This window comes from Hydrogenophaga sp. T2, assembly GCF_049843535.1.
GTDB classification, from domain to species: domain Bacteria; phylum Pseudomonadota; class Gammaproteobacteria; order Burkholderiales; family Burkholderiaceae_C; genus Hydrogenophaga; species Hydrogenophaga crocea.
This window is the reverse complement of the sequence record NZ_JBBHZJ010000004.1, coordinates 113735-168788: the sequence shown is the minus strand read 5'-3', so window position 1 is coordinate 168788 and position 55054 is coordinate 113735. Positions and strand designations below refer to the sequence as shown.

Sequence of the window (55054 nt, the reverse complement as noted above, 5' to 3'; positions counted from 1 at the left end):
GGTGCCCGCAAATCAGGAGCAGCCGCCCGCGAGCACGCCGGAGCACGCGAACCCCGCCAGCCGACCCGCGCGAAGTGGCGGAGAGAAAGGGTCAAACCCCCAAATGCTGCGCCAGCAACTCGGGCTTGGCCAGCAGCTCGGGCGTGGCGCCTTCGAACACCACCTCGCCCTTCACGAGGATCACGTTGCGGTCGGTGATCTGCGTGACGTGCTTCCAGTTCTTGTCCACGATCACGCTGCTGATGCCGCTCTCGCGGATCAACCCGCAGATGCGCCAGATCTCGCGCGCGATCAGCGGCGCCAGGCCTTCGGTGGCCTCGTCGAGGATCAGCAGGTCGGGGTTGGTCATCAGGGCGCGGCCGATGGTGAGCATCTGCTGCTCGCCGCCGCTCAGTTGCTGGCCGCCGTGGTTGAGCCGCTCGGCCAGGCGCGGGAAGGTGTCGAGCACGCGCTCGTAGGTCCATTCGCGCTGGCCCCGCGTGCCCGGCCGCGCGGCCATCACCAGGTTTTCCTTCACGCTCAGGTTGCCGAAGATGCCGCGGCCTTCGGGCACGTAGGCGATGCCCTCGCGCGCCACCGCGTAGGGCGATGCGCCCGTCATGTCGCGGCCCTTGACCTGCACCGTGCCGCCGCTGGGCTTGACCAGACCCATGAGCGATTTGAGCAGCGTGCTCTTGCCCATGCCGTTGCGGCCCATGAGGCCCAGCGTCTGGCCGGGCTCGATGCGGAAATCAATGCCGCGCAGGATGTGGCTCTGGCCGTAGTGCGTGTGCAGGCCCTTGGCTTCAATGAGAGCGGTCATCAGTGCTCCTCCCCGAGGTAGGCCGCCTGCACGCCTTCGTCGTTGCGGATCTGCTCGGGCGTGCCGCTGGCGATCACCTGGCCGTTGACCATCACGGTGAGCACGTCGGCAAGTGCGAACACGGCGTCCATGTCGTGCTCCACCAGCATGATGGCGTGTTCGGCCTTGAGGCGGTGCAGCAACGCCACCATGGTCTCGGCCTCGGCCGCGCCCATGCCCGCGAGCGGTTCGTCGAGCAGCAGCACGGTGGGCTCGGTGGCCAGGGTCATGGCGATCTCGAGCTGGCGCTGCTCGCCGTGGCTGGTGGCCGCGGCCACGCTGTCGGCGCGCGCCGTGAGCCCTGCGAGTTCGAGCGCGCGCTCGCAGCGGCGGTTCACCTCGGCCATGTGCGTGGCCGCGCTGAACCAGTGCAGCGGGTTGAACGGCGCGTGGCGTTCGCGCGATTGCGCGGCCAGGCGCACGTTCTCGCGCACGGTGAAGGGCAGGAAGATGTTGGTCTTCTGGTAACTGCGGCCCAGGCCCTGGCGCGAGATGCGCTCGGGCGGGAGGCCCGTGATGTCCTGGCCGTTGAGCCGGATCTGCCCGCTGGTGGTGGGCAGGTCGCCCGAGAGCAGGTTGGTCAGCGTGGATTTGCCCGCCCCGTTGGGGCCGATGACCGCGTGGATGCGGCCGCGGTGCAGGTCGACCGACACGCCGTTGACCGCGGCCAGGCCGCCGAAGCGCTTGACCAGGTTCTGCGCGGAAAGCAGCAGCTCGCTCATTGGGAAACCTCCGTGCTGCGCACTGCGGTGCGAGCGCCTTCGGGCGGCCGTGCGGCGCTCATGCCTTCTCCCCGCGCTTGCCGAAGCGGTCGATGAGGCCGAGCAGGCCGCGCGGCGCCACGATCACCACCAGCACGATGAAGCCGCCCATGAGCAGCTGCCAGTGCTTGGTGAGGTCCTTGAAGAGGTGCATCACGTACTCGAAGGCGAAGGCGCCCACGATGGCGCCCGCGAAATTGCCCATGCCGCCGAGGATGACCATCATGATGGCGTGCGCGCTCATGTGGAAACCCATGAGCTCGGGGTTCACGAAGCCGGTCTGCGCGGCCCACAGGTAGCCCGCCACGCCGGCCAGCGCGCCCGCGATGGTGAAGGCCGTGAGCTTGTAGCCGAAGGTGCCGTAGCCCACGGCGCGCATGCGGTGCTCGTTCACGCGGATGCCCGCGAGCGCACGGCCGAAGGGCGAGAACAGCAGGCGGCGCAGGCCCGCGTACACCAGCAGCAGCACCGCGAGCGTGAAGTAATAAAAGACGGTCTTGTTGTCGAGGTCCAGGCCCAGCGCGGTGGCGTCGGGGCGGAAGGTCACGTAGATGCCGTCGGAGCCGCCCAGGCCTTTGTTGTCGAAGAAGAGGTAGTACACCATCTGCGCGAAGGCCATGGTGACCATGATGAAGTAGATGCCGTGCGTGCGCACCACGAAGAAGCCGATCACCAGCGCGGCCAGCGCGGCGGCCAGCGCGGCCAGCGGCAGCGACCACCAGAGCGCGATCGGCGCGTCGGGCGGCGTCATGAAGGCCAGGGCGTAGCCGGCGATGCCGAAGAAGGCCGCGTGGCCCAGCGAGACCAGGCCGGTCACGCCCTGCAGCAGGTCGAGGCTCATCGCGAAGATGGCCAGGATCATCATCTGCGAGAGCATGCCGAGGTAGAAATCGGCGCCCGCGATGGGCAGCAGCGGGAAGGCCGCGAGCGCGATGGCGCCGAGCGCCAGCACGAACCGGATGCTGCGAGGCAGCTTTTCGAGTTGGGCTTTGGCGGCACTCATTGCTTGAACAGGCCTTCGGGTTTGTAGAGCAGCACGATGGCCATGAGCATGTAGACCGCCATGCCCGCGATCTGGGGCAGCAGCACCTTGCCGAAGGTGTCCACCAGGCCCACCAGCAGCGCCGCCACCAGCGCACCGCGCACCGAGCCGATGCCGCCGATGACGACCACCACGAAGCACATGATCAGCACCGAGCTGCCCATGCCGGGGTAGACGCTGGCGATGGGCGAAGCGAGCATGCCCGCGATCGCGGCCAGGCCCACGCCGAGCGCGAACACCACGCCGTGGATCAGGCGGATGTTCACGCCCAGCGATTCGGTCATGTCGCGGTTGAAGGCACCCGCGCGGATCTTCATGCCCAGGCGTGTCTTGCTGATCAGCAGGTACAGGCCGATGGCGAGCACGATGCAGATGCCCGACATCACGAGGCGGTAGATGGGGTAGGAGAGGGTGTCGGTGAGCGGGATCGACCAGTTCAGCAGCTCGGGCACCTGCACCGCGTGCACGTCATCGCCCCAGAAGATCGAGCGCACCTCTTCGAAGATGTAGATCAGGCCGAAGGTGAGCAGCACCTGGTCGAGGTGGTCGCGGTGGTAGAAGTGGCGGAACAGCAGCCACTCGAGCAGCCAGCCGAACACCACCGCGAGCACTGTGCCGAGCACGATGGCCAGCGTGAGGCTGCCCAGCGTCGAGCTGAAGTACCACGCGAGGTAGGCGCCCAGCATGTAGAAGCTGCCGTGCGCCAGGTTGACCACGCCCATGATGCCGAAGATCAGCGTGAGGCCGGCGGCCAGCATGAACAGCAGCAGCCCGTACTGGACGCTGTTGAGCAGCTGGATGAGGAAATTGGCGAAGTCCATGGTGTCGTGGTGCGGGCCCGCACGGCACACGGCAAACCGGCGCCGCGTGGGCGCCGGTTGCGGTGGTTCAGGCGCGGTTGGGTCAGGCCATGCGGCAGCCGGTGGCCGGGTCGGCGACGGCCTTGCCGGCGATGCCGATCACCTTGTTCTCGCGGTTCTCGACCTTGCGCAGGTAGATGTCCTGGATCGGGTTGTGCGAGGGGCTCATCTTCCACTTGCCGCGCGGGCTGTCGATCTCGGCGCCGCGCATGGCCGCGTACAGCGCCTGCTTGTTGGCCATGTCGCCCTTGACCGCGTTGGCGCCCTTGACCAGCAACAGACCGGTGTCGTAGCCCTGCACGGCGTACACGTCGGGCTGGAGCTTGAAGGTCTTGGCGTAGTCGAGGCGGAATTTCTTGTTGCGCGGCGTGTCCAGCGAATCGCTGTAGTGCATGGTGGTGAGCACGCCGTTGGCCGCGTCACCGGCGGCGTCGAGCACGCCTTCGGTGAGGAAGCCCGAACCCCAGAGCTGGATGTTCTTGCTCAGGCCCGCGGCCTCGTAGTCGCGCAGGAACTTGGCCGCACCGCCGCCGGCGAAGAAGCAGGCCACGGCATCGGGCTTGAGCGCGGCGATCTCGGTCAGCAGGGCCTGGAATTCCACGTTGGGGAAGGGCAGGCCGAGCTTCTTGATGATCTGGCCGCCGGCCTCGGTGTAGCTCTTCTCGAAGCCTTCGAAGGCCTCGTCGCCCGCGGCGTAGTTCCAGGTGATCCACACGGCCTTCTTGTGGCCGCGCTCCATCATGGGCTTGCCCAGGGCCAGCGTGGGCTGGCTGTTGGTGAACGAGGTGCGGAACACGTTGGGCGCGCACTGGGCGCGCGTGGCGATGTGCACGCCGGCGTTGGGGATCAGGTTGAGCACGCCGGTGTCGCGCGCCACCTTGTGGATGCCCATCTGCACGCCCGAGTGCACCGTGCCCACGAGCACGTCGACCTTGTCGCGCTGCACCAGGCGGGTGGCGTTCTCGATGCCCTTGGCCGGGTTGGACTCGTCGTCGACCTTGAAGAACTCGACCTCGCGGCCGCCCAGCTTGCCGCCTTGCTCGCTGAGCGCCATGCGGAAGCCGTTTTCGATGGCCACGCCGAGCTGCGCGAAGGTGCCGGTGTAGGGCAGCATGAAGCCGACGCGGACCTTGTCGGACTGCGCGCGCACGATCTCGGGCAGCAGCAGGCCGGAAGAGGCCGCGCCGATCACGGCGGCGCTGCGGGTCAGGACAAGACGGCGGGTGGTCATGTTCGGTGTCTCCAGGGGGTGGATGGGATGCGGCTCACTGTAGGTTCGGGCAGCGGGGCTTGGCGATCCTGAATAACCCTATGCGCTTCAAATTTGAATTGTTCAGCTTTGAACTTTTCAGGCCGCGGACGCGGCCGCCAGGGCCTGGGCCAGCCACGCGCGGCACCAGGCCGCACCGGCCGCTTCGGGGTCGACATCACTCGACGCATCGAGGATCAGCGGCTCGCCGATGCGCACCGCGCCGAGGTCGCGCAGGCGCTCGTCGAACTGGCGGCCGCCATTGGCGAAGGTCATGGGGTACTGGGCACTGTCGCCGAGCGCGATCAAGCCATAGCGCACGTGGCCAAGGTAGCGCGGCTGGCTGTCGAGCGAGGCGTAGAAGGCCTGGGCGTTGTCGGGCACGTCGCCCGAGCCGTAGGTGGACGAGCATATGACGTAAAGTGCATTTGGCTCGTCGAAGACCTCGGGGCCCAGCCCGTCCATCATGCGCACCTCGATCTGCCCGATGAGGTCGGCGCTGTCCATCTCGATCGCCTGCGCGACGTACTCCGCCGTGTTGGTCATGGTGCCCACGAGAATGAGCAGCTTGGAGGGCATGGCAGAAGACATGACACGCACTTTAGTGCATGTTTCTGCGGCGCATCATGGGGTAAACCCGCGGAGGGCTGGCCTGCCCGGAGGGACTCGAACCCCCGACCTGCTGCTTAGAAGGCAGCTGCTCTATCCAGTTGAGCTACGGGCAGTGCGCGGGTGCGGTGCCGATGGAAAAAAGGCCCACGGGGTGGGCCTTTGTTCTGTGCGAATGGTCGGAGCGGCGGGATTCGAACTCGCGACCCTCTGCTCCCAAAGCAGATGCGCTACCAGGCTGCGCTACGCTCCGACGAGCCGCGGATTCTACCCGCAGGCCGGGGCACCCCGACTCGGGCAGGCGGCCGATGAGGCGCCCCGTGGGTTCGCTCAGCGCTTTGCGTACTGCGTCTTGCCGAACAGGATGTCGCGCGACTGGTCGTCGGTGAGCGGCTTGCGCGCGTCGGCCAGCACGGCCACGCCGCGCTGCACCGCGGGGCGTTCGGCGATGCGGTCGAACCAGGCCTTGAGGCGCGGGTAGTCGGCCCAGTCGATGCCCTGGTTCTGCCAGCTGCGCAGCCAGGGGAATATCGCGATGTCGGCGATCGAATAATCGTCGCCCGCGATGTGGGCGTGGTGCGCGAGCTGGCGGTCCATCACGCCGTACAGGCGCCTGGCCTCGTTGGTGTAGCGGTCGATCGCGTAGCCGATCTTCTCGGGCGCATAAATGCGGAAGTGGTGGGCCTGGCCCAGCATGGGGCCCACGCCGCCCATCTGGAACATCAGCCATTCGAGCACCCTGAAGCGCTCGCGGTCGGTGGCGGGCAGGAAGCGGCCGAACTTGCTCGCCAGGTAGACCAGGATCGCGCCCGATTCGAACAGGCTCATGGGCTGGCCGTCGGGGCCGTTCGGGTCGACCAGCGCGGGGATCTTGTTGTTGGGGCTGATGGCCAGGAACGCGGGCTTGAACTGGTCGCCGGCGCCGATGTTGACCGGGTGGGCCTGCCAGTCGCGGCCGAGCCGCAGGCCGCACTCCTCGAGCATGATGTGAACCTTGTGGCCGTTGGGCGTGGGCCAGGTGTAGACGTCGATCATCCGGGCATGCTTTCGTGGTGGGTTGAAACGGACGGAGCGGGCAGCTTACGGGACAATTGCCGCCCATGTGGTCCACCGTTCTGAACACCCTGAGCCTGGCGCGGCGCCAGCGCGCCCGGCACGCGTCGCTGATCGGCTGGGCCGAGCCGAGAGGACTGGCCTTCGAACCCCGGCGCGACGGCGCCTGCGCTTTCACCGGCGCCTGGTCGGGCCATGCGGTGCGCATCGAGCTGCAGGCCGCGGGGCGCCCCTACCTCGAAGGCCAGGAGCTCAATGCGCGCGCCGACATCGGCGTGCCCCTGCCCACCGGCGTGGTGCTCATGAACCGCAGCCTCAAGCGCGCGATGGAGCGCTGGTCGGCTTACGTGTATTCACAGATCACGAACTCGCTGGAGACCGTGGCGCAGGACCTGCCCGAAGAAGTCCGCTGGCTCTCGACCTTCCGCGACGCAGGCTGGCAGGGCCCCGACGAGGCCTTCTTCGCGCGGTACGCGGTGCTGACCGATTCGCCCGAGGAAGCGCGCGCGCTCATCGATCCTGCGGTGGTGCAGGCGCTCATGCACTGGCCCGACGATGCCCGCTCGCCCGACACGCCGCTGTTGCTGATGCGCGTGCGTGGCAAGCTGCAGCTGCGCCTGCAGCTCGAGCCCACGCGCCACCCGGGCTGCGAGCGGCACGCGCTCGACCTGTTCGAGTCGCTGAGCCAGCGGCTGCTGGCCCAGGCGCGCGACCTCAGCTCCCGCGCGTGATCGGCATCTCGACCTCGTCCGGCAGGTTCATGTGCCGGGCGAGCTCGAGCTTGGCGATCGATTGGCGGTGCACCTCGTCGGGTCCGTCGGCCAGGCGCAGCGTGCGCTGGTGCGCGTAGCTGTAGGCGAGCGGGAAATCGCCGCTCACGCCGCCGCCGCCATGGGCCTGGATGGCCATGTCGATGATGTCGCAGGCCATGTTGGGCGCCACCACCTTGATCATCGCGATCTCGGCCTTGGCCACCTTGTTGCCCACCGTGTCCATCATGTAGGCGGCCTTGAGCGTCAGCAGGCGCGCCATCTCGATGCGGCAGCGCGCGTCGGCGATGCGCTCGTGCCAGACCGATTGCGCGGACACCGGTTTGCCGAAGGCCACGCGGCTGTTGAGGCGTTTGCACATGAGCTCGAGCGCGCGCTCGGCCGCGCCGATGGAGCGCATGCAGTGGTGGATGCGGCCCGGGCCCAGGCGGCCTTGCGCGATTTCGAAGCCGCGGCCTTCGCCGAGCAGGATGTTGCTCACCGGCACGCGCACGTTCTTGAGCACCACCTCCATGTGGCCGTGCGGCGCGTCGTCGTAGCCGAACACGGAGAGCGGGCGCACCACGGTGATGCCGGGCGTGTTCGCGGGCACCACCACCATGCTCTGCTGCGAATGGCGCGGTGCGGCGGGGTCGGTCTTGCCCATGACGATGTAGACCTGGCAGCGCGGATCGCCCGCGCCCGACGACCACCACTTGCGGCCGTTGATCACGTAGTGGTCGCCGTCGCGCTCGATGCGGCACTGGATGTTGGTGGCGTCGCTGGACGCGACCTCGGGCTCGGTCATGAGGAAGGCCGAGCGGAGCTCGCCGCGCAGCAGCGGTTCGAGCCACTGGTCCTTGAGCGCTTCGGACGCGTAGCGTTCCAGCGTTTCCATGTTGCCGGTGTCGGGCGCCGAGCAGTTGAAGACCTCGGCGGCCCAGGGCACGCGGCCCATGATCTCGCACAGCGGCGCGTACTCGAGGTTGGACAGGCCTTCGGGCGCGCGGTGGCTGCGCGGCAGGAACAGGTTCCACAGGCCCGCGGCGCGCGCCTTGGGCTTGAGCTCTTCGATCAGCGTGGTGGGCAGCCAGGCGTTGCCCTTGGCGCGGTTGGCCTCGATCTCGGCGAAGAAGCGGCCTTCGTTGGGGTAGACGTGTTCGTCCATGAAGGCGAGCAGGCGCTCGCGCAGGCCCTTGACCTTGTCGGTGTAGTCGAAATGCATGCGGTCTCCTTGAAAGGTCGCGGGGGGCGGTAAAAGAAGGGCGGCGGCTCAGCCGCCGTTGGCATAGCGCCAGGCCAGCTCGGCCATGGGGCGCGCGCCCGCGGCCGAGCGCACCGCCTGCTCGCTCGAGGCCGTGCCGGCCTCCACGCGCTTGGCGATGCCCTGCAGGATGGCCGCGAGGCGGAACATGTTGTAGGCGAGGTAGAACGACCAGTCGGTCTGCAGCTGCGCGGGCGTGGCGAACCCGGTGCGCTCGCAGTAGCGCGCGATGTATTCGGCCTCGGACGGGATGCCCAGTGACGCGAGGTCGAGCCCCGCGATGCCGCGGAACATGCCCGGCGGGATGTGCCATGACATGCAGTGGTAGCTGAAGTCGGCCAGCGGGTGGCCGAGCGTGGACAGCTCCCAGTCGAGCACCGCGAGCACGCGCGCCTCGCTCGGGTGGAACATGAGGTTGTCGAGCCGGTAGTCGCCGTGCACCACCGACACCATGCTTTCGTCGCGCGCCATCGCGGGCACGTTCTGCGGCAGCCACTCGATCAGCCGGTCCATCTCGGCAATGGGCTGCGTGACCGAGGCCTGGTACTGCTTGCTCCAGCGCCCGATCTGGCGCTCGAAGTAATTGCCGGGCTTGCCGTAGTCGGCCAGGCCCACGGCGTCGGGACGCACGCGGTGCAGCGCGGCCATCACGCGGTTCATTTCGTCGTAGATGGCGCCGCGCTGCGCGCGGTCCATGCCGGGCAGCGACTGCTCCCAGAGCACGCGGCCGTCCACGCACTGCATCACATAGAAGGCGCGGCCGATCACCGACTCGTCTTCGCAGAGCAGGTGCATCTGCGCCACCGGAACGTCGGTCGAGGCGAGCGCGCTCATCACGCGGAACTCGCGTTCGATGGCGTGCGCCGAGGGCAGCAGCTTGGCCACCGGGCCGGGCTTGGCGCGCATCACGTAGGCGCGCCGCGGCGTGGTCAGCTTGTAGGTGGGGTTCGACTGGCCGCCCTTGAACATCTCCACCGTGAGCGGACCTTCGAAGCCCGGCAGGCGGGGTTCGAGCCAGCGCTGCAGGGCAGCGGTGTCGAAGGCGTGGCGGTCGGTCACCGGCCGCGTGCCGGTGAAGTTCTGTGCTTCGGTCATTCGGCAGCGGCGGTTCGGGGCAGGGCCCTCAGGTTTCGGATTCGGCGATGCGCATGAGCGCAGCGCGGTTGCGCACCACGAGGCCACCCTGCTCGATGCGGATGGTGTCCTCGCGCTCCATGGACTTGAGCTCCTGGTTCACGCGCTGGCGCGACGCACCCAGCAGCTGGGCCAGTTCTTCCTGCGCCAGCTGCAGGCCGATGCGCGTCTCGTTGCCGTCGTTGAGGCAAGGCACGCCATAGCTGCGAACCAGGTGCAGCAGCTGCTTGGCCAGGCGCGCGCGCAGCGGCAGCGTGTTGAGATCTTCCACCAGGCCGAACAGCGTGCGGATGCGCCGCGCCTGCAGGCGCATCAGCGCTTCGTAGAGCTCCACGTGCGTGGCGAGGATCTTCTGGAAGTCGGTGCGCGCCACACACATCAGCGTGGTGGGGCCATGGGCGTACGCATCGTGCGTGCGCTGGTCGCCGTCGAACATCGCCACGTCGCCGAACCACACGCCGGGCTCCACATAGGTGAGCGTGATCTGCTTGCCCGACAGCGAGGTCGAGCTCACGCGCACCGCGCCCTTGGCCACGCCCGTCCATTCCGAGGCCGGGTCGCCGCGCGCGACGATCAGGTCGCCGTCCTTGAATCGCTTGACGTAGGCGCATCGCAGGATGTCGTGCCGCAGGGAGGGAGAAAGGCTGTTGAACCAGCGACCGCTGTTGATCGCCTCGCGTTCTTCCATTGTCAGAATCGGCTCGTCCATGGTCTGTCTTTTGAGTGACTGCGGTGCCTGCGGGTGTCGCGGTGGGGACCGCGTGGCTTCAGCGGTACTGGGCGCTGCGCTTCTCGAGGAAGGCCGAAATGCCTTCGCCCGCGTTGGCGTGGTGCAGGTTGCGCACGAAGTGGTCGCGCTCGGCATTGAGCTGGGTGTGCAGCGCGGCCTGCGGCGCGTCGTTCACGAGCTCCTTGACGCTGGACAGCGCATTGGGCGCGCGCGCATTGAGGCGTTCGGCCAGCGCGAGCGCCTGGCCCAGCGCGGCGCCGGGCTCCACCACCGTGTTCACCACGCCGAGCTGCTGCAGCCGCGGTGCGCCCACGCGCTCGCCGCCCATGAGCAACTGCATGGCCGTGGCGCGCGGCAGCATGCGCGCGAGACTCCAGCTGCCGCCGCCATCGGGCGACAGGCCCACGCCGCTGTAGGCCATCACGAACACCGCGTTGTCGGCCGCGACGATGAAATCGCAAGCGAGCGCGAGCGAAAAGCCCGCGCCCGCGCACGAGCCTTCGACCGCCGCGATCACGGGCTTGGGGCAGGCGCGGATGGCCTCGATCCAGCCGTGCAGGCCGTCGATGCTCTGCGCCTGCACCTCGGGCGACTTCTGCCGGTTGGCGAGCAGGCGCTGCAGGTTGCCACCCGCGCAGAAGTGGCTGCCTTCGCCCGTGATGATCACGCTGCGCACATCGGGGTTGCCCTCGGCCACGCTCAGGGCCTCGATGCCGGCGGCGTAGAGCTCCGGGCCGAGCGCGTTGCGGTGCTCGGGGTTGCTGATGGTGAGCACCAGGGTCGCGCCCTGGCTGTGGCTCTTGAGGCTGGCGGTCATGGCGTGATCAGAGTTCTTCTTGCTTGAGGCTGAGGCCCAGCGCGCCACGGCGGCGCAGCCAGGGCGAGGGGCGGTAGCGCGCGTCGCCGTACACGGTCTGCAGGTTGAACAGGATCTCGAGCACGTTGGTGGGGCCGATGCGGTCGCCCATGGCCAGCGGGCCCATGGGGTAGCCCAGTCCCAGCGTCACGGCGACGTCGAGGTCGGACGGGCTGCAGATGCCTTGCTGGCACATGTCGGCCGCGATGTTGACGATGGTGGCGACGACGCGCTGCGTCACGAAGCCGCCGCTGTCGCGCACCACGCTCACCGGCTTGCCGTCGCGCGCGAACAGGGCGTGTGCGGCGTCGCGCATGTCGGCGCGCGTGGCCGGGTTGGTGGCCAGCACGCGGCGCTTGGTGGCGCTGTCTTCGAGCATCATGTCGATGCCCACGGTGCGCGAGGCGTCGTGGCGCTCCACCGCGGCCAGCGTGGTCACGTCCAGGCCCAGCGGTGCCACCAGGATCAGCGCCTGCGAGGAGGGCGCCGCAGCGGTCTCGATGCTCGCGCCCAGGTCCTTGAGCAATTGGTAGAGCTCCTGGCGGCGCGCGGCCTTGGGCGAGACCCACACCGGCGGCAGCTCGGCCACGGCCGGCACTGGCGGCTCGGCAGGCACCTGGGCCGCGCCGTCGACGTAGCGGTAAAAGCCTTCGCCCACCTTCTTGCCCACCACGCCGCCGGCCAGGCGCTGCGCGGTGATCACGCTCGGGCGGTAGCGCGGCTCTTCGTAGTACTGGTGGTAGATCGACTCCATCACCGGGTGGGACACGTCGAGCGCGGTGAGGTCCATGAGCTCGAAGGGGCCGAGGCGAAAGCCCACCTGGTCGCGCAGGATGCGGTCGATGGTGGCGAAGTCGGCCACGCGCTCGCCCACCACACGCAGCGCCTCGGTGCCGTAGCCCCGGCCCGCATGGTTGACGATGAAGCCCGGGGTGTCCTGCGCGGCCACCGGCGTGTGGCCGTAAGCACGCGTGAAGCCCATGAGCCGCTCGCACACGGCGGGGTCGGTCTTGAGGCCCGCGATCACCTCGACCACCTTCATGAGCGGCACGGGGTTGAAGAAGTGGTAGCCCGCAAAGCGCTCGGGGTGGCGCAGCGCCGCGCCGATCGCGGTGATGGACAGTGACGAAGTGTTGCTCACGAGCACCGCATCGGGTGCGACGATGTCTTCCAGTTGTTTGAACAGGCCTTGCTTGACCTCAAGTCGCTCCACAATCGCCTCGATGACGAGATCACACGCCTTCAGGTCTTCGGCCGACGCCGCCACCTGCAGCCGTCCCAGGCAGGCATCGCGGTCCGCGGCCGAGAGCTTGCCCTTGGCGACCAGGCCGTCCCAGGTCTTGGCGAGCGCCTCGCGCGCTTTCTCGGCGGCGCCCGGCTGGGCATCGAGCAGCCACACCCGAACACCCGCCTGGGCCGCCATTTGGGCAATGCCGCGACCCATGGCACCGGTGCCAACGATGCCTGCGCAGTCGAAGAAGGATTGCATATCTGTGTTTTATTTGGGTTGAAGACGCCTTTGCCTATGACAAAATGTTTCAACCTGTTGGGAAGGAAATCCGACGTGCGCCAGATTTGGACAGCCTGCATTTTGCTATCAACCGCCATGGGCAGTTCCGCTGTCACGCTGGGACGCCACAGCGGCGTCGCGTTGATCGGCCGTCCGCTGGATGTGCGTTTGCAGGTCATGCTCGCCCCGGGCGAGGACATCGGCACGCAGTGCGTGGCCGCCGAGGTGTTCTATGGCGACGTTCTCGTGCCGTCCAACCTGGTGACCGTCACGACCAGCATCGCGGCCGGTGAAACCACCGGCACGGCACGTGTGGTGTCGAGCCAGCCGATCAACGAACCCATCGTCACGTTGTCGGTGCGGGCCGGATGCGGTCTGCCGTTCACGCGCCGTTACGTGCTGTTGGCCGACCCCGTGAGCGAGCCGGCGAGCACCCAGGCGCTGCCTGCCCCGGCCGTCATCGCGCCCGCACCGGCACCGCTGCCCGTGCCTGCCCCGCAGGCGGCACCGGCAGCGGCGGCGGTGCCCGCACCCCCGCCGACGGCCACGCCCGCACCGGCGCCCGCCCCGGTGGTGCGGGCCCGGCCCCCGGCGCCCCCCAAACCGCCCAAGGTGGCGGTGGCGCCGCGCCCCAAACAAAGCGCCCCGGCGCCGGCACCGGCACCCAAGGCCGCCAATGCGCCGGCCGGCGCTGCCGCCGCGCCCGCGACCGGTGGCTCGCCCCGCCTGCGCCTGGACCCGCCCGATCTGCCAGCCAGCGGTGCCGGCAGCCCGGGTGGCCAGGCCCCTGCCGGTTCGGCGGCGGGTTCGCCGGCCGAACCCAATGCGCTTGAAACCGCACTGGCCGCGGCCAACGCCGAGGTGGCGCGCAACAACGAACGCCTGGCCGCACTCGAGGCCGAGATGGCGCGCTTTCGCGAAGCCCAGCAGCGCGACCAGGCGCGCGTGGCCGAGCTGACCGCGCAACTCGCGCGGGCCGAGGAAGACCGTTACAGCAACTGGGTGGTGTTCCTGCTCGGCGGCCTGCTGGCGCTGGCGCTGGCCGCCATCGCCGTGCTGATGCGCCGCCAGCGCCGTGAAACCGCTCTGGCCTCGGACGCGTCGCGCGCCTGGTGGGCCGAGCAGCCAGCGGACGAGGCGGATGAACCACCGACGCGCGCGTCGCGCCGTGCTGCCCTCGAGCCCAGCGCCCCGGTGCCGCTCGACGAGATCGACGTCGACGTCGATTCAGCGCCCGTGCCGCTGCCGCCGCCCGCCATGCCGCGCAAGGCCGCCTCCGACAGCCTGCCCCCGATCGACCGCCGCGAATTTGCGCCCAGCGCCATGGGCGTGTCGCGTTCGGTGGCGACCGAAGAACTCTTCGACGTGCAGCAGCAGGCCGACTTCTTTGTCTCTCTCGGCGAAGACGAGCAGGCGATCGCCGTGCTGCGCAACCACCTGGCCGAGAGCCATGAGCCGAGCCCGCTGGCCTACCTCGACCTGTTCCGCCTCTACCACCGCCTGGGCCGCCGCGAAGACTACGACGCGCTGCGCGAAGAGTTCAACACCGTGTTCAACGCCGGTGCGCCGCAGTTCGACCGCTACAGCGACAAGGGCCGCGGCCTCGAGGCCTACGAAACCGCATTCGCGCGCATCCAGGCCCTGTGGCCGCAGCCGCGCGTGCTCGACCTGATCGAGCGCAGCATCTTCCGCGACAGCCAGGAGGGTGAGACCGAGGTGTTCGACCTCGAGGCCTACCGCGAGCTGCTCATGCTGCACGCCATCGCCAAGGAACTGGTGGAGCGCGATGCCGGCAGCACCCAGCCGCCGCGCGATTTCCAGAACACCAACATGCAGCCGCTCAAGGCGGCCGGCAAGGCCGAAGCGGCTTCCGCGTCGGCGGGGGCGGGCGAAGAAACGCAGCGCCGCAACGTCACCGTGCCGATGGACCTGCACGTGATCCCCCCGGCGTCGCCGCGCGTGGCGCTCGACGTGAACATCGAAGAGCTCGAGATCGAATCGCAGTTCGAGGCTTCGCTGCCCGAGGTTGACGTGCCGGTCGAACCCACGGCGGGCCGCAGCCGCGCGTTCCGCGAGGGCGAAAGCATGATCGACTTCGAGATCCTGGACAACATTCCGCCGGTTCAGCGCCGCGACAGCGACCGCAACGGCGGCTCCGGCGACGACCCCGCGCGCTGAGCGCGCGGCCGGTCAGCGCCGGACCTGCAGGGCGCCCGGGTTGACGATGTTCGTCGGCGTGCCTTTGATGAAGTTCACCACGTTGTCGAAGGCCGAGTTGAAGAAGGTCTCGTAGTTCTCCTGCTCCACATAGCCGATGTGCGGCGTGCAGATGCAGTTCTCGAGCCGCAGCAGCGCATGGCCCTGCAGGATGGGTTCGGACTCGAAGACATCGACCGCCGCCATGCCCGGCCGGCCCCGGTTGAGCGCAGCCAGCAGGGCCTCGGGCTCGATGATCTCGGCGCGCGAGGTGTTCACGATCAGCGCCGTGGGCTTCATGCGCTGCAGGTCGTCGAGCTTCACGCAGCCCATGCTGCGCTCGCTCAGCCGCAGGTGCAGGCTCAGCACGTCGCAACTTTCGAAGAAGCCTTCCTTGCTCGTGGCCACGTCGTGGCCGTCGGCCAGAGCGCGGGCCCGCGATTCTTCCGAGCCCCACACCACCACGCGCATGCCGAAGGCGCGGCCGTAGCCGGCCACGATGGAGCCGATGCGGCCGTAGCTCCAGATGCCCAGCGTCTTGCCGCGCAACACCATACCGACCCCGAAGTTGGCGGGCATGGCCGACGACTTGAGGCCTGACTGCTGCCAGGCCCCGTGCTTGAGGTTGGACACGTACTGCGGAATGCGCCGCATGGCGGCCATCACCAGGGCCCAGGTGAGTTCGGCCGTGGCCACAGGCGAGCTCACGCCCTCGGCCACGGCGATGCCGCGCTCGGTGCAGGCCGCCACGTCGATGTGGCTGCCCACGCGACCGGTCTGGGCGATGAGCTTGAGCCGCGGCAATTTGTCGACCAGTTGCCGCGTGATGTGGGTGCGTTCGCGGATCAGCACGACGATGTCGGCGTCGCGCAGGCGGACCGACAACTGGCCCACCCCCTTCACGGTGTTGGTGAAGACCTTGGCGGGATAGGCCTCGAGTTTCTCAGCGCATTGCAGCTTGCGGACGGCGTCCTGGTAGTCGTCGAGGATCACGATGTTCATGGGCGCTTATTGTGCCCGCGCGCCTCGTGGCCCTTTGGCTGCCCCAGGGCGCCAAGGTGCTTCCGGATGTAGCCCGCGCGCTCAGCGCGCCAATCGGCGTCGGCCCTGGGCTTCGCGGTCGGCCAGGCGATCGAGTTCGCGGCACACCTCATCGATGCGGCCTGCGAGGGCCACGCGGCCGTCGTGGCGGCCACGCGCCAGCGACTCGTTGGCCGCGGGCCGGCCGAGCCAGCCCGCGCGCGCGAAGCGGCGCACCGCGGGCGTGGGCGTGGCGGCCTGCGCGAGGCTCAGCGCCGCGCCGCGGCCCGTGAGCGAAGGCTCGGGCAGCCAGCATTCGATGAGCTGCAGGGGTTTGCGCCAGCTGCTGGTGTGGAAGAACAGTCCCATGTGAAACGCCTTTCGGGGTTGAACACAGGCAGGATTGATCGTGGAAGCCGCCGTCGCGGGGTTGTGCCGCTCACCGGGGTGAGGGCCCAACGCCCGCCACCCGCAACGGTGGCGTGGACCCGGTCGGGTCAGTTCTGGAAGCTGTTGCGGATCAGGCCCACGGCCAGGCCTTCGATCTCGAAGGGTTCGCCGGGCTCGACCACGATGGTGGGGTAGTCGGGGTTCTCGGCGTGCAATTCGATGTGGTCGCGCAAGCGCATGTAGCGCTTCACGGTCACGTCGTCGCCGAGCCGGGCCACGACGATCTGGCCGTTGCGCGCCTCGCGCGTGGCCGCGACCGCAAGCAGGTCGCCGTCGAGGATGCCGACGTCGCGCATGGACATGCCGCGCACGCGCAGCAGGTAGTCGGGCGTGCGCTGGAACAGACCGGGTTCGACCGCGTAAGTCTGGTCCACGTGTTCTTGCGCGAGGATGGGCGAGCCCGCGGCCACACGGCCGATCAGGGGCAGCACGAGCTGGGCAAGGCCGGGCAGCGGCAGGGCCATCTGGCGCTCGCGCGACTCATTGATACTCTGCAGGTCGGCACGGCGCAGCCGGATGCCGCGCGAGGTGCCGCTCACGAGCTCGATCACGCCTTTGCGCGCGAGCGCCTGCAGGTGCTCTTCGGCCGCATTGGCCGACTTGAAGCCCAGCTCGGCCGCGATCTCGGCGCGCGTGGGTGGCGCGCCGGTGCGGGCGATGGTGCTCTGGATCAGCGACAGGATCTGTTGCTGGCGGGCGGTGAGCTTGGGGCTGGCAGCGGTGTCTTGCATGGGGCCTCGCGGTCGGTGTTCGGATACTGTTCGGGTATCCAGTGCCTGTATTTTTAACCAGTTATCGAGGATGACGCAAGTGGCACGTGAAGATTCCACCGCCCGGTTCGTGGTGCTGGGCATGGGCGGCACCATCGCCGGCCGGGCCCGGCAGGCTGGCGACAACGTCGGCTACGAGGCGGGCCAGGTGCGCGTGGAGGAGCTGGCAGCGGGTCTGCCGGCGCTGGCAGGGCTGGACATCCGCTTCGAGCAGGTGGCCCAGATCGACAGCAAGGACATGCGCCTGGCCGAGCTGCAGGCGCTGGTGCGGCGCGTGCAGGCGCTGCTGCACGATCCGCAGGTGCAGGCCGTGGTCGTCACGCACGGCACCGACACGCTCGAAGAAACCGCCTACCTGCTGCAGACCCTGCTGGTGCCGTCCAAGCCCGTGGTGCTCACCTGCGCCATGCGCCCCGCCACCGCGGTGTCGCCTGACGGTCCGCAGAACCTCAGCGATGCGCTCGCGGTGGCCGCGCACCCGGGCGCGCGCGGCGTGACCGTGGTGTGCGCGGGCCGGGTGCACGGCGCGTTCGAAGTGGCCAAGCAGCACCCCTACCGCACCGATCCTTTCGACTCGGGCGACGCGGGCACGATCGCCCAGGTGGAAGAGGGCCGCGTGCGGCGCTTTCGCGACTGGCCCGCCGAAGGCCGCCACGGGCCGCGTTGTGCGGCCTTCCTCGCGGCCGCGGCGATGCCGCGCGTGGCTCGGATCGACAGCCACGCCGACGCCGGCGCCTGGCAGGTCGAGGCGCTGTGTGCGGCCGGGGCGCAGGGGCTGGTGGTGGCCGGCACCGGCAACGGTTCGGTGCACCAGCACCTGCTGCAGGCCTTGCGGGTTGCGCGCGACGCCGGTGTGCGCGTGGTGCTGGCCACGCGCAGCGGCGCGCCCCTGGTGGGCCATCCCGCGCAGGCCTTCGAGGCGCTTGACGGGCTGTCGCCCGTGAAGGCGCGCTGGGCGCTGGCGCTCGACCTGCTGCCGGGCTGAGTCATGTTCGCCGCGCTGGCCTCGCACCCCTGGGCCTATCCCATGCTCGAGGTGGCCCACATCGTGGGCATCGCCTTGCTGCTGGGCAATCTGGTGTTGATCGAGGCGCGGGTCTGGGGCTTTGGTCCGGCCCTGCCGGCCGAACCGCTGGCCCGCCTGGGCCTGGCGATCGCGGTGGCGGGCTTCTCGCTGTGCGCGGTGAGCGGCCTGGTGATGTTCGCCACCATGCCGCAGGAACTGTTGGCCAACCGCGTGTTCACAGCCAAGATGGCGCTGATCGCGGTGGCCGCCTGCAACGCGGGCCTGTTCCATGCGCGCGGCTCGCTGCAGCGCCTCGACGGCCCGGCGCGCGCGCTGATGGCGGTGTCCACGCTGTTGTGGCTGCTGGTCATCACCTGCGGCCGCTGGATCGGCTACGTGTGAACCGCTCGACGAAGGAGACCCTCATGCACCGCAGAAACCTGCTGCAGGCCGGTGGCGCAATCGCCCTGGGCAGCGTGGCCGGCCTGGCCCGCGCCCACCACGGCTGGAGCAGCTTCGATCAGGACCGTCCGATCTACCTCGAAGGCCGCGTCGTGCAGGCGGCCTGGCGCAACCCGCACGCCGAGTTGGTGCTCGAAGTGCCCGAGGGCCTGGCGGTGCCGGCGGCGCTCGCGCAGCGGCCGTTGCCCGCGCAGACCGCAGGCGTGGACGGCGCGGGCCTGCTGCGCCGCGCGGTGGTGCCCACGCGCAAGGACAGGCGCTGGCAGATCGAGCTCGCGCCCATCTTCCGCATGAACCAGTGGCAGGTGAGCGAGGTGAAGGTGGGCGACAGCATCGCGATGGTGGGCTTCACCTTCCAGGGCGAACGCGGTGAGCCGGTGCTGCGCGTCGAGTACCTGTTCGTGGGCGACAAGACCTACGGACTGCGTTCGAGCCCGGCCTGAGCCGGACGCGCATGAAAAAGCCCCGCCGGGGCGGGGCTTGCGCTGGCGCGGGGCGGGTTCAGGCCGACAGGGCCTGCAGCGCGCGCGCGGTGATGTCTTCCACGCTGCCCACGCCGCTGATGGCGCGGTACTTGGGCGCGGCGGCGGCATCGTTCTGCGCCCATTGGCGGTAGTAGTCCACCAGCGGGCGGGTCTGTGCGCTGTACACCTCGAGGCGCTTCTTGACGGTTTCTTCCTTGTCGTCGTCGCGCTGGATCAGGGGCTCGCCGGTCACGTCGTCCTTGCCTTCGGCCTTGGGCGGGTTGAACTTGACGTGGTAGGTGCGGCCCGACGCCGGGTGCGAGCGGCGGCCGCTCATGCGTTCGATGATGGCGTCGAAGGGCACGTCGATCTCGAGCACGTAGTCGAGCTTGACGCCCGCGGCCTTCATGGCGTCGGCCTGCGGGATGGTGCGCGGGAAGCCGTCGAAGAGGAAGCCGTTCGCGCAGTCGGGCTGGGCGATGCGTTCCTTCACGAGGTTGATGATCAGGTCGTCGCTCACGAGCGCGCCCGCGTCCATCACGGCCTTGGCCTGCAGGCCCAGCGGCGTGCCGGCCTTGACGGCTGCGCGCAGCATGTCGCCCGTGGAGATCTGGGGGATGCCGAACTTCTGGCAGATGAACGCCGCCTGCGTTCCTTTGCCAGCCCCCGGTGGGCCCAACAGAATCAGTCTCATCGGTTTCCTTTTCAGAGTTTGAATCGCGTCGTCGCTTGCCTCGGGCGACGCCCCTGGGCATGGGCGCCGGGGGTAACCGGGCGAGGATAGCATGCGCCCCCTGACACAGCCTTACGCCGCGCCGGGGGTGCAGGCCTCAGCGCGGGGCGAAGAGGGCGCGCACGCGCTCGAGGTCTTGCGGCGTGTCCACGCCCGGGCCGGGCGCGTGCGCGCTCAGGTGCACGGCGATGCGCTCGCCGTGCCACAAGGCCCGCAGTTGCTCGAGCGATTCGAGCCGCTCGGTGGGCGCCACGGCCAGGCTGGGGAAGCGGCGCAGGAAGGCCGCGCGGTAGGCATAGATGCCGACGTGCCGCAGCGGTGCGGGCGAGGGCAGGCCATCACCCTGTGCCATGCCATCGCGCCACCAGGGGATGGGGGCACGGCTGAAGTAGTGCGCGATGCCGTCGCGATCGAGCACCACCTTGACCACATTGGGGTTGAGCCAGTCTTCGCGCCGCTCGATCGCATGGGCCGCGGTGCTCATGGCGCAGCCGGGGTGTGCGCGCAGCTTCTCGGCCACCGCGCCGATCAGCGCGGGCTCGATCAGGGGCTCGTCGCCCTGCACGTTCACCACCAGGTCGTCGCCATCGAGGCCGAGCAGGGCGCAGGCCTCGGCGAGCCGGTCGCTGCCGCTCGGGTGGTCGGCTCGCGTGGCCACGGCCTCGACGCCGTGCGCCTCGCAGGCGCGCAGGATGCGCGCGTCGTCGGCCGCCACCACGCAGCGCAGGGCGCCGCTGAGGGCGGCGCGTTGCGCCACGCGCACAACCATGGGCAGGCCGGCGATGTCGGCCAGGGGTTTGTCCGGCAGCCGGCTCGAGGCCATGCGCGCCGGGATCAGTACCGTGAAGCCGCTCACGTCAGTCGGGCGCGCGCGGCGCCGGCGGGCGCGCGGCTTCTTCTTCGGTCAGCGGGCGCGCTTCGTGTTCGAGCAGGATGGGAATGCCGTCGCGGATGGGGTAGGCCAGGCGCGCGCTGCGCGAGTGCAGCTCCTGCCGTTCGCGTTGGTAGATCAGCGGGCCCTTGGTCACGGGGCACACCAGCAGTTCGAGCAGTTTGGCTTCCATGGCGCGAATGATAGGCGGGGCTCAGCGGCGCAGGGTGGCGAGGTGGGCGTCCACGGCGGCGAAAAAGCCGGGGTCGATGTCGAGCCGCAGCGGCACGGCCCAGGCCGGCTGCGAGGCCGGCAGGCCGGCGAGCTTGACGAGGTCTTTCTCGGTGCACAGCACCGGGCCCTGCCAGCCGGCGATGGCCCGCCGCAAGGCGCTGGCGTCGGCATGGTCGGGCAGGGGCAGCAGGCGCTGCGGCCGAACGCCGGCCGCGGCCAGCATGCCGAAGAAGGCCTCGGGCCGAGCAATGGCGGCGAGCGCCGCGCAGGGCGTGTCCGAGAAGGTGTGCAACGGGCGCGTTCGACCCTGCAGGTCCACCGCCTGTGCGGCGAGCCCGCGGCGCACGCCGAAACGCGCCATGCCCGCGGGAACGGGCAGCACCAGGTCGGGCGGGCACAGCAGCAGTTGCGGGGCCTGCGTGCTGCCGGCGCGCGGTGGCCAGGGTTCGCGCAGCAGGCCCGCGGGCAACAGCCAGCCATTGCCCAGGCCGCGCGCGTCGAACACGGCGATGCGCAGGTCGCTGCGCAAGGGCCAGTGCTGCAGACCGTCGTCGCAGACGATGAGGTTCACCTCGGGGTGAGCCGCCAGCAGCGCCTGCGCGGCGTCGACGCGGCGTCGGCCCACCCACACCGGCACGCCGGTGCGGCGGCGGATCAGCAGCGGCTCGTCGCCGCTGCGTGCGGGGTCGGTGTCGTCGCGCACCGCGGTCACCGCGTCTTCGCGGCGGCCATGGCCGCGCGAGACCACGCCCACGCGCCAGCCGCGGGCCCGCAGGTGCTCGATCAGCGCGAGCGTCGTCGGGGTCTTGCCGGCGCCCCCAGCCACCAGGTTGCCCACCACCAGCACGGGCACGGGCAGCGCCCGGGCCCGCAGCCAGCCGAGCCGGTAGGCAGTGCGTCGCAGGCCCAGCAGGGCGCGGTAGACCAGCGAGAGCGGCCACAGCAGGCAGGCCAGTGGGCCGCGCCGCTGTGCCATGCCCTGCCAGCCCGACTCGCGCGCGGCCTGCGGCATGCGGCTCAGCGCGTGCGCGCGCCGGCGCTGCCCTGTTGCGTGGCGAAGGTGATCTGCACCAGACCCGCGCGGCGCGCGGCGTCCATCACGTTGATGACGGCCTGGTGCGCGGCGGCCGCGTCGGCGCTGATGACCACCACGGTTTCACGGCCGCCCTCGGCGCTTTCCTGCAGCGCGGCGGTGAGTTGCTCCACGCTGGAGCCCTCGAGCACGCGGCGGTTGATCGCGTAGCGCCCGTCGGCCCCCACGGCCACCACCACCTCGCGCGGGTTCTGCTTGGGGGCTTCGGCGTCGGCCACCGGCAGGTTGACCTTGAGCTCGGTGAACTTGCTGTAGGTGGTGGTGAGCACCAGGAAGATGACCACCACCAGCAGGATGTCGATGAACGCGATCAGGTTGATCTCGGGTTCATCGCGCGTGCCGCGGGTGTGGAAGTTCATGGCTTGCGCACGGTCATGAGGTGGCGCGCGAAGCGTTCTGCCGCCACTTCCATGGTCAGCAGGTACTCGTCCACGCGGGCGCGGAAGTAGCGCCAGAAGATGAGGGCGGGGATCGCCACCATCAGGCCGAAGGCCGTGTTGTAGAGCGCGATCGAGATGCCGTGCGCGAGCTGGGCCGGGTTGCCGCCGCCGGCCACCACGCCCATGCCGTCACCGGCCTGCGAGCCGAAGATCTCGATCATGCCGATGACCGTGCCCAGCAGCCCCAGCAGCGGCGCGGCCGACGCGATGGTGGCCAGCGCGCCCAGGTATTTCTGCATGCGCGCCGCGGCGTGGCGGCCCGCGCCTTCGAGGTTGGCCTTGAGGTCCTCGGCGGTGGCACGCGGGTTGGCGTTGAAGGTGCGGAATCCCGTGGCCAGCACCCCACCCAGCAGCGAGTTCTGCTCGAGCTGCGCCACCACGTCGGGGCCGGGGATGCCATTGCGCGACACCATGATGGCTTCGTCAAGCAGTTTGGGCGGTGCGATCTTGCTCGTCTTGAGGCTGATGAAGCGTTCGATGACGAGGGCCAGGCCCAGCACGGAACAGATGATCAGGGGCCAGATCGGCCAACCCGCGGCTTGTATGATGGACAGCAACTCTGGGCTCCGGATGACGTTGGTGCCGACGGCACCGCACAACGCGGCGGATTATGGCCCAGCCCCCCCGCACTGCCCGCAGCTTCTCATTCACAACTTCTGTGGATAACTTTGTGAAGAACCCGGCGAACAAGCCCGCACGGTGCAGCGCCGCTGCGGTCTTGGCTGGAATGCCCGTTTTTTCGGCAGCACATTCCGCTTTGGAATCAAGGCCCTGGGCGTCATGCGGCGGCCTGTCGGGCATTCACGACAACAACCCCAGCAACGGCGCGCCCTGTGGACACGTTTGACCCTGAAAACCCCGGCGGCGCTGCATCCGCGGCCGCGCAGGGGCCATCCGCCGAGCGTGTGTGGGCGGTTGGCCCGCTGGTGCGAGCCGTGGCGGACACCTTGTCCGCGCGCTTCAATCCCGTCGCGGTGCAGGGCGAGCTTTCGGGCTTCTCGCGCGCGGCCAGCGGGCATTGCTACTTCTCGCTCAAGGACGACGCCGGCCAACTGCGCTGCGCCATGTTCCGCCGCGTCGCCGACGGCATCGGCTTCGCGCCGCGCGACGGCCTGCGCGTGCAGGTGCGCGGCCGGCTCGACGTGTACGGCCCGCGCGGCGACCTGCAGCTGATCGTCGAGGGCATGAAGCCCGCGGGGCAGGGCAGCCTGTACGAACAGTTCCTGCGCCTGAAGGCGCAACTGCAGGCCGAGGGCCTGTTCGAGCCCGAGCGCAAACGCCCCGTGCCCGCGCACCCGCGCCACGTGGGTGTGGTCACCTCGCTTGGAGCCGCGGCCCTGCGCGATGTGGCCACCGCCTTGCGCCGGCGCGTGCCGCATGTGGCGGTCACGGTGTTCCCGGCCTCGGTGCAGGGCGCGCAGGCGCCGGCCGAGATCGTGGCCGCGCTGGCCACGGCCAACGCCCACCGCGGCGAGCGCGGCCCCTGCGACGTGCTGCTGCTGGTGCGCGGCGGCGGCTCGCTCGAAGACCTGTGGTCGTTCAACGACGAGGCGGTGGTGCGCGCCGTCGCGGGCTCGGCCCTGCCCGTGATCGCCGGCGTGGGCCACGAGACCGATTTCACCCTGGTCGACTTCGCGGCCGACCTGCGCGCGCCCACGCCCACGGCCGCGGCCGAGCTCTGCGCCGCACCGCGCGAGCAGCGGCTTGGCGAACTCGAATACCTGCAAGAGCGCCTGCAGGGCGCGGCGCAGGATGCGATCGACACCCAGGCCCAGCGGCTCGACCGCCTCGCGCAGCGCCTGGGCCGGCCCGCGGCGCGGCTGTCGCAGGCGCGCGAGCACCTGCAGGTGCTGCAGGCGCGGCTGCAGGGCGGCACGCGCCTGTGGCTGCAGCGTCAGACCTCGCGGCAGCAGCAGCTCGCCCTGGGTCTGCCCCAGGGCGTGGCGCGCGGCCTCGAGCGCCAGCGCGAACGCCTCGCGCGCCACCAGGCCGCGCTCGGCCTGCTCGACCCCCGCCTCGTGCTGCAGCGCGGCTACGCGTACCTCACCGACGACGCCGGCCACGCCATCACCGGGGTGGCACAGGCCTTGCCGGGCAGCGCGCTGCAGGCCACGCTGGCCGACGGCGTACTGCCCCTGCGGGTGCGCGGCCCTGCCGACGCATAACCCCGTTGGCGTGGCCGTCGCCCACGCTGCCTACAATCGCCGATCCACCCACAACCACACAGAAGAGGACGCGCATGGAACACACCCTGCCGGCACTGCCCTACGGTCTGGACGACCTGGCCCCGCACTACAGCCGCGAAACCCTGGAATACCACCACGGCAAGCACCACAACGCATACGTGGTGAACCTGAACAACCTGCAAAAGGGCACCGAGTTCGAAGCCATGGCGCTCGAGGACATCGTGAAGAAGTCTTCCGGTGGCATCTACAACAACGCCGCGCAGATCTGGAACCACACCTTCTTCTGGAACTGCATGAAGCCCAACGGCGGTGGCGAGCCCACCGGCGCGCTGGCCGCGGCCATCACCGCCAAGTGGGGCAGCTACGCCGCCTTCAAAGAGGCCTTCACCAAGAGCGCCGTGGGCAACTTCGGCTCGGGCTGGACCTGGCTGGTGAAGAAGGCCGACGGCTCGGTGGACATCGTGAACACCGGCGCCGCCGGCACCCCGCTGACCACCGCCGACAAGGCCCTGCTCACCGTGGACGTGTGGGAGCACGCCTACTACATCGACTACCGCAACGCCCGTCCCAAGTTCGTCGAGACCTTCCTCGACAAGCTCGTGAACTGGTCGTTCGCCGAGAAAAACTTCGCCTGATTTTCCGCAGGCCGAACGCCGGGGCTCGAAGGGCAACCTTCGGGCCCTTTTTGTTGCCCGGCATCCGTAGGCATGCAAATTTCTTTGCGCGTTTTTTGCATTGTGGGAGTTTGGTCCCGAAAACGCGGACCCGGCCCTGGCGCCGAAAGCACAATGTCGGGCGTCGGATTGCCGCACCCAACAATTTCTGGAGATAAGCCATGAGCAGCCAGCAACCCACCATCATCTACACCCTGACGGACGAGGCCCCCCTGCTGGCCACGAGCGCGTTCCTGCCCATCATCCGCACCTTCGCGGCGCCCGCGGGCATCAACATCGAGACCAGCGACATCTCGGTGGCCGGGCGCATCCTGGGCCAGTTCCCCGAACTGCTGACCGAAGCGCAGCGTGTGCCCGACAACCTGAGTGCGCTGGGCAAGCTCACGCTCAAGCCCGAGGCCAACATCATCAAGCTGCCCAACATCAGCGCCTCGGTGGCCCAGCTCAAGGCCGCGATCAAGGAACTGCAGGACAAGGGCTACAAAATCCCCGACTACCCCGAGAACCCGCAGACCGACGAAGAAAAAGACATCCGCGCGCGCTACAACAAGTGCATCGGCAGCGCCGTGAACCCGGTGCTGCGCGAAGGCAACTCGGACCGCCGCGCGCCCAAGGCCGTGAAGGAGTACGCCCGCAAGAACCCGCACAGCATGGGTGAGTGGAGCCAGGCCTCGCGCACCCACGTCTCGCACATGCACCACGGCGACTTCTACCACGGCGAGAAGTCGATGACGCTGGACCGCGCGCGCAACGTGAAGATGGAGCTCATCACCAAGAGCGGCAAGACCATCGTGCTCAAGCCCAAGGTCGCGCTGCTCGACCGCGAGGTGATCGACTCGATGTTCATGAGCAAGAAGGCCCTGCTGGCCTTCTACGAACAGCAGATCGAGGACGCGCACAAGACCGGCGTGATGTTCTCGCTGCACGTGAAGGCGACCATGATGAAGGTGTCGCACCCCATCGTGTTCGGCCACTGCGTGAAGATCTTCTACAAGGAAGCCTTCGAGAAGCACGGCAAGCTGTTCGACGAGCTCGGCGTGAACGTCAACAACGGCATGGTCGATCTCTACAACAAGATCGCCAGCCTGCCGCAGAGCAAGCAGGACGAGATCAAGCGCGACCTGCACGCCTGCCAGGAGCACCGCCCCGAACTCGCCATGGTCGACTCGGCCAAGGGCATCACCAACTTCCACTCGCCCAACGACGTGATCGTGGACGCGTCCATGCCCGCCATGATCCGCGCCGGCGGCAAGATGTACGGCGCCGACGGCCGCCTGAAGGAAGTCAAGGCCGTGATGCCCGAGAGCACCTTCGCCCGCATCTACCAGGAGATGATCAACTTCTGCAAGTGGCACGGCGCCTTCGATCCGCGCACCATGGGCACCGTGCCCAACGTGGGCCTGATGGCGCAGCAGGCCGAGGAATACGGCTCGCACGACAAGACCTTCGAGATCCCCGAAGACGGCGTGGCCAACATCACCGATCTGGACACCGGCGAAGTGCTCATGAGCCAGGACGTGGAGCAGGGCGACATCTGGCGCATGTGCCAGGTGAAGGACGCCGCCATCCGCGACTGGGTGAAGCTGGCCGTGACGCGCGCGCGCAACTCGGGCATGCCGGTGGTGTTCTGGCTCGACCAGTACCGCCCGCACGAGGCGCAGCTGATCACCAAGGTCAAGATGTACCTGCACGAGCACAACACCTCGGGCCTGGACATCCAGATCATGAGCCAGGTGCGCGCCATGCGTTACACGCTCGAGCGCGTGATCCGCGGCCTCGACACCATCAGCGCCACGGGCAACATCCTGCGCGACTACCTCACCGACCTGTTCCCCATCATGGAGCTGGGCACCAGCGCCAAGATGCTGTCGGTGGTGCCGCTGATGGCCGGCGGCGGCATGTACGAAACCGGTGCGGGCGGCTCGGCGCCCAAGCACGTGCAGCAGCTGGTGGAAGAAAACCACCTGCGCTGGGACTCGCTCGGTGAGTTCCTGGCCCTGGCCGTGAGCTTCGAAGACCTGGGCCTCAAGAACAACAACCCGCGCGCCAAGCTGCTGGCCAAGACGCTGGATGCGGCCACCGGCAAGCTGCTGGACAACAACAAGAACCCCAGCCCCAAGACCGGCCAGCTCGACAACCGCGGCAGCCAGTTCTACCTGGCCATGTACTGGGCCCAGGAGCTCGCGGCGCAGACCGAAGACGCCGAGCTCGCGGCCAAGTTCGCGCCGCTGGCCAAGGCCCTGGCCGACAACGAGGCGACCATCGTCAAGGAGCTGGCCGAGGTGCAGGGCAAGCCGGTGGACATCGGCGGCTATTACAAGCCCGACTTCCAGAAGCTCGAGACCGTGATGCGCCCGAGCGCCACGTTCAACCAGGCGCTGTCCCTGGTCAAGCCCTGATCGATCGGGCCCCGGGCCTGCCACGCAAGCCGCCCACCCGGGCGGCTTTTTTCATTTCACGAAGGGCGGGCCGCTCAGCCGCGCGCCGGCCTTGAGGCCGCGCTTGGCGAACCAGCCCTGGTGCATCTCGAGCACGTAGCGCACGGGCTTGGCCGAGCAGTGCGAATCGAGGCTCTGGGGCTGCATGTCGACCAGGTTCACGATGGTGCCGTCGTCGGCCAGGAAGGCGGCGGTCAGCGGCAGCAGCGTGTTCTTCATCCAGAAGCACTGCGTGCCGGGCTGCTCGAACACGAAGAGCATGCCTTCGTTGGCGGGCATGTCCTGGCGGTGCATCAGGCCCACCATGCGCGAGGTGTGGGTGCTGGCGACCTGTGCGTTGATGAGGTGCATGCCCGCGCTGAGCGACACGCGGGGCAACTGGGTCTGGGGCGCGTCCTGAGACCAGGCCGGGCCCGTGGCGAACAGGCACAGGGCGAGCAGACGGGTGAACAAGGCTTTCATGCGGCGTGACGGCAGTCAGGGGTGGCGACCGCCGCATTGTGTGCCATCGCCAGCCCCAGGGGCGCCAAAGCCCAGCGTCTAGAATTTCTTTTCCCTTGTCTGTCCGCCACCCGCATTCCCGTCGACATGTACCAGCACATCCAGGTGCCCGCGCAGGGCCAGAAGATCACCGTCAACGCCGACAGGTCGCTGCAGGTGCCCGACGAGCCCATCGTGCCCTACATCGTGGGCGACGGCGTGGGCGTGGACGTGACGCCGGTGATGCTCAAGGTGGTGAACGCCGCGGTCGAGAAGGCCTACGGCGGGCGCCGCAAGATCCACTGGATGGAGGTGTACGCGGGCGAGAAGGCCACGCGGCTGTACGGTCCCGATGTGTGGCTGCCCGACGAAACCGTGGCCGCGGTGAAGGAGTACGTGGTGTCCATCAAGGGGCCGCTGACCACGCCCGTGGGCGGCGGCATCCGCTCGCTCAACGTGGCGCTGCGCCAGGCGCTCGACCTCTATGTCTGCCTGCGCCCCGTGCAGTACTTCAAGGGCGTGCCCTCGCCGCTGAAAGAGCCGCACAAGACCAACATGGTGATCTTCCGCGAGAACTCCGAAGACATCTACGCCGGCATCGAATACGAGGCCGGCTCGCCGCAGGCGAAGAAGCTCATCCGCTTCCTGCACGACGAGCTCGGCGCGGACAACATCCGATTCCCCGAGAGCTCGGCGCTGGGCGTCAAGCCGGTGTCGGTCGAGGGCAGCGAGCGCCTGGTGCGCAAGGCCATCCAGTACGCGATCGACCACGACAAGCCCAGCGTCACGCTCGTGCACAAGGGCAACATCATGAAGTTCACCGAAGGCGGCTTCCGCGAGTGGGGCTACGCGCTGGCCCGCCGCGAGTTCGGCGCCGAGGTCATCGATGGCGGCCCGTGGTGCCGCGTCACGAACCCCCGCACCGGCCGCCAGATCGTCATCAAGGACGCGATCACCGACGCCTTCTTCCAGCAGGTGCTGATGCGCCCCGCCGAGTACTCGGTGATCGCCACGCTCAACCTCAACGGCGACTACATCTCCGACGCGGTGGCCGCGCAGGTGGGGGGCATCGGCATCGCGCCCGGCGCCAACATGAGCGATTCGGTGGCCTGCTTCGAGGCCACGCACGGCACCGCACCCCGGTACGCGGGCAAGGACTACGTGAACCCGGGTTCGTCCATCCTCTCGGCCGAGATGATGTTGCGCCACATCGGCTGGAAGGAAGCGGCCAACCTCATCATCGACGCGATGGAAAAGGCCATCCAGACCAAGAAGGTCACCTACGACTTCGCGCGCCTCATGGACGGCGCGATGCAGGTGAGCTGCTCGGGTTTCGGCGAGGTGATGATCGAGCAGATGTGAGGCGCAGGGCGCTGCGCCGACCACCCGGCAAAAACCCCTGGGCGCCGCGAGGCCCCAGGGGTTTTTGCATGGGGCCAGGCCGGATCAGCGCTGCTGGCGGCTGCCGCCCTCGTTGCGGTTGTTGCCCTCGCCGCGCTGCGGGGTGCGCGAGCCGCTTTGCTGTTCCTGCTGTTCCTGCGGCTTGCGCGAGGGCGTTTCCTGCTGGCGTTGGGTGTTGTCGGTGTTGCGGTTCGGCTGGTTCATCGAGATCTCCTGAAAGTTGATGCGGTACCGGCGGCATGCCGGCGCGCTGCGTCGGGCAATCGCGGTGCCTGGGGCGCGGCGGGCGGGGCTGGGCACCGAATCGCGGGTACCGCGATTGCCCGCCGGGTGCCTTCCGGTTCCAGCCCGCCCATCGAGGCGTTGCCCATGTCCAAGCCCTCAGCGCCCGCGGTGCAGGCCGGCGCGCGCGCCCAGCCCGCCCACATGCCCGCCCAGCACATCGCCCCCACGGACAGCAAGGCCGACCTCGCGTTGCCGCCGCGTTTCCTCGCGCCCGACTACCAGGGCAGCCACAAACTGCGCGACCGCGTGGCCCTGATCACCGGCGGCGACTCGGGCATCGGCCGCGCGGTGGCGGTGCTGATGGTGCGCGAAGGCGCCGACATCGCAGTGGTCTACCTTCAGCACCATGACGACGCCCAGCAGACCCAGGCCCATGTGCAGGCCGAGGGCCAGCGCTGCCTGCTGCTGCCTGGCGACGTGCGCGACGGCGCGTTCTGCCGTGCCGCCGTGCAGCGTGTGCTCGACCAGTTCGGCCGCCTCGACGTGCTGGTGAACAACGCCGCCGTGCAGGCCTCGGCCGAGGACATCGAGGCGCTCGGTGAAGAGCGCTGGCGCCACACCTTCGACACCAACGCGCTCGGCTACTTCCTCATGACCCAGGCGGCGGTGCCGCACCTGAAGTCCGGCTCGGCCATCGTCAACACCGGCTCGGTGGCGGGCCTGCGCGGCAGCGGTCACCTGCTGGACTACGCGGCCAGCAAGGGTGCGGTGCATGCCTTCACCAAGGCCCTGGCGCAGAGCCTCATCGACAAAGGCATTCGCGTGAACGCCGTGGCCCCGGGCCCGGTGTGGACGCCGCTGAACCCGGCCGATGCCTCGGCCGAGCAGGTGGCCGAATTCGGTCGCGACACCGACATGAAGCGCGCGGCGCAGCCCGAGGAGATCTCGCCGGCCTACGTGTTCCTGGCCTCGCCCGCGATGTCGGGCTACATCACGGGCGTGGTGCTGCCGGTGACCGGCAGCGTGGACGCCATTTGATCGGGTACGGGGCTTGCCATGCGGGCGCACTGACCGGCGGCTGCCGGTCAGTCCTTCTCAACACCGATCCAAGGAGTTCCACATGTCACAACACGACGAGCGCGGCCGCCGCCAGGGCGGCCAGGCAGCACAGCGCCAGCAGGAGGCGCAGCAGCAGGGCCATGACCAGAGCCCCGGTCAATCCCACGAGGCCTCCGGTGGTGGTGGCGCCCAGCGCGGCGGCTACCAGGGCGACTTCCCAGGCGGCTATTCGGGCCAGTACCCGGGCGACCCCCAGTCGGGCGGCTACCGTGGCCAACAGGGCGCCTACCAGTCCGGCGGCATGGGGCAGCAAGGCGGCGTTGCCTATGGCGGGCCTGGCGGCTACGGGCAGCAGGGCGGCTACGGCGGGCAGCGCGGTTACGGCAGCCAAGGCAGCCAGGGCCCATACGGTGGTCAAGGCGGCTACGGTGGTCAGGGCCACTCTGGCGGAGAAGGCCCTTATGGTGGCCAGCGCTTCGGGGAACACGCGAGCTACGGCACCGGCGGTCAGGGCCAGATGGGGGGCGGCTATGAAAGCCGTTTCGGCGAGCAGGACCACCAGGGCCGTCAACACCACCACGACCCCGACTACTGGCAGTGGCGCAACGAACAGATGCGCGCGCTCGACGACGACTACCACGCCTGGCGGCAGGAGCGCTTCAGCAAGTTCTCCGACGACTTCTCACAGTGGCGCAGCCAGCGCCAGAAGGGAGGTGGCTCGGGCACGGGCGACAGCGGCTCCGGCACAGGTGGCAGCAGCGCTTCGTCGGGCCAGGACACGCACGCCGGCAGCTCGAGCGAACGCCACAAATGAGGCCGCCGCCGTGACGCGGTCCCACTGATGTCCGGCCGGGCCCTGGTGAACAGGGCCCGGCCCTTCGCCGCGGTGTCCGGCGATTTCAGCTGTGCCGGCGCCGTTTCTCCACCGGATCGATGCGCAGCAGCTGGCGGTACTTGGTGACCGTGCGGCGCGCCACCACCAGGCCCTGGACCGCGAGCTGGCGCGTGATCTCGGCATCCGACAGCGGCCGGCTGCTGTCCTCACCCGCGATGATGTCGCTGATCAGCCCGCGGATGGCGGTGGCCGAGCACTCACCGCCGCTGGCACTCACCATGGGGCGTGAGAAGAAGTGCTTGAGCTCGAACACGCCCAGTGGCGTGGCCATGTGCTTGTTGTTGGTCACGCGCGAAACCGTCGATTCGTGCACCCCCACTTCCTCGGCGATCTCGCGCAGCACCAGCGGGCGCATGGCCATGGGCCCGAACTCGAGGAAGTGTCGCTGACGCCGCACGATGGCGCGTGCCACGTCGAGGATGGTCGAGAAGCGCTGCTCCACATTGCGCAGCGTCCAGCGCGCGTCCTGCAGATGCTCGCCGAGTCGGCAGGCCTGGCGCGCGCTGTGTTGCTGGTAGAGCTGCGCGTACACCTGATTCAGGCGCACGCGTGGCACCACCGCCGGGTTGAGCTGCACGGCCCACTGGCCGCGCAGGCGCCGCACGATCACGTCGGGCACGATGTAGTCGATGCGCGAGGAGCCCAGTCGCCAGCCCGGGCGCGGGTCGAGCCGGCGGATGCGGTCGACCGCGGCCTCGACACGCGCGATCGGCTCGCCCAGCGCGAGGGCCAGGCGCGGCACGTCGCGAGCGGCCAGCGCATCGAGGTGCTCGGTCACGATGCGCCCGGCGACCGCACGCAGGGCCTCGTCGGGCAACAGCCGCACCTGCAGCCACAGGCACTCGCCCACGCCGCGCGCGGCCACGCCCGCGGGCTCGAGCGACTGCACCAGGCGCAGGGCCACAAGCAGGTCGCCCTCGTGCGCGGTGGTTTCACTGCGCACGAGGGCGGCGATTTCCTCGAGGGGCGTGCGCAGATAGCCGTCGTCGTCGAGCGAATCGACGATGGCGCGCGCCAGGCAGAGGTCGCGCGCCGACAGCGGCATGAGGTTGAGCTGGGCGTGCAGGTGCATGGCCAGCGTGGTGTCGCCCGCGGTCAGGTCCATGGCGCTGGTCTCGCCATCGCCCGTGCCGCTGGCCTGACCCGGGCCATCGCTGGTCCAGATCTCGCGGTCGTCGGCGGCCTCGGGCGTGGCCGCGTCCCAGGTGTCGGGGGCGCGGGGTGTGTCGTCTGCGCCCGGGTCGGTGGCCTCGGGCCCGGCCGCGGTGTCGCGGTCGGGATCGGCGGGTGTCTCGCCGTCTTCGTCGCTCTCCAGAAACGGGTTCTCGCCGAGCTTTTGCCGCACCAGTGCCGCGAAGTCGAGCGAGGACATCTGCAGCAACTGAACGGCGCGCTGCAGCCGTGGCGACAGGGTTTGCGTCTGGCGGGTTTCGGTGCGGAACTCCAGTCCCATGGGGTCTCCTGTGGCAGGCCGGCGGCACCCGGGGCTTTTGCAACCCCCGTGCCGGACCGCACGCCGCGCCGGGCTCACGGTGCGGGAACCCGCGCCGTTGCTGGCGTTGCGGCCTGCGCGCGCGGCCGCGCCCACGCGTCCGGCCCGAAAAATCTGCCGGGGCAGCGCGCCGCGTCGGCGCATGCTGCGGCAAGAGTTGCCGACGGCGAGGCCGTCGATCGGGGGCTTCTTCCTGCAACCAGGCCGCGCGCGCCTCGGTCAGGGCCTCGCGCAGGGGTTCGAGCCGCGTGTCGTCGGGCAGTGCCGGCCATGGCCAGGTCGACTGCCACAGCGCGTGGGCCTGGAAGGCCTGGGCCAATGCGGCCATCGCGCGATCGGGCACGGCCGCGGGTACACCGCTTGCCTGCGGCGGCGCGAGTGTTGTCATCCCCCGACCCTGTGCGCAGGCATTCCATGTCGATCCGTTCCCGTCTGGTGCTTCTGGTTCTGGCCGTGCTCTTGCCGGCCTTGGGCGCGATCGCCTGGGTGGTGTTTCGCGGCTGGCAGAACGGCCACGCGGCCATCGACCACCACGCACGCGACAGCACCCAGGCCCGGGCCCTGGCGATCGAGCGCGAACTCAACCGCTACAGCGGCATCGCGCACACGCTGGCCGCCTCGCCCCTGCTGGACCGCGCGCCGCCGCTGGCCGAGCGCGACCGCCTGGCCTTCGACGACACGGCGCGTCGCGCAATCGCGGGCCTGCCGGTGTCGGTGCAGCTTGCCAGCGGCGCCACGGTCTGGACGGACACCCGCCTGCCGCGCGGGATGCCGGTGTCGCGCGCGCCCCCCGCGGCAGAACCGCCGCCCCTGCTGCCCGATGCATCGCCGGCCTCGCCGGCGGCGCGCCTGGTTGCCGGGCCGGGTGAGGAAGCGGACCGCAGCCTGAGCCTGCTGGAGCCGGTGCTGCGGGGCGACGCGGGGCGGGGCGCGCGCGCGACCGCCCTGGGACTAAGCCTGCGCATTCCGCTGGCCCGGCTGCAAAAGGTGCTCGACGAGTACCCGGTCCCGCCCGGCTGGGGCGGCTGGCTGCTCGACGCGCACGGTCAGGTGCTGCTGCACCGTGCGGCGCGCAACGGCGCGGAACCGGGTCTGGGGGCGCGCGGCGTCCAAAACCCCGAAGGCACCGATGCCTTGCCGCTGCTCGCGCTGTTGCGCGAGAGCCTGGCCGGCGAGCAACGCGACGGGCGCTTCGCCCTGCAGACGGCCGAAGGCGACACGATGCGCGTGTACTACCGCCGCGCCCCCGAGGGCTGGGTCTACCTCACCACCGTGCCCCGTGCGCAACTCGCCCCGGGCTACGCCGACCAGGCCTTTGCACTGCTGCTGGGCGCGGTGCTCCTGCTCGTGGCGGGCGTGGTGGCGGCGATGCTGGTCGCGCGCGGCGAGTTGCGGCGCCAGGTGGACGAGGCGGTGCAGCGCGCCCGCCAGGCCGAGCGCTGGGCGGCGCGGCGCGAACGCGTGGAGGCCCTGGGCCGTCTCACCGGGCGCGTGGCGCACGAGTTCAACAACCTGCTCGGCGTGATCAGCAACAGCGCCCACCTGATCCAGCGCCACGCGAACACGCCGGCACTGGCCATGCCGCTGGCGGCCACCCTGCGCGCGGTCGATGCGGCCAGCGGCCTCATGCAGCACCTGCTGCGCTTTGGCGGCCGGCAGAGCACGCGGCCCTGCAAGCTCGTGCTCGCGCACTGGCTGCCCGAATTGCGCGACATGCTCGGTGTGGTGCTGGGCAAGCGTGTGGCGCTGGAGATCGAGGTGCGCGACCAAGGGTTGTGCGTGCACGTCGACCCGGACGAACTCGAACTCGCGCTCATCAACCTCGCGCTCAATGCGCGCGAGGTGCTGCCCGAAGGCGGCCGTGTGGCCGTGGCGGCCGAAGCCGCGGCACCGGCGCTCACCGCCGACCTGCCGTCCGGCCGCTACGTGGCCATCGCCGTGCGCGACGATGGCCCCGGCATGGCGCCCGAGCAGGTGCGGCGCGCCTTCGAACCCTTCTTCACCACCAAGGACGACGGCGACACCGCGGGCTTCGGCCTGAGCCAGGTGCACGGCCTGTGTTCACAGGCACACGGCAAGGCCCTGCTCGTGAGCCAGCCCGGCGAGGGCACCACGGTCACGCTGGTGCTGCCCGCGGTGGAGCCCGAGCGTTCGTCGGCGATGGGGCCTCGCGCCAGCGCCGCGCCGCTGGCAGCGAGCGTGCTGGTGGCCGAGGACAACGACACGCTGGGCGATGTCACCGTGGCGCTGATCGAGACCATGGGCGCGCGCGTGGAGCGCGTCACGCACGCGGGTCAGGCGCTGGAGCGGCTGGAGCGCGGCCCGCCGATCGACGTGGTGCTCAGTGACGTGGCCATGCCGGGACCGATGGATGGGGTGGGCCTGGCGCACGCGGTGCGCGCGCGCTGGCCCGGGGTGCACGTCGTGCTGATCAGCGCGCACGGCAGCAGCCTGGTCGGCGCCGAGAGCTTTCTCGTGCTGCGCAAGCCCTGCGCACCCGCCGTGCTGCTCGAGGCCCTGCGGCCTGCGCTCGACGGCCCGGGGCCGCGTGCAGGCACGCCGCGTGCCCCTGGCGTGGGCGCCGTCGCGGGCGGCCGTTTCCGTTCAACCCATTGCGAGGACACACCATGGACAACAAACCCCTGATTCACGTGCTCAACGAGCTGATCGAAACCTGCAAGGACGGCGAGTTCGGTTTTCGCAGCACGGCCGAACACGCCAGTTCGCCCGAATTGCAGCGCCTGCTGGAATTGCGCAGCGAGGAATGCCGCCAGGCGGCGTCCGAACTGCAGAGCCTGGTGGTGCACCAGGGCGGTGAGGCCGAAGCGCGCGGCTCGGTGGCCGGTGCGGCGCACCGCGGCTGGGTGGCGGTGAAAGGCACCCTGGCCGGCTACAGCGACCTGAACATGCTGGAAGAAGCCGAGCGCGGCGAAGACGTGGCGATCGAGCGCTACCGCCGCGCGCTCGACCAGCAGCTGCCGCCCGACGTGCGCGCGGTGGTGGAGCGCCAGTTCGAGGGCGCGCGGCGCAACCACCAGCAGGTGCGGCGCCTGCGCGAAGAGGCCCGCGCGCGCTCGACGGCCTGAGCGGCGCGGCCCGGCCGGCTCAGGGCGCGTCCGTCTCGGTGGCGTATTCCTTGAGCCGGTTGTAGAGCGTCTTGAGGCTGATGCCCAGCATGGCCGCGGTGCGCTCCTTCTGCTGCTGGCAGTGCTGCAGCGTGGCCTGTATGAGCAGCCGCTCGGCCTGCGCCATGGACACGCCCACGGGCAGCACGATGCCATCGGTGCACGGGGGCAGAACCGGGACTTCGCCCGCCACCACGCCTTCACCCTGCGGTGCACGCAGCGCGGGGCGGGGCGTGGTCGGCAGGCAGGCCAGCCCGGGGGCTTCGATGCAGTCGCCATCGGTCATGACGTAGGCCCGGTACACGGCGTTGCGCAACTCGCGCGCGTTGCCGGGCCAGTCGTGGTCGAGCAGGGCCTGCAAGGCGCCAGCCGAGAAGCGCTTGGGCACGCCTTCGCGGCGCACCACGTCGTCGAGAAAGTGCTGCGCGAGCAGCGGCAGGTCGTCGAGGCGCTCGCGCAGGGGCGGCAGGGCGATGGGGAACACGTTGAGCCGGTAGAGCAGGTCTTCGCGCAACTTGCCGCGGGCCACGGCCTCGTGCGGCTCGCGGTTGGTGGCAGCGACGATGCGCACGTCGGTGGGCAGACTCTGGGTGGAGCCCACGCGCATGAAGCGGCCGGTTTCGAGCACGCGCAACAGCTTGACCTGCAGGTCGGCCGGCATTTCGGTGACCTCGTCGAGGAACAGGGTGCCGCCGTTGGCGCGCTCGAAGAAGCCCAGGTGCTGGCGGTCGGCACCGGTGAAGCTGCCTTTCTCGTGGCCGAAGATCTCGCTCTCGATCAGGTTGGGCGAGATCGCGCCGCAGTTGACCGCCAGGAAGGGGCCGTTCTGGCGCCGGCTCATGGCGTGCACCGTCTGCGCCACCACCTCCTTGCCGCTCCCGCTTTCACCGGTGATGAACACCGTGGCCGCGGTGGGGGCCACGCGCAGGATTTGCTCGTACACGCGGCGCATGGCGACCGATCGGCCACGCAGCAGGCCGAAACCACCGCTCCGGGCCACGGGGTCGCGCGGCAGGTCTGCGGCCGCGGGCGCGCCTTCGGCGGCCGTCGCGCGCGTCTGGCAGCAGCGGTCGAGCACGCGCTGCAACTGCTTCATCGCGATCGGCTTCACGAGGTAGTCGGACGCGCCGCGGCGCATGGCCTCGATCGAGGTGTCCAGGCTTGCATGGCCCGTGACGAGCACGATCTCCGAGTCGCTCACCAGCTGGCGGTCACCGAACAGGTCCAGGCCGTTGCCATCGGGGAGTTGAAGGTCGAGCAGCACGAGGTCGGGCGGCTGCAGGGCGATCTGGCGGCGCGCATCGCGCAGCGTGTGGGCCACCGCCACCGAAAAGCGGTCGGTGCGCACGAGCTCGCGCAGGGTGGTGGCGGCGTCGGTGTCGTCGTCGACGATCAACACGTGATTCATCAGTGGCTCTCCCTTCATGCGGCTGCCGGGGCATCGCATCGAACGGGACATCATGGGCAACGAAGCCGACCTTGTGTGTTTCGAGGTGTGTGGACGGCCCCGACATCATCTTTTCATCCTGGCCTCGCATCCGCCGCTTCGCGGCGCGCGCCGGTCTGCATGAGCCGCGCGAGCTGCAGCGGACTCACGGGCTTGGTGAGGTGCAGATCGAAGCCGGCCTCGAGCGCGAGTTCGCGGTCGTGGAGCTGGCTCCAGCCCGTCAGGGCCACGAGCAGCGTGCGCTCGCCGCCCGGCGCGCTGCGGATGGAGCGCGCCACCTGGTGGCCGGAGCGCCCGGGCATGCCGATGTCGAGCAGGCAGATCTCGGGCCCGTGCGCGTGCCACAGGGCAAGCGCCTCGTCGCCGTCGTAGGCCAGCCGCACGGTGTGCCCGTCGGCAAGCAGCAGCGCGGCCAGGGTGTCGGACGCGTCGCGGTTGTCGTCGGCGATGAGCACATGGCGGCGCCGCGCGCCGGGCGCGGGCCCGTCGTCCACCGGCGCGTCGCTGGCGATGGCCAGGGGGCCGGCGGGCAGGCGCACGCTGAACACGCTGCCGCGGCCCGGGCCTTCGCTGTGCGCGCTCATGCTGCCGCCGTGCAGCTCCACCAGGCCTTTGGACAAGGCCAGGCCAATGCCCAGGCCGCCGCGCGTGCGTTCGCCCGCGTGGCGCAACTGCGCGAACATGCGAAAGACGTCGACCAGCGCGTCGGCCGGAATGCCGATGCCGTTGTCGTGCACCTCGATCACCGCTTCATCGCCTTGCCGCCGCGCCAGCAGCCGGATGCTGCCGCCCGGGTCGGTGTACTTGGCGGCGTTGGTGAGCAGGTTCGCCACCACCTGGGCCAGGCGCAGCGGGTCGGCGTCGAGCATCAGCGGGCCGTCGCCGGCGCACACCTGCAGCCGGTGGCCCTTGGCGTCGATCAGCGGGCGCGCGGTTTCCACGGCCGAGACGAACACGTCGCTGAGATCGGTGGCCGCCTTGCGCAGCGTGAGCGCGCCGCGCGTGATGCGCGAGACGTCGAGCAGGTCGTCGAGCAGCAGCGCCATGTGCGACACCTGGCGGTCGATCACCTCGCTGCTCCAGCGTTTTTGCGCCTCGGTGGCGCGCGGCGACATGGCCAGCAGCGTGGCCTGGCGGATCGGGGCCAGCGGGTTGCGCAGCTCGTGGGCCAGCGTGGCGAGGAACTCGTCCTTGCGGCGGTCGCCCTCGCGCAGCCGCTGCTCGTCGCGCTTGCGCCCGGAGATGTCGGTGAACCACACGCCGACGCCGTCGGGAATCGGCGAGGCGATGCAGTGGAACCAGCGCGTGTGCCCGCTAGCGCCGTCGATGGCGTCGAACTCGACCGTGTGGGCGGTCTCGATCGTGCGAACGAAATGCTGAAAGGCCTCGCTGTCGGCCCAATGCGCGTGCAGCGGGTCGAGCAGGCGCTGCCCCAGCAGGTGCTCGGGCGCACGGCCCAGGGTGTGGGCGGCGGCGCGGTTGAGGTAGACCCACAGGAAATCGGTGATGCGGTCGTCGACCTCGCGCACGGGCTTGAGGATCACGAAGGGCGCGCCCGAGGCCTCGAGCACCGTTTCGAAGCGCCCGCGGGTGAGCCGCAGCTCGTCGCTGGTGTGCGCCTGTTCGACGAACACCGCGATCTTGCGCGCGCAGATGTCGGCCAGGGTGCATTCGCGCTCGGTGGGCGCGCGGGCCTCGTCCAGGTGCACCGTGAGCGCGCCCAGCACCTCGCCGTTCGCGCTGATCAGCGGCGTGCCATGCACCGCGCGGATGCCCTGGGCCTCGAAGAAGGTGCGGCAGTTGTCGAAGCGGGCATCGCTCGCGGTGTCGTCGATGACCACGCGCGCGCCTTCGCGGCAGGTCTGCAGACAGACCCCGCCCGGCAACCGGGCCGCCATGGCCAGCGCATGGGCGTCGAAGCCGATGCTGGTGGCCAGGCGCAAGGCGCCGCTCTCGCGGTCGAGCAGGGACACGACACCGCGGCGCGCACCGTGGAAATGGGCCAGTACCTCGAGCACCATGCGCAGCTGCTCGGCCAGCGTGGTGGTGGTGAGCAGTTGCGTGCCGAGCTCGTGCAGGTGGTGCAGGTCGTCGACCTGCTGGCTCAGCTGGGTGCGCGCGGCCACGAGCTGGGCCTCGACCAGGCGCCGTTCCGTGATGTCGACGGCGGCGCCGCGCAGGCGCACCGGTCGGCCCTGGCGCCAGACCACGTGCACGCGCATGAGCATGTCGATGCGGCCGCCCCCGGGACGGTTCAGCGTGACCTCGCGCTCGTAGCTCGTGGCCTGCCGCACGAACTGCTCGCGCAGGAACCGGCAGTGGTCGCGCACCAGTTCCACCGGCAAGCGGTCGATCCAGTTGGGCGCGAGCGCATCGAGTTCGGGCAGACCGATCAGCCGGGCAAGCGCGGGCGAGGCGCAGAAGGTGCGCTGCACCAGGTCGACGTCGAACACGCCGATGCCCGTGCCCTCGATGGCCATCATCAGCCGGTCTTCGGCGACCGCGGCCCGCGCCCGGCTGTCCTGCAGCAGGGCCCCCATGGCCACCAGCGCGCCGCACAGCACCAGCCAGATCACGGCGTTGGCGGGCAGGCCCAGCCACGGGCCAAGGCCCCACTGCAGCGCGGCGGCGATCATGGCCACCAGCACCACGCTCGCGAGCCGGCGCCATTGCCCTGGGTCTTGAACGTGCCAGCGCCGCGTCATGGGTGCCGTTCCTGGGGCACCACGGCCATGCCGCCGTCGGACGCCAGAATGGCCCAGCGCAGCTGCTCGGTCGGCTCCGGCCGGCGCGACGGGGCGGAGCAGGGCGGCAGGGCCGGCAGGCCGATCGCTTTCAGCCGGCCCAGGCGCACGCGGCGCACAACGCCTGGCGGGGCGCCGGGGAGGTCGCGCGGCGGTGTGGGAGCACTCATGTGGGAAAGCCCTGGCAATCGGTGTGCCCGGTCCTTTGTCCGGACGGCGCATGCCCCTGGCCGCAAGGGGCGGACGAGGCCGCTCAGGCCCTCGAGGCCATTTCCCAGCCCGCCAGGCCCGATCGCAGCGGCCCCACGCAAGCCAGCGGGAGCGCGGGTGGCGGGGAAGACGCCACGCGGCGCTGAAGGCGGGCGCCGCAAAAAAAGGGGCGCCCTTCGGGGCACCCCAATCCGGGACGACTGGCAAGACTCAGCGCGAGTCCCGGGAGGGGGAAGCGGGTGCAGAGGGCGTGGCCGGGGTGCCGGGCGAGCGGTCGGCGCGGTCGTTGTGCGCAGGCGCCATCGCCCCCGCGGCCGCGGGCTTGAGTTCGCGGGCCATGTCCAGGTGCTTTCGCAGGGTGGGCAGGCTGCGCTCGGCGAAGGCCTTGACCTCGGCGTCTCCCGCGCCCTCGGCGGCCTTCTCGAACAGCTTGACCGTGTCCTCGTGGGCTTCGACGGCGATGTTGTCCACGTAGCGCCGCGTGAAGGTGTCGCCCTCCGAGGTGGAGAGGAGCTTGAGTTTGCCGCGCTGCAGCAGCGACGGTCTGTCCGGCAGTTCCACGCCTTTGCTGCGGGCGAGCGTGCGCAAGGTCTCGGCCATGCGCGTGTGTTCGTCCACCAGGGTCTGCGCGTAGCGCTTGACCTGCGGGTCGGTGGCTTTGCGCAGGGCGAGCCGGCTGCCCTCGACCTCGGTATGGCCGTCCTCGGCGGCCTGCTTCAGGAACGCTTCGTCGGCGTGCCGCAGCGATTTCCGCTCGGGCACGGTGTTGGGGGGCGCGGTCTGGCCCTTTTCGCGGGCGGGTGGGTCGCTTGCCGCCGGCGCCGTGCTCTGGGCCAGGGCCGGCGCGGCACCGAACGCGGCGGCGGCCAGGGCGGTGCACAGCACGGCGGACCGCGCGGGGCCGCCAAGGGAGGGGGTGGGGCGGGTCAACAGACGGGGTGTTTTCATGGGCGGGCTCCGGTGACAGGGGGGGCCGGGGCTTGGCAAGCGCGGTGCCCGTGAGCCGTGCGCGCGGCCGCGGCCCCCGCCGGGTGGACTCGGTAAAGGCTGCCGCAGGCTTTGCCGGCCGGCGCGCCTCCCTCCATCGGCCGGCCACCGGTCATGTGGCCGTTTTCGCGAAAAAGCGGCCTTTGGGGGGCTTCATGGGGGTCATGCCGGGCGGCAGCGATCGCACAATGGCGACACGGCTCGGGTTCGGGCATGGCCCTGACGGGTAGCGGGGTGAAAGACGCTCGCTAGAATGAATTTCATGGCATCGCAGATACCCAAGAAACCGGAAACGCCCGCGGCCCCCCCGGCCACAGGCAGCGACGACGCGGTCGTGCTCGAACGGCGCACGCAGCGCGTGCAGCCCCCCCAGATGTTCCAGGTGGTGCTGCTCAACGACGACTTCACCCCCATGGAGTTCGTGGTGCAGGTGATTCAGGAGTACTTCAGCAAGGACCGCGAAACGGCCACCCAGATCATGTTGAAGATCCATCTCGAAGGCAAAGGCGTGTGCGGCGTGTACTCGCGCGACGTGGCCAGCACCAAGGTCGATCAGGTGCTCCAGGCCGCCCGCAACGCCGGCCATCCCCTGCAATGCCTGAGCGAACCCGTTGAATAAAGCAACAGCCACCCCATCTGGCCTACAGTTGTCTCAAGACGCCCCATTCCCCCAGCCCAAGGACGTGTCCCATGATTGCCCAGGAACTTGAAGTCAGCTTGCACATGGCCTTTGTCGAGGCCCGGCAACAGCGGCACGAATTCATCACGGTCGAGCACCTGCTGCTCGCGCTGCTCGACAACCCCAGCGCCGCCGAGGTCTTGCGCGCCTGCTCGGCCAACATCGACGACCTGCGCAAGTCCCTGACGAACTTCATCAAGGACAACACGCCGCAGGTCGCCGGCACCGATGAGGTGGACACCCAGCCCACGCTGGGCTTCCAGCGCGTCATCCAGCGCGCGATCATGCACGTGCAGTCCACCGGCAACGGCAAGAAGGAAGTCACCGGCGCCAACGTGCTCGTGGCCATCTTCGGCGAGAAGGACTCGCACGCCGTGTACTACCTGCACCAGCAGGGTGTCACGCGCCTCGACGTGGTGAACTTCATCGCCCACGGCATCCGCAAGAGCGACCCGCCCGAGCCCGCCAAGTCCAACGAGAGCGCGGCCGAGAACGAGGAAGCCGCCGAAGCCAAGGGCAACGAGAAAGCCTCGCCACTGGAGCAGTTCACCCAGAACCTGAACCAGATGGCCAAGGACGGCAAGATCGACCCCCTGATCGGCCGCGACTACGAGGTCGAGCGTGTGATCCAGATCCTGTGCCGGCGCCGCAAGAACAACCCGCTGCTGGTGGGCGAGGCCGGCGTGGGCAAGACCGCGATCGCCGAGGGCCTGGCCTGGCGCATCACCCAGGGCGAAGTGCCCGAGATCCTGGCCGAGTCCAGCGTGTACTCGCTCGACATGGGCGCGCTGCTGGCGGGCACCAAGTACCGCGGTGATTTCGAGCAGCGCCTGAAGGGCGTGCTCAAGTCGCTCAAGGACAAGCCGAACGCCATCCTGTTCATCGACGAGATCCACACCCTGATCGGGGCCGGCGCGGCTTCGGGCGGCACGCTGGACGCGTCCAACCTGCTCAAGCCGGCGCTCTCCAGCGGCCAGCTCAAGTGCATCGGCGCCACCACCTTCACCGAGTACCGCGGCATCTTCGAGAAAGACGCGGCCCTGTCGCGGCGCTTCCAGAAGGTCGACGTGGTCGAGCCCACCGTCGAACAGACGGTGGACATCCTCAAGGGCCTGAAGTCGCGCTTCGAGGAGCACCACAACGTGAAGTACGCCGTGGCCGCGCTGCAGGCCGCCGCCGAACTGTCGGCCAAGTACATCAACGACCGCCACCTGCCCGACAAGGCCATCGACGTGATCGACGAGGCCGGCGCCGCGCAGCGCATCCTGCCCGCGTCCAAGCGCAAGAAGACGATTTCCAAGACCGAGGTTGAAGAGATCGTGGCCAAGATCGCGCGCATCCCGCCCGCCAACGTGTCCAACGACGACCGCGGCAAGCTCCAGACGCTCGAGCGCGACCTCAAGAGCGTGGTGTTCGGCCAGGACAAGGCGCTCGAGGTGCTGTCGGCCAGCGTGAAGATGGCGCGTTCGGGCCTGGGCAAGGCCGACAAGCCGATCGGTGCCTTCCTGTTCAGCGGCCCCACCGGCGTCGGCAAGACCGAGGCCGCGAAGCAGCTGGCCTACATCATGGGCATCGACCTGATCCGCTTCGACATGTCGGAGTACATGGAGCGTCACGCCGTGAGCCGCCTGATCGGCGCGCCTCCGGGTTATGTGGGCTTCGACCAGGGCGGCCTGCTCACCGAGGCCATCACCAAGAAGCCGCACTGCGTGCTGCTGCTCGACGAGATCGAGAAGGCGCACCCGGACATCTTCAACGTGCTGCTGCAGGTGATGGACCACGGCACGCTGACCGACAACAACGGGCGCAAGGCCGACTTCCGCAACGTGATCATCATCATGACCACGAACGCGGGCGCCGAGACCATGAACAAGGCCAGCATCGGCTTCACGAACGCCCGCGAGTCGGGCGACGAGATGGCCGACATCAAGCGCCTGTTCACACCCGAGTTCCGCAACCGCCTCGACGCCATCGTGAGCTTCAAGGCGCTCGACGAGCAGATCATCCTGCGCGTGGTCGACAAGTTCCTGCTCCAGCTCGAAACGCAGCTGGCCGAGAAGAAGGTCGAGGTGACCTTCTCCGACGCCCTGCGCAAGCACCTGGCCAAGAAGGGCTTCGACCCGCTCATGGGTGCGCGCCCGATGCAGCGCCTGATCCAGGACACGATCCGCCGTGCGCTGGCCGACGAGCTGCTGTTCGGTCGCCTCACCGAGGGCGGTCGCCTCAACGTCGACCTGGTCACCAAGACCGGCGAAGACGGCAAGGAGACCCAGGAAGTCGAACTCGACATCCAGCCGCTGCCCAAGAAAGAGGGCAAGGCCAAGCCCGAGGAAGCCACCGAGGTCTGAGCCTCGAGCGGCTCCCGTGCTCAAAAAGCCCCGCCTCGGTGGGGCTTTTTGTTGGGCGCGCCCCGGTGCCGCTTCACTTCACCGGGCAGGCGGCGCGCGGCGGGTTGCCCATGGGCTTGCCGCGCTCGGCCGCTCGCTGTTCCATCAGCCGCCGGTGTTCCCGAAGAATTCGCTCGCATTCCTCGGGCGAACGGGCGGCATGCATTTGCGCCCGGTGCTGTGCACGCTCCTGCTCGCTCATCATGGACCAGCCCGGCGTGTACCGCGGGCCGCTGCGCCAAGGGCGTGCCGCGGGCGCGTTGTCTGATCCCGGCGCGGCGGCCGCCCCGCCCGCCGCCGGCGCGGGGTAGTTGCCCTCGCCGGGTGTCGAGCGGGTGCCTTGCGCAACGCCCGTGCCGAGGGCACTGGCGATCCAGAGGGCCACGGCGATGGATCGGATCTTGGGGGTGTTCATTGCAGACTCCCTTTCAACGGTTTTGAAGATGGCGGGCGCGGCCGCATGGCCGCACTGGAGGCCCAGGCTCAGGCCGAGGCGAATTCGCGCTGCACACGCCGCTCGATCTCGTCCTGGCCGAGGTGGCACAGGTTCAGCGGCAGGCTGGCCTTGAGCAGGCGACGGGCATGTTCGCCCATGGCCTTGTGGATCTCACCGAGGAACGGGCTGCCTGCAAGCACCAGCAGCGAGCCATAGGCGTGCTCGCGCGCGCCGTGCTCCAACTGCTCGGCGAGTTCGCGCGCGAAGCGCAGGTGCTCCCGGTGGTGGGCATCCTGGCGCGGCGCGTAGGCCATGCCACCGAACGCCCTGTCGGCGCGTTCGCGGCCCGGCCGGTCGTCGCCGAGTTCATGGGCTCTGAGCCGCCCCTCGGGGTGCGAGAAGCTCGCGACCTGCACCATCGGCGAGCCGCGTTCGCGCTGGAAAATGCGTGCGTCGGTGGCACAGGCCACCAGAAGCCATTCGATGGCAGGCATGGGAGTCTCCTTTCGGTGGGCTTTTGAATCGGTACCCCACGGTAGGCGCAAGGGCCCGCGCCGAACTTGATGCATCGCAAGATGGGTCTTCGTGCGGCCCTGCACAGTGCGCACATCAACAGCCCGATGCCGGAGGTGTGCGCCATGAAACCGTTTCAACGAATCCTCGTGCCCGTGGATGGCAGCGATGCCTCGAAGAAGGCACTCGACGCCGCCGTGCAACTGGCGCACGTCATGGACGCGCAACTGCGCGTGCTGCACGTGATCGACGAGCTGCCTTACCTGAGCGGCCACGAGTACGCCGGCGACTTGCTGAGCGCAGCGCGCACCGGTGCGCGCGAGGGGCTCGACGAGGCGATGACGCGCGTCAAGGCCGCGGGCCTGGCCTGCGACTCGCAGCTCATCGACGAGCTCGGGCCGCGGCTGGGCGAGTCGGTGGAGCGGGCCGCGCGCGACTGGATGGCCGACCTCATCGTGGTGGGCTCGCACGGGCGCCGCGGTCTCAACCGCATGCTGTTGGGCAGCGGTGCCGAGCAGATCATCCGCCTCGCACCGGTGCCGGTGCTGGTGATCCGCGTGGACAAGGCAGGCTGATCAAGGCCGCCTGATCGGGCGGCCCGCGCCTTACGCGGCCACCTCGAGCTGGTCGATCACGCGCGAGACGCCTTGCGCGGCGTAGGCGGTGCCCACCGCGGCCTGGCGATCGGCCAGCGACTGGACGGTGCCGCTCAGCGTGACCACGCCACCTTGCACGTCGACGGCGATGCGCTGGGCCTCGCGCCGCGCGTGGCGCTCCAGTGCCGAGGCGATCCCGCGCGAGATCGCCAGGGCATCGGCACGGGCTTTGATGGCGATGTCGTTCGTCACGCCGCGCACGCCCACGAGCGGGCGCACCGCCTGCTCCGCGCTCATGCGCTGGTAGGCCCAGTCGGTCTCACCCGAGAGCCGGATCCAGCCATCGTCGACCTCGACCGTCACCCGGTCTTCGGGCACCAGGGAATGCCAGCGCAGCGCATGCGCCGCGGCCTGTGCGATCTCGCTGTCGGTGCGCGCGTGCCCGGGCGCCAGGCGCACCTCCAGGTCCAGCGCAATGCCGCGCACGCCGCCCACGCGTCGCACCGCGCGCTCCACCGCGTGTTTCTGCACGTAGGTGTCCAGCGTGCCGCTGAGCGTGACCACGCCGCTGTGCACGGCCACGCCGATGTGGGTGGTGTTGATGGCGGGGTCCCAGGCGAGTTCCGCCGCCACGTCTTTCTTCAGTTGCTCGTCGCTCTTCATGGAAAACACTCCTGTGGGTGAAAGAGGCCGGGGACCCCGCGGGCCTCGTCGGGAGGGCCCAGTCTGGGCCGCGCACGCGCTGGCGGCCTTGATGCGGCGCAAGTGGCGTCTGCCGCGGCGACCGCGTGCAGGTGGGCGGCCCATTCCGCGGCCCAGCGCGCCGCGTTGGGCACATGGCCCAGGCAGCAACGCACGGTGGTGGTCGTTTCGGCCAGCGCCTGCGCGTGCTCGATGCGCCGGTTCGGCTCGCGGCACAGCATCGACCACGGCACCGGGCGCAGCAAGGTGCCCAACCACAGTTGCACCCGCTCAGGCCGCCAGGTCTGCGAAACGCCGGTGAGCTTGCGCCCGTCCACCAGCACGTCGCCGGGCCCGCGCCCCGCGAAGCAGGCCCAGTGCGGCCGGGGTGGTCCTTGATGGTTGTGGGCGTCGATGCCATGGCCGCGCAGCCAGTCGCGGTGCAGCGCGCCGAACCACAGGGCCAAGGCGACCGGGCCATCGCGAAGGCGCGGGTGCTCGGCCGGCAGCACGAGCACGGCGCGCAGCAGCCAGGGTTCGGGCGGCGCCGCCCCAGCGCCGCCCGAGCGCAGGCAGCAGGGCCAGGGCATCCCGGTCGTCCTGCCACGCTGCGATCGGCCCAGCGACAGGCCGGCGTGCGAGGAAACGGACGCGAGCGCGATCGGCCGCTGCATGGTTCATCTCCGCGCGATGAGGCCTGGCCCGGATTTGCGGGCGCCCGGGTCGGGCCTCATGCCGCCGCCTTCAGCTTCGCGTCGGCCAGCTCGCAGCAGGCCTCGACGATGCGCGTCACCGACGGAATCACGGCCTGCTCCAGCGGCCGGCTGCAGGGGATGGGCACGTTCGGCACGCCCAGGCGGCGGATCGGCGCGGCCAGCGCGACCTCGTCCATGTGCTCGGCCACCACGGCAGCGATCTCGCCCGACAGACCAAAGCCCAGATAGTCCTCGTCCACGATGAGCAGCCGCCCGGTCTTGCCGACCGAGCGCAGCACGCTCTGCGTGTCCAGCGGCACCAGGGTGCGCAGGTCGATGACCTCGGCCTCGATGCCCTGCGTGTGGAGCGTGCGAGCGGCCATCAAGGCTTTGTGCACCATCAGGCCGAGCGTCACGATGGTCACGTGCCGGCCTTCGCGCGCGACCGCCGCCTGGCCGAAGGGGACGGTGAAGGCGGTCTCCGGCACCGCGACGCTCGCGCCTTCCTGGTACTGCATCCAGGGCAAGCCCATGATGCCCCGGTGCAGGAAGACCATCACCGGGTTGTCGTCGCGGATCGCCTGCGTCATGAGCCCCTTGGCGTCGTGGGCGTTGGACGGCACCACCACCTTGAGGCCGGGCAGGTGGGCGAAGGTCGCGTACAGACACTGGGAGTGCTGGGCCGCGCCGCCATGGCCGCCGCCGATGGCGGTCATCAGCACCACCGGCAGCTTCACCTGGCCGCCCGACATGTAGCGGTTCTTCGCCAGGTGGTTGTAGATCTGGTCCATGCAGACGCCGAACAAGTCCACCGACATCAGCTCGGCGATGGGCCGCAGGCCCTCGATGGCGGCGGCCGCGGCGGCGCCGATGAAGGCGCTCTCGGAACGCGGCGTGTCGCGGATGCGCTCGGGGCCGAAGCGTTCGAGCAGACCGCCGGTTGCGCTGAAGACGCCGCCGTAGCGGCCGAAGTCCTCGCCCATCACGAAGACGCGCGGGTCGCGTTCCATCTCCTGACCGATCGCCTCCGCGATGGCCTGGGCCGTGGTGAGGATGCGTGGTGCGCCAGGGGCCGGGTGGCCTGCGGTGTTCATGGGGTTTCCTTCCTCGCCGCTCAGGCGAACACGTGTTCCGTGGCCTCCGAGGCGGCCGGGTACAGGCTGCCGCGCGCGAACTCGAAGGCCGCGGCGATGTGGCCTTCGGCGCGTTGCCGGATGCGGTGGTCGAGCGCGTCGTCGAGCAGCTTGCGCCGCCGCAGCGTGGCGGCCAGCGTGGCAATCGGATCGCGCGGGCGCGGTTCGCCCGCCCCGGTCGTTGGCTGGAACACCCTGGCATCGCCCTGGAAGTGACCGAAGTGGCACTCGGTCTTCACGTCGATCAGCGTGGCGCCGCCCCCCTGGCGCGCACGGTCCACGGCCACGGCCGCCGCCTCATAGACCGCGATGGCGTCGTTCCTGTCGACCGCGATGCCCTCGATGCCATAGCACTTCGCGCGCTCGGCGCTGGACGCGCCAGCGGCGGCCCGGTCCTCCGCCCCCGGGATGGCCGAGCGGTTGTCTTCGCACACGAAGACCACCGGCAGCCGCCACTGACCCGCGAGGTTGAGCGATTCGTGGAAGATGCCTTGCTTGGCCGCGCCCTCGCCGAGGAAGGCCACGGCGAGGGCCGGACTGCCCGTCAGCCGGGCCGCGAGCGCCGCGCCGCAGGCCGGCGGCAGGCTGGCGCCCACGATGCCGCTGCAACTGAAGCGGTGCGCCGGATCGAACAGGTGCAGATGTCCGCCCTTGCCACGCCCCAGCCCCGTGACCTTGCCGAAGATCTCGGCCGTCATGCGGTCCAGCGGCACGCCTTTGGCAATGGCGACGTGGTGCGAGCGGTGCGTGCCCACCACGGTGTCGGTCTCGCGCAGGTGCGCGCACACGCCGACGGCCACGGGTTCCTGCCCGGCGGCCAAGTGCATCTCGCCGGGCACCGGGCCCGAGGCGATGTCGAAGCTCAGCCCCGGCGGGATGTCGGGTGGCCGCTTGCCTTGCAGATACACCTGCGCAAGGGTCTCTTCGTATCGGCGGATGAGGAGCATGGTCTCGTACATCCACAGCAGCTTGTCGGGGGGCGGTTTCGTCACGGGGGTCTCCGGCTCGTTGAACGCGTACGAGCAATCTAGGCCGGGTGACGAAAGGGAAGTTGACGCGGCGCAAGAACGCCGTCGGGGCGCCGGACGCGGGCCCGAGGCCCGGCACTGGTCGGCCGCGGTCGGCTTTTATCGCCCGGTCTCGGTGGTCCCCGCCTGGCGCGCCGAAGCCAGCGGCAGGCGCAGCTCCAGCGTGCCGCCGTCGCAGCGGCGCATGCCGAAGCCGGCGGCGCGCGCCAGGTTGAGCATGCCGTGGTTGCCCTCCAGGCACCAGGCCCTCAGCTCCCGCGTGCCACCCGCGCGCAGGTGCTCGATCAGCCGGTCCAGCAGGGCGCGGCCCAGCCCGCGCCGCTGCCAGGGGGGCGCCACCTGCACCGCGAACTCGGCCACCTCGTTGTCGGGGTCGCAGACCGCGCGCGCCTCGCCGCACAGCGTGTCGCCGGCCAGCGCGACGAAGGCCATCTCGCGCTCGTAGTCGATCTGGCAATAGCGCGCCAGCTCGCTGCGCGGCACCTCGCGGCGCGTGAAGAAGAAGCGCAGCCGCAAGTCCTCGGGCGGGCATTGCGCATAGAAGCGCTGCAGCCGTTCGCCGTCTTCGGGGCGGATGGGGCGCAGGCACAGCGGCTCGCCGCCGAAGGCCTGCACACGCTCCAGGCCCGAGGGGTAGGGCCGCAGCGCGAGGTGCGCGCCATCGCGCGTGGCCTCGGCCGCGTGCACGCGGATGCGCGCATCCAGCGCCAGCGCGCCTTGCGCGTCCACCAGCAGCGGGTTGATGTCCAGTTCGGCCACACCGGCGAGGTCGCAGGCGAGCTGGCTCAGTCGCAGGAGCACGTCGACGACGGCGTCTTGTTGCGCAGGCGGTCGCGAGCGGTAGCCGCGCAGCAGGGCCGCGACGCGCGTGCGCTGCACCAGGTCGCGCGCGAGCACCGCGTTTAGCGGCGGCAGCGCAAGGGCGCGGTCGGCGCGCACCTCGACCGCCGTGCCGCCTTCACCGAACAGCAGCACCGGGCCGAACACCGGGTCGCTGGCAATGCCCGCGATGGTCTCCACTGCCAGCGGCCGATCGGCCATGGCCTGCACGGTGAAGCCCTGCAGGCGCGCACCGGGCTGGGCGCGCGACACCCGCTCCTGCATGCGCTGCGCCTCGGCCCGCAGCTGGTCGGCGTCGGCCAGGTTCAGCGCCACACCGCCCAGGTCGGACTTGTGCAGCACATCGGGGGAGACGATCTTGAGCGCCACCGGGTAGCTGATGCGTTCGGCCGCGGCGAGCGCGCCGTCTGCATCGGCCGCCCGTTCGCTGGCCACGCAGGCGATGCCATAGGCCAGCAGCAGCCGCCGGACGTCCGGTTCGTCGAGCCACCCGCCGCCCCGGGCCACGGCCGCTTCGACCAGGGCGCGCGCGCCTTCGCGGTCGGGGCAGTGCAGCTCGGGGCGCGACTCGGGCAACTGCAGCAGCGCGGCCTGCGCGGCATGGTGGTCGCGCAGTTGCTGCCAGGCCGCGGTGGCGCGTTCGGGTGTTTCGTAGCAGGCGATGCCCTGGGCGCCGAACAGCTCGCGCGCGGCCGCCACGTGCGGCCCGCCGAGCCAGCAGGCCAGCACCGGCTTGTCTGTCGCGCGCAGCAGCGGCAGGCAGGCCTGCGCGATCGCCGTGGCCGAGGCGATGGCCGTGGGCGCGTGCATGAACAGGATGCCATCCACCTCGTCGGCCTCGATCAGCGGGCGCAGCGCATCGAGGTAGCGTTCGGGCGGTGCGTCGCCAATGATGTCCACCGGGTTGGCGTGCGACCAGTTGCCGGGCAGGCAGGCGTCCAGCCGCGCCAGCGTGCGCGGCGACAGGGCCGCGAGTTCGCCGCGGGCCAGCGCGTCGGCGGCGAGCACGCCCGCGCCGCCGCCGTTGGTGAGCACCGCCAGCCGCGGGCCGCGCCAGGTGCGCACGCGCGAGAGTGTCTGGGCGGCATCGAACAGCGCTTCCAGCGTGTCCACGCGCAGCATGCCGGCGCGCCGCACGGCGGCGTCGAACACGGCGTCGGAGCCGGCCAGTGCGCCGGTGTGCGAGGCCGCGGCGCGCGCGCCCTCGGACCCGCGTCCCGATTTCACCAGCACCACGGGCTTGTTGCGCGCCGCCGCGCGCGCGGCCGACATGAACTTGCGCGCATGCTTCACCGACTCGATGTAGAGCAGGATGGCGCGCGTGTGCGGGTCGCTGCCCAGGTGGTCGAGCAGATCGCCGAAGTCCACGTCGGCGCTGTCGCCCAGCGAAATGAAGTGCGAGAAGCCGATGCCGCGGGCCTGGGCCCAGTCGAGCATGGCCGTGGCCAGCGCGCCCGATTGGGTGACGAAGGCGAGCTCGCCTGGCAGGGCCTGGCCCGGCGCGAAGCTGGCGTTGAGCGCCTGGCCGGGCACCAGCGCGCCGATGCAGTTGGTCCCCAGGATGCGCAGCAGGTGCGGGCGCGCCGCATCGAGCATGGCCTGCTCCAGGCTGCGGCCGTCGGCGGCCCGGCCTTCGCGCAGCCCGGCCGTGAGCACGATGGCCGCGCGCGTGCCCTTGCGGCCGAGCTGGTCCACGATGGTCGGCACGCTCTCGGCCGGGGTACAGACCACGGCCAGATCGGGCACGGCGGGCAGCGCGTCCACGCTGGCGAACACGGGCTGGCCGTCGAGTTCGAAGGGGCAGCGGTTCACCGCCCACCGCGGGCCCGCAAAGCCGCCCTCGCGCAGGTTGCGCCAGACCAGGGCGCCCACGCCGCTGGCACGCCGCGATACGCCGATGACCGCCACCGAGCGCGGGTGGAACATCTTGTCGAGATGGCGAATGCTCACGGTGCGGGCTCCTGCGGGGCGCCGGACACGTAGCGGCCCGGTGCGGGGATGGTGTGGCCGCGCACGCGCAGACCGGCCACCGGCCGCGCCTTCACGCGGCGAGACGATTGCTGGGCGAGCCATTGGCACCAGTGCGGCCACCACGAACCCGCGTGGACCTGTGCGTGTGCGAACCAGAGCAGGGGCTTCGCAGGCGCTTCGCGTGGCGCCCAGGCGCCCGTGCGGTAGGCGGCCTCGGGGCTGGCCAGCGGGCCGTCGGGCGGGTTCACGATGCCCACGTTGTGCCCGCCGGCGCACAGCACGAAGGTGGCCGGTGCGCGTGCCAGGCGCAGCAGCTGGTAGACCGATGTCCAGGGCGAGACATGGTCGCGCTCGGTGGCCAGCAGGTACAGCGGCACGCGGATCGCCTCCAGGTTCACCGGCTCGCCGTGCAACCGGTAGCGGCCATCGGCCAGATCGTTCTGCAGGTACAGCCGGCGCAGGTACTCGCTGTGCATGCGAGCGGGCAGGCGGGTGGCGTCGGCGTTCCAGGCGCGCAGTGGCGTCACCGGTGTGCGCGCGCCCATCAGGTACTCATGCACCAGCTTGGACCAGACCAGATCCCTGGAGTTGATGAGCTGGAAGGCGCCGGCCATGCGCTGGCCATCGAGGTAACCGTGCTCGGCCATGATGTCTTCGAGAAAGGCGATCTGGCTTTCGTCGATGAACAGACCCAGCTCGCCGGGTTCCTGGAAGTCCACCTGCGCGGCCAGCAGCGACACGCTGCGCAGGGTCGCGTCGCCACGCGCGCCCAGCCATGCGGCGGCCATGGCCAGCAGCGTGCCCCCGAGGCAATAGCCCATGGCGTTCACGCCCGCGCCCGGGCAACGCTTGCGCACGGCCGCCAGTGCGTCGAGCACGCCGAACTGCAGGTAGTCGTCCAGACCGAGGTCGGCGTCCGCACTGCCCGGGTTGCGCCAGGACAGCATGAACACCGTGTGGCCCTGCGCCACGAGGTGGCGCACCAGCGAATCCTGCGGCGTGAGGTCCAGGATGTAGAACTTCATGATCCACGAGGGCACCACCAGCACCGGCTCGCGCCAGACCGTGGGCGTGGCCGGCTCGTACTGGATCAGCTCGACCAGGTGGTTGCGCATCACCACCTGGCCCGGCGTGAGTGCGAGCGTCTTGCCCGGCTCGAAGGCCTGCAGGCCGCGTGCCCGGCCGCCCGCGCCCAGGGCCATGGCGTCGCGCGCCCAGTTCGCCGCGCCTTTGGCCAGGTTGGCGCCGCCGGTGCGAAGCGTCTCCTGCAACACCTGCGGGTTGAGCAGCGGCACATTCGAAGGCGATAGCATGTCCAGCCATTGGCGCGCCACGAAGGCCGTCACCTCTTCGTGGTGGCGCGACACGCCGCGCACCCCGTGCGTGGCCTCGTCCCACCACTGCTGCTGCAACAGAAAGGCCTGGGCGAGCGCGTTGTAGGGGAACCGTTGCCACTCGGGCCGGGCGAAGCGCTTGTCTTGCGGCGCTGGTGTCACGCAGCCCTCGCAGGGGCCCTGTGCGGCGCGGGCCAGGTAGTGCAGCCAGGCCTGCCACTTGTGCAGGGCGCTGGCCGCCAGTTGCGACTGCCGTGCGGGCGAAACGAGCAGGTGCAGCCACCAGTCCGTCTGCGCTTGCGCGAGCGAGGCCGGTGACAGGCCGTTCGCGAAGCGGGCAATGCCGACCTTCAGGGGCAGGTCGATCGCGGATGGGCCGTGCGACGGGTCGGCGTGCGGGGGGCTGCGCATGCTTTCATCATGGTCCGCTGGGCGCCGCGGCCCTTGCGCTACATCAAGGGCCGCCTGGTTTGCCCGCGGATCCCGCGCTCGCGGCCATAGCATGGGCCCATGAGCACGCCGTCCATGCTGGCCATGGCCATCGATGTCGCCACACGGCGGCTGGTGCCGCTGCAGCGGCCCAGGCCCCGACCCGGCCCGCGCGAGGTGCTGGTGCGCGTGCGGGCCTGCGGCGTGTGCCGCACCGATCTGCACATCATCGATGGCGAGCTGCCGCGGCGCGAGCCCGCCGCGGTGCCTGGCCACGAGGTGGTGGGTGAGGTGGTGGCGCTGGGTGAGGGCGCCCGGCTGTTCGCGGCGGGCCAGCGCGTGGGCATCGGCTGGCTGGGGCGCAGCTGCGGCGTCTGCCCGTTCTGCGCCACGGCGCGCGAGAACCTCTGCGACGCGCCCCTGTTCACCGGCTATGACCGCGACGGCGGCTACGCTGCGTACTGCGCGGCCGACGAGCGCTTCTGCTTCGCGCTGCCAGACGGCGTGGACGATCTGCATGCCGCGCCGCTGCTGTGCGCGGGGCTGATCGGATTTCGCAGCTGGCGCCTCGC

Annotated in this window: 52 protein-coding genes and 2 tRNA genes (1 of these 54 only partly in view); 17 read left to right on the top strand and 37 right to left on the bottom strand. The window is 70.1% G+C overall.

Annotated features, from left to right (window positions below; translation table 11 throughout):
• Window positions 1-91 precede the first annotated feature (91 nt).
• The 9 genes from WDZ95_RS10895 to WDZ95_RS10855 all read right to left on the bottom strand — a co-directional run bounded on the left by WDZ95_RS10895 (window position 92) and on the right by WDZ95_RS10855 (window position 6397).
• Window positions 92-802 (bottom strand): ABC transporter ATP-binding protein, encoded by a 711-nt coding sequence (locus tag WDZ95_RS10895; RefSeq protein WP_425778309.1) that lies wholly within the window; start codon window positions 800-802, stop codon window positions 92-94.
• On the bottom strand, window positions 802-1563 hold the full coding sequence (locus WDZ95_RS10890) for an ABC transporter ATP-binding protein (protein ID WP_425778307.1): 762 nt from the start codon (window positions 1561-1563) through the stop codon (window positions 802-804). The genes WDZ95_RS10895 and WDZ95_RS10890 overlap by 1 nt, the downstream gene beginning before the upstream one ends.
• 58 nt (window positions 1564-1621) lie before the next feature.
• Entirely contained in the window at window positions 1622-2605 is a 984-nt protein-coding gene (locus WDZ95_RS10885) for a branched-chain amino acid ABC transporter permease (protein ID WP_425778305.1), read from the bottom strand.
• A complete protein-coding gene (locus WDZ95_RS10880) occupies window positions 2602-3465 on the bottom strand; it encodes a branched-chain amino acid ABC transporter permease (protein WP_166225858.1) in 864 nt (287 codons plus the stop codon). Before WDZ95_RS10880 ends, WDZ95_RS10885 begins: the two co-directional genes overlap by 4 nt.
• 82 nt (window positions 3466-3547) lie before the next feature.
• Window positions 3548-4735: an ABC transporter substrate-binding protein gene (locus tag WDZ95_RS10875; RefSeq protein WP_425778303.1), complete on the bottom strand. Its 1188-nt coding sequence runs from the start codon at window positions 4733-4735 to the stop codon at window positions 3548-3550.
• 117 nt (window positions 4736-4852) lie between these two features.
• Window positions 4853-5344 (bottom strand): flavodoxin domain-containing protein, encoded by a 492-nt coding sequence (locus tag WDZ95_RS10870; RefSeq protein ID WP_425778301.1) that lies wholly within the window; start codon window positions 5342-5344, stop codon window positions 4853-4855.
• Between the two features lie 57 nt (window positions 5345-5401).
• A tRNA-Arg gene (locus WDZ95_RS10865) sits at window positions 5402-5478 on the bottom strand.
• Between the two features lie 60 nt (window positions 5479-5538).
• Window positions 5539-5615, bottom strand: a tRNA-Pro gene (locus WDZ95_RS10860).
• A 77-nt stretch (window positions 5616-5692) separates the two neighbouring features.
• Complete coding sequence (locus WDZ95_RS10855) at window positions 5693-6397, bottom strand: glutathione binding-like protein (RefSeq protein WP_425778299.1); 705 nt, start codon at window positions 6395-6397, stop codon at window positions 5693-5695.
• 65 nt (window positions 6398-6462) lie between these two features.
• On the opposite strand from WDZ95_RS10855, the gene WDZ95_RS10850 reads away from it, so the two are divergent.
• On the top strand, window positions 6463-7146 hold the full coding sequence (locus WDZ95_RS10850; protein ID WP_425778297.1) for a hypothetical protein: 684 nt from the start codon (window positions 6463-6465) through the stop codon (window positions 7144-7146).
• Here the strand turns inward: WDZ95_RS10850 and WDZ95_RS10845 are convergent.
• The 5 genes from WDZ95_RS10845 to WDZ95_RS10825 are packed head-to-tail and all read right to left on the bottom strand — an operon-like array spanning window position 7130 to window position 12637.
• Complete coding sequence (locus WDZ95_RS10845; RefSeq protein WP_166226095.1) at window positions 7130-8389, bottom strand: acyl-CoA dehydrogenase family protein; 1260 nt, start codon at window positions 8387-8389, stop codon at window positions 7130-7132. The genes WDZ95_RS10850 and WDZ95_RS10845 overlap by 17 nt on opposite strands.
• A 48-nt stretch (window positions 8390-8437) precedes the next feature.
• Window positions 8438-9523, bottom strand: coding sequence for a phosphotransferase (locus WDZ95_RS10840; RefSeq protein ID WP_425778295.1), 1086 nt, complete (start codon window positions 9521-9523; stop codon window positions 8438-8440).
• A 28-nt stretch (window positions 9524-9551) separates the two neighbouring features.
• Window positions 9552-10271 carry a Crp/Fnr family transcriptional regulator gene (locus WDZ95_RS10835; protein WP_166226101.1) on the bottom strand — a complete coding sequence of 240 codons (720 nt, stop codon included), beginning with the start codon at window positions 10269-10271 and terminating at the stop codon, window positions 9552-9554.
• A gap of 58 nt (window positions 10272-10329) precedes the next feature.
• A complete protein-coding gene (locus tag WDZ95_RS10830) occupies window positions 10330-11109 on the bottom strand; it encodes an oxepin-CoA hydrolase, alternative type (RefSeq protein WP_425778293.1) in 780 nt (259 codons plus the stop codon).
• A gap of 7 nt (window positions 11110-11116) precedes the next feature.
• The gene (locus WDZ95_RS10825; RefSeq protein WP_425778291.1) at window positions 11117-12637 is read right to left on the bottom strand and encodes a 3-hydroxyacyl-CoA dehydrogenase; all 1521 of its coding nucleotides are present in this window, start codon (window positions 12635-12637) and stop codon (window positions 11117-11119) included.
• A gap of 117 nt (window positions 12638-12754) precedes the next feature.
• Here WDZ95_RS10825 and WDZ95_RS10820 point away from each other — a divergent pair, with 117 nt between their 5' ends.
• A complete protein-coding gene (locus WDZ95_RS10820) occupies window positions 12755-14836 on the top strand; it encodes a hypothetical protein (RefSeq protein ID WP_425778289.1) in 2082 nt (693 codons plus the stop codon).
• A 12-nt stretch (window positions 14837-14848) separates the two neighbouring features.
• On the opposite strand, the gene WDZ95_RS10815 is transcribed toward WDZ95_RS10820, so the two are convergent.
• The 3 genes from WDZ95_RS10815 to lexA form a co-directional block, all read right to left on the bottom strand.
• Window positions 14849-15856: a D-2-hydroxyacid dehydrogenase family protein gene (locus WDZ95_RS10815; protein ID WP_166226110.1), complete on the bottom strand. Its 1008-nt coding sequence runs from the start codon at window positions 15854-15856 to the stop codon at window positions 14849-14851.
• An 81-nt stretch (window positions 15857-15937) separates the two neighbouring features.
• Complete coding sequence (locus tag WDZ95_RS10810) at window positions 15938-16243, bottom strand: hypothetical protein (protein ID WP_425778287.1); 306 nt, start codon at window positions 16241-16243, stop codon at window positions 15938-15940.
• Window positions 16244-16371: 128 nt separating this feature from the next.
• Complete coding sequence (gene lexA / locus WDZ95_RS10805; protein ID WP_166226116.1) at window positions 16372-17055, bottom strand: transcriptional repressor LexA; 684 nt, start codon at window positions 17053-17055, stop codon at window positions 16372-16374.
• 70 nt (window positions 17056-17125) lie between these two features.
• On the opposite strand from lexA, the gene WDZ95_RS10800 reads away from it, so the two are divergent.
• Genes WDZ95_RS10800 through WDZ95_RS10790 form a run of 3 tightly spaced genes read left to right on the top strand, consistent with a single transcriptional unit; the run spans window position 17126 to window position 19005 of the window.
• The gene (locus tag WDZ95_RS10800) at window positions 17126-18079 is read left to right on the top strand and encodes an asparaginase (protein ID WP_425778285.1); all 954 of its coding nucleotides are present in this window, start codon (window positions 17126-17128) and stop codon (window positions 18077-18079) included.
• Window positions 18080-18082: 3 nt separating this feature from the next.
• Complete coding sequence (locus WDZ95_RS10795; protein ID WP_425778283.1) at window positions 18083-18502, top strand: hypothetical protein; 420 nt, start codon at window positions 18083-18085, stop codon at window positions 18500-18502.
• Between the two features lie 23 nt (window positions 18503-18525).
• Window positions 18526-19005 (top strand): DUF6152 family protein, encoded by a 480-nt coding sequence (locus WDZ95_RS10790; RefSeq protein ID WP_425778281.1) that lies wholly within the window; start codon window positions 18526-18528, stop codon window positions 19003-19005.
• A 58-nt stretch (window positions 19006-19063) separates the two neighbouring features.
• Here the strand turns inward: WDZ95_RS10790 and adk are convergent, their stop codons facing one another.
• The 6 genes from adk to WDZ95_RS10760 form a co-directional block, all read right to left on the bottom strand.
• Window positions 19064-19720, bottom strand: a complete 657-nt coding sequence (adk, locus tag WDZ95_RS10785; RefSeq protein ID WP_166226123.1) for an adenylate kinase — start codon at window positions 19718-19720, stop codon at window positions 19064-19066.
• Between the two features lie 136 nt (window positions 19721-19856).
• A complete protein-coding gene (kdsB, locus tag WDZ95_RS10780) occupies window positions 19857-20615 on the bottom strand; it encodes a 3-deoxy-manno-octulosonate cytidylyltransferase (protein WP_425778279.1) in 759 nt (252 codons plus the stop codon).
• A gap of 1 nt (window position 20616) precedes the next feature.
• Entirely contained in the window at window positions 20617-20823 is a 207-nt protein-coding gene (locus WDZ95_RS10775; protein ID WP_166226126.1) for a Trm112 family protein, read from the bottom strand.
• A gap of 21 nt (window positions 20824-20844) precedes the next feature.
• On the bottom strand, window positions 20845-21876 hold the full coding sequence (gene lpxK, locus WDZ95_RS10770; RefSeq protein WP_425778276.1) for a tetraacyldisaccharide 4'-kinase: 1032 nt from the start codon (window positions 21874-21876) through the stop codon (window positions 20845-20847).
• Window positions 21877-21881: 5 nt separating this feature from the next.
• Window positions 21882-22316, bottom strand: coding sequence for an ExbD/TolR family protein (locus tag WDZ95_RS10765; RefSeq protein WP_166226132.1), 435 nt, complete (start codon window positions 22314-22316; stop codon window positions 21882-21884).
• Window positions 22313-22954, bottom strand: coding sequence for a MotA/TolQ/ExbB proton channel family protein (locus WDZ95_RS10760; RefSeq protein WP_425778274.1), 642 nt, complete (start codon window positions 22952-22954; stop codon window positions 22313-22315). The genes WDZ95_RS10765 and WDZ95_RS10760 overlap by 4 nt, the downstream gene beginning before the upstream one ends.
• 369 nt (window positions 22955-23323) lie before the next feature.
• Between WDZ95_RS10760 and xseA the strand changes: the two genes are divergently transcribed.
• The 3 genes from xseA (at window position 23324) to WDZ95_RS10745 (ending at window position 27656) form a co-directional block, all read left to right on the top strand.
• The gene (gene xseA / locus WDZ95_RS10755) at window positions 23324-24562 is read left to right on the top strand and encodes an exodeoxyribonuclease VII large subunit (protein WP_425778272.1); all 1239 of its coding nucleotides are present in this window, start codon (window positions 23324-23326) and stop codon (window positions 24560-24562) included.
• 74 nt (window positions 24563-24636) lie between these two features.
• Window positions 24637-25218, top strand: a complete 582-nt coding sequence (locus tag WDZ95_RS10750; protein ID WP_166226138.1) for a Fe-Mn family superoxide dismutase — start codon at window positions 24637-24639, stop codon at window positions 25216-25218.
• A gap of 200 nt (window positions 25219-25418) precedes the next feature.
• Window positions 25419-27656, top strand: a complete 2238-nt coding sequence (locus WDZ95_RS10745) for an NADP-dependent isocitrate dehydrogenase (protein WP_166226141.1) — start codon at window positions 25419-25421, stop codon at window positions 27654-27656.
• A 51-nt stretch (window positions 27657-27707) separates the two neighbouring features.
• Here the strand turns inward: WDZ95_RS10745 and WDZ95_RS10740 are convergent, their stop codons facing one another.
• On the bottom strand, window positions 27708-28157 hold the full coding sequence (locus WDZ95_RS10740; protein WP_425778269.1) for a DUF192 domain-containing protein: 450 nt from the start codon (window positions 28155-28157) through the stop codon (window positions 27708-27710).
• A gap of 126 nt (window positions 28158-28283) precedes the next feature.
• Here WDZ95_RS10740 and icd point away from each other — a divergent pair, with 126 nt between their 5' ends.
• Window positions 28284-29537, top strand: coding sequence for an NADP-dependent isocitrate dehydrogenase (icd, locus tag WDZ95_RS10735; protein WP_425778267.1), 1254 nt, complete (start codon window positions 28284-28286; stop codon window positions 29535-29537).
• An 84-nt stretch (window positions 29538-29621) separates the two neighbouring features.
• Here icd and WDZ95_RS10730 read toward each other — a convergent pair whose 3' ends face one another.
• Window positions 29622-29780: a hypothetical protein gene (locus WDZ95_RS10730; RefSeq protein WP_166226150.1), complete on the bottom strand. Its 159-nt coding sequence runs from the start codon at window positions 29778-29780 to the stop codon at window positions 29622-29624.
• 165 nt (window positions 29781-29945) lie between these two features.
• Between WDZ95_RS10730 and WDZ95_RS10725 the strand changes: the two genes are divergently transcribed.
• A complete protein-coding gene (locus WDZ95_RS10725) occupies window positions 29946-30839 on the top strand; it encodes an SDR family oxidoreductase (RefSeq protein WP_425778265.1) in 894 nt (297 codons plus the stop codon).
• An 82-nt stretch (window positions 30840-30921) separates the two neighbouring features.
• Entirely contained in the window at window positions 30922-31674 is a 753-nt protein-coding gene (locus WDZ95_RS10720; protein ID WP_425778263.1) for a hypothetical protein, read from the top strand.
• Window positions 31675-31759: 85 nt separating this feature from the next.
• Here the strand turns inward: WDZ95_RS10720 and rpoN are convergent, their stop codons facing one another.
• Window positions 31760-33208, bottom strand: a complete 1449-nt coding sequence (gene rpoN / locus WDZ95_RS10715; RefSeq protein WP_425778261.1) for an RNA polymerase factor sigma-54 — start codon at window positions 33206-33208, stop codon at window positions 31760-31762.
• Window positions 33209-33661: 453 nt separating this feature from the next.
• Between rpoN and WDZ95_RS10710 the strand changes: the two genes are divergently transcribed.
• Window positions 33662-35893, top strand: coding sequence for an ATP-binding protein (locus tag WDZ95_RS10710; RefSeq protein WP_425778259.1), 2232 nt, complete (start codon window positions 33662-33664; stop codon window positions 35891-35893).
• Window positions 35875-36333 (top strand): PA2169 family four-helix-bundle protein, encoded by a 459-nt coding sequence (locus tag WDZ95_RS10705; protein WP_425778258.1) that lies wholly within the window; start codon window positions 35875-35877, stop codon window positions 36331-36333. The genes WDZ95_RS10710 and WDZ95_RS10705 overlap by 19 nt, the downstream gene beginning before the upstream one ends.
• Window positions 36334-36352: 19 nt before the next feature.
• Here the strand turns inward: WDZ95_RS10705 and WDZ95_RS10700 are convergent, their stop codons facing one another.
• The 3 genes from WDZ95_RS10700 to WDZ95_RS10690 form a co-directional block, all read right to left on the bottom strand.
• Entirely contained in the window at window positions 36353-37780 is a 1428-nt protein-coding gene (locus tag WDZ95_RS10700) for a sigma-54-dependent transcriptional regulator (protein ID WP_425778256.1), read from the bottom strand.
• A 113-nt stretch (window positions 37781-37893) separates the two neighbouring features.
• The gene (locus tag WDZ95_RS10695; RefSeq protein WP_425778254.1) at window positions 37894-40524 is read right to left on the bottom strand and encodes an ATP-binding protein; all 2631 of its coding nucleotides are present in this window, start codon (window positions 40522-40524) and stop codon (window positions 37894-37896) included.
• Window positions 40525-40983: 459 nt separating this feature from the next.
• Entirely contained in the window at window positions 40984-41721 is a 738-nt protein-coding gene (locus WDZ95_RS10690) for a DUF4142 domain-containing protein (protein ID WP_425778252.1), read from the bottom strand.
• 301 nt (window positions 41722-42022) lie between these two features.
• Here WDZ95_RS10690 and clpS point away from each other — a divergent pair, with 301 nt between their 5' ends.
• Together clpS and clpA are read left to right on the top strand one after the other, a co-directional pair.
• Window positions 42023-42379, top strand: a complete 357-nt coding sequence (clpS, locus tag WDZ95_RS10685; protein ID WP_166226185.1) for an ATP-dependent Clp protease adapter ClpS — start codon at window positions 42023-42025, stop codon at window positions 42377-42379.
• A 71-nt stretch (window positions 42380-42450) separates the two neighbouring features.
• Complete coding sequence (clpA, locus tag WDZ95_RS10680) at window positions 42451-44787, top strand: ATP-dependent Clp protease ATP-binding subunit ClpA (RefSeq protein WP_425778250.1); 2337 nt, start codon at window positions 42451-42453, stop codon at window positions 44785-44787.
• Between the two features lie 73 nt (window positions 44788-44860).
• On the opposite strand, the gene WDZ95_RS10675 is transcribed toward clpA, so the two are convergent.
• Window positions 44861-45241: a hypothetical protein gene (locus tag WDZ95_RS10675; protein ID WP_425778248.1), complete on the bottom strand. Its 381-nt coding sequence runs from the start codon at window positions 45239-45241 to the stop codon at window positions 44861-44863.
• A gap of 68 nt (window positions 45242-45309) precedes the next feature.
• On the bottom strand, window positions 45310-45756 hold the full coding sequence (locus WDZ95_RS10670; RefSeq protein WP_166226194.1) for a host attachment protein: 447 nt from the start codon (window positions 45754-45756) through the stop codon (window positions 45310-45312).
• A 144-nt stretch (window positions 45757-45900) separates the two neighbouring features.
• Between WDZ95_RS10670 and WDZ95_RS10665 the strand changes: the two genes are divergently transcribed.
• Window positions 45901-46350 carry a universal stress protein gene (locus WDZ95_RS10665; RefSeq protein WP_166226197.1) on the top strand — a complete coding sequence of 150 codons (450 nt, stop codon included), beginning with the start codon at window positions 45901-45903 and terminating at the stop codon, window positions 46348-46350.
• 30 nt (window positions 46351-46380) lie between these two features.
• Here the strand turns inward: WDZ95_RS10665 and WDZ95_RS10660 are convergent, their stop codons facing one another.
• From WDZ95_RS10660 to WDZ95_RS10635, 6 genes are all read right to left on the bottom strand, one after another.
• A complete protein-coding gene (locus WDZ95_RS10660; protein WP_287468665.1) occupies window positions 46381-47034 on the bottom strand; it encodes a BON domain-containing protein in 654 nt (217 codons plus the stop codon).
• A complete protein-coding gene (locus WDZ95_RS10655; protein WP_166226203.1) occupies window positions 47031-47726 on the bottom strand; it encodes a hypothetical protein in 696 nt (231 codons plus the stop codon). The genes WDZ95_RS10660 and WDZ95_RS10655 overlap by 4 nt, the downstream gene beginning before the upstream one ends.
• Before the next feature lie 56 nt (window positions 47727-47782).
• Entirely contained in the window at window positions 47783-48841 is a 1059-nt protein-coding gene (locus tag WDZ95_RS10650) for an alpha-ketoacid dehydrogenase subunit beta (protein ID WP_425778244.1), read from the bottom strand.
• A 20-nt stretch (window positions 48842-48861) separates the two neighbouring features.
• A complete protein-coding gene (locus tag WDZ95_RS10645; RefSeq protein WP_425778242.1) occupies window positions 48862-49872 on the bottom strand; it encodes a thiamine pyrophosphate-dependent dehydrogenase E1 component subunit alpha in 1011 nt (336 codons plus the stop codon).
• A gap of 135 nt (window positions 49873-50007) precedes the next feature.
• Window positions 50008-52698, bottom strand: coding sequence for a GNAT family N-acetyltransferase (locus WDZ95_RS10640; protein WP_425778240.1), 2691 nt, complete (start codon window positions 52696-52698; stop codon window positions 50008-50010).
• Entirely contained in the window at window positions 52695-54464 is a 1770-nt protein-coding gene (locus WDZ95_RS10635) for a PHA/PHB synthase family protein (protein ID WP_425778238.1), read from the bottom strand. Before WDZ95_RS10635 ends, WDZ95_RS10640 begins: the two co-directional genes overlap by 4 nt.
• 99 nt (window positions 54465-54563) lie before the next feature.
• Between WDZ95_RS10635 and WDZ95_RS10630 the strand changes: the two genes are divergently transcribed.
• Window positions 54564-55054 carry the 5' portion of a zinc-dependent alcohol dehydrogenase family protein gene (locus tag WDZ95_RS10630; protein ID WP_420810309.1) on the top strand. It continues 514 nt past the right edge of the window, so only the first 491 of its 1005 coding nucleotides appear in the window; it begins with the start codon at window positions 54564-54566; the stop codon falls past the right edge of the window.

Coding starts and splice junctions, on each gene's coding strand:
- WDZ95_RS10775 (WP_166226126.1), bottom strand. CDS start 20,823: ATGGAAGCCAAACTGCTCGAACTGCTGGTGTGCCCCGTGACCAAGGGC.
- WDZ95_RS10765 (WP_166226132.1), bottom strand. CDS start 22,316: ATGAACTTCCACACCCGCGGCACGCGCGATGAACCCGAGATCAACCTG.
- WDZ95_RS10710 (WP_425778259.1), top strand. CDS start 33,662: ATGTCGATCCGTTCCCGTCTGGTGCTTCTGGTTCTGGCCGTGCTCTTG.
- WDZ95_RS10690 (WP_425778252.1), bottom strand. CDS start 41,721: ATGAAAACACCCCGTCTGTTGACCCGCCCCACCCCCTCCCTTGGCGGC.
- WDZ95_RS10820 (WP_425778289.1), top strand. CDS start 12,755: ATGGGCAGTTCCGCTGTCACGCTGGGACGCCACAGCGGCGTCGCGTTG.
- WDZ95_RS10745 (WP_166226141.1), top strand. CDS start 25,419: ATGAGCAGCCAGCAACCCACCATCATCTACACCCTGACGGACGAGGCC.
- WDZ95_RS10845 (WP_166226095.1), bottom strand. CDS start 8,389: ATGCATTTCGACTACACCGACAAGGTCAAGGGCCTGCGCGAGCGCCTG.
- WDZ95_RS10650 (WP_425778244.1), bottom strand. CDS start 48,841: ATGAACACCGCAGGCCACCCGGCCCCTGGCGCACCACGCATCCTCACC.
- WDZ95_RS10750 (WP_166226138.1), top strand. CDS start 24,637: ATGGAACACACCCTGCCGGCACTGCCCTACGGTCTGGACGACCTGGCC.
- WDZ95_RS10825 (WP_425778291.1), bottom strand. CDS start 12,637: ATGCAATCCTTCTTCGACTGCGCAGGCATCGTTGGCACCGGTGCCATG.
- clpA (WP_425778250.1), top strand. CDS start 42,451: ATGATTGCCCAGGAACTTGAAGTCAGCTTGCACATGGCCTTTGTCGAG.
- WDZ95_RS10700 (WP_425778256.1), bottom strand. CDS start 37,780: ATGAATCACGTGTTGATCGTCGACGACGACACCGACGCCGCCACCACC.
- WDZ95_RS10730 (WP_166226150.1), bottom strand. CDS start 29,780: ATGAACCAGCCGAACCGCAACACCGACAACACCCAACGCCAGCAGGAA.
- WDZ95_RS10800 (WP_425778285.1), top strand. CDS start 17,126: ATGACGCAAGTGGCACGTGAAGATTCCACCGCCCGGTTCGTGGTGCTG.
- WDZ95_RS10895 (WP_425778309.1), bottom strand. CDS start 802: ATGACCGCTCTCATTGAAGCCAAGGGCCTGCACACGCACTACGGCCAG.
- WDZ95_RS10790 (WP_425778281.1), top strand. CDS start 18,526: ATGCACCGCAGAAACCTGCTGCAGGCCGGTGGCGCAATCGCCCTGGGC.
- WDZ95_RS10795 (WP_425778283.1), top strand. CDS start 18,083: ATGTTCGCCGCGCTGGCCTCGCACCCCTGGGCCTATCCCATGCTCGAG.
- WDZ95_RS10725 (WP_425778265.1), top strand. CDS start 29,946: ATGTCCAAGCCCTCAGCGCCCGCGGTGCAGGCCGGCGCGCGCGCCCAG.
- WDZ95_RS10675 (WP_425778248.1), bottom strand. CDS start 45,241: ATGAACACCCCCAAGATCCGATCCATCGCCGTGGCCCTCTGGATCGCC.
- WDZ95_RS10840 (WP_425778295.1), bottom strand. CDS start 9,523: ATGACCGAAGCACAGAACTTCACCGGCACGCGGCCGGTGACCGACCGC.
- WDZ95_RS10695 (WP_425778254.1), bottom strand. CDS start 40,524: ATGACGCGGCGCTGGCACGTTCAAGACCCAGGGCAATGGCGCCGGCTC.
- WDZ95_RS10665 (WP_166226197.1), top strand. CDS start 45,901: ATGAAACCGTTTCAACGAATCCTCGTGCCCGTGGATGGCAGCGATGCC.
- WDZ95_RS10705 (WP_425778258.1), top strand. CDS start 35,875: ATGGACAACAAACCCCTGATTCACGTGCTCAACGAGCTGATCGAAACC.
- lpxK (WP_425778276.1), bottom strand. CDS start 21,876: ATGCCGCAGGCCGCGCGCGAGTCGGGCTGGCAGGGCATGGCACAGCGG.
- WDZ95_RS10830 (WP_425778293.1), bottom strand. CDS start 11,109: ATGACCGCCAGCCTCAAGAGCCACAGCCAGGGCGCGACCCTGGTGCTC.
- WDZ95_RS10885 (WP_425778305.1), bottom strand. CDS start 2,605: ATGAGTGCCGCCAAAGCCCAACTCGAAAAGCTGCCTCGCAGCATCCGG.
- WDZ95_RS10815 (WP_166226110.1), bottom strand. CDS start 15,856: ATGAACATCGTGATCCTCGACGACTACCAGGACGCCGTCCGCAAGCTG.
- WDZ95_RS10890 (WP_425778307.1), bottom strand. CDS start 1,563: ATGAGCGAGCTGCTGCTTTCCGCGCAGAACCTGGTCAAGCGCTTCGGC.
- WDZ95_RS10635 (WP_425778238.1), bottom strand. CDS start 54,464: ATGCGCAGCCCCCCGCACGCCGACCCGTCGCACGGCCCATCCGCGATC.
- WDZ95_RS10720 (WP_425778263.1), top strand. CDS start 30,922: ATGTCACAACACGACGAGCGCGGCCGCCGCCAGGGCGGCCAGGCAGCA.
- WDZ95_RS10810 (WP_425778287.1), bottom strand. CDS start 16,243: ATGGGACTGTTCTTCCACACCAGCAGCTGGCGCAAACCCCTGCAGCTC.
- WDZ95_RS10880 (WP_166225858.1), bottom strand. CDS start 3,465: ATGGACTTCGCCAATTTCCTCATCCAGCTGCTCAACAGCGTCCAGTAC.
- WDZ95_RS10875 (WP_425778303.1), bottom strand. CDS start 4,735: ATGACCACCCGCCGTCTTGTCCTGACCCGCAGCGCCGCCGTGATCGGC.
- WDZ95_RS10835 (WP_166226101.1), bottom strand. CDS start 10,271: ATGGACGAGCCGATTCTGACAATGGAAGAACGCGAGGCGATCAACAGC.
- WDZ95_RS10740 (WP_425778269.1), bottom strand. CDS start 28,157: ATGAAAGCCTTGTTCACCCGTCTGCTCGCCCTGTGCCTGTTCGCCACG.
- WDZ95_RS10670 (WP_166226194.1), bottom strand. CDS start 45,756: ATGCCTGCCATCGAATGGCTTCTGGTGGCCTGTGCCACCGACGCACGC.
- icd (WP_425778267.1), top strand. CDS start 28,284: ATGTACCAGCACATCCAGGTGCCCGCGCAGGGCCAGAAGATCACCGTC.
- adk (WP_166226123.1), bottom strand. CDS start 19,720: ATGAGACTGATTCTGTTGGGCCCACCGGGGGCTGGCAAAGGAACGCAG.
- clpS (WP_166226185.1), top strand. CDS start 42,023: ATGGCATCGCAGATACCCAAGAAACCGGAAACGCCCGCGGCCCCCCCG.
- WDZ95_RS10655 (WP_166226203.1), bottom strand. CDS start 47,726: ATGCAGCGGCCGATCGCGCTCGCGTCCGTTTCCTCGCACGCCGGCCTG.
- WDZ95_RS10870 (WP_425778301.1), bottom strand. CDS start 5,344: ATGTCTTCTGCCATGCCCTCCAAGCTGCTCATTCTCGTGGGCACCATG.
- WDZ95_RS10855 (WP_425778299.1), bottom strand. CDS start 6,397: ATGATCGACGTCTACACCTGGCCCACGCCCAACGGCCACAAGGTTCAC.
- WDZ95_RS10850 (WP_425778297.1), top strand. CDS start 6,463: ATGTGGTCCACCGTTCTGAACACCCTGAGCCTGGCGCGGCGCCAGCGC.
- rpoN (WP_425778261.1), bottom strand. CDS start 33,208: ATGGGACTGGAGTTCCGCACCGAAACCCGCCAGACGCAAACCCTGTCG.
- lexA (WP_166226116.1), bottom strand. CDS start 17,055: ATGCAAGACACCGCTGCCAGCCCCAAGCTCACCGCCCGCCAGCAACAG.
- WDZ95_RS10660 (WP_287468665.1), bottom strand. CDS start 47,034: ATGAAGAGCGACGAGCAACTGAAGAAAGACGTGGCGGCGGAACTCGCC.